Source organism: Paenibacillus sp. RRE4 (genome assembly GCF_031844205.1).
Taxonomy (GTDB): Bacteria; Bacillota; Bacilli; order Paenibacillales; family Paenibacillaceae; genus Paenibacillus; species Paenibacillus xylanexedens_B.
In genome coordinates, this window is the sequence record NZ_JAUZUT010000018.1 from 1 (window position 1) to 56438 (window position 56438).

46 protein-coding genes are annotated in these 56438 nt (G+C 48.8%); 8 read left to right on the forward strand and 38 right to left on the reverse strand.

Annotated elements, in window-relative coordinates; genetic code table 11:
- Positions 1-455 precede the first annotated feature (455 nt).
- The 26 genes from Q9R46_RS27785 to Q9R46_RS27910 all read right to left on the reverse strand — a co-directional run bounded on the left by Q9R46_RS27785 (position 456) and on the right by Q9R46_RS27910 (position 30187).
- Positions 456-797, reverse strand: a complete 342-nt coding sequence (locus tag Q9R46_RS27785; RefSeq protein WP_311282525.1) for a DUF3024 domain-containing protein — start codon at positions 795-797, stop codon at positions 456-458.
- Positions 798-835: 38 nt separating this feature from the next.
- On the reverse strand, positions 836-1105 hold the full coding sequence (rpsN, locus tag Q9R46_RS27790) for a 30S ribosomal protein S14 (protein ID WP_311282526.1): 270 nt from the start codon (positions 1103-1105) through the stop codon (positions 836-838).
- Positions 1106-1246: 141 nt separating this feature from the next.
- A complete protein-coding gene (locus Q9R46_RS27795) occupies positions 1247-2443 on the reverse strand; it encodes a GTP-binding protein (protein ID WP_311282527.1) in 1197 nt (398 codons plus the stop codon).
- Positions 2444-2827: 384 nt separating this feature from the next.
- Positions 2828-4060, reverse strand: a complete 1233-nt coding sequence (gene cntE, locus Q9R46_RS27800; protein WP_311282528.1) for a staphylopine family metallophore export MFS transporter CntE — start codon at positions 4058-4060, stop codon at positions 2828-2830.
- A 59-nt stretch (positions 4061-4119) separates the two neighbouring features.
- Positions 4120-5319 carry a staphylopine family metallophore export MFS transporter CntE gene (gene cntE, locus Q9R46_RS27805; protein ID WP_311282529.1) on the reverse strand — a complete coding sequence of 400 codons (1200 nt, stop codon included), beginning with the start codon at positions 5317-5319 and terminating at the stop codon, positions 4120-4122.
- 114 nt (positions 5320-5433) lie between these two features.
- A complete protein-coding gene (locus Q9R46_RS27810) occupies positions 5434-6186 on the reverse strand; it encodes an ABC transporter ATP-binding protein (protein WP_311282530.1) in 753 nt (250 codons plus the stop codon).
- Positions 6187-6996 carry a staphylopine uptake ABC transporter ATP-binding protein CntD gene (gene cntD / locus Q9R46_RS27815; protein WP_311282531.1) on the reverse strand — a complete coding sequence of 270 codons (810 nt, stop codon included), beginning with the start codon at positions 6994-6996 and terminating at the stop codon, positions 6187-6189.
- Entirely contained in the window at positions 6977-7873 is an 897-nt protein-coding gene (gene cntC / locus Q9R46_RS27820) for a staphylopine uptake ABC transporter permease subunit CntC (protein WP_311282532.1), read from the reverse strand. Before cntC ends, cntD begins: the two co-directional genes overlap by 20 nt.
- On the reverse strand, positions 7873-8805 hold the full coding sequence (gene opp1B / locus Q9R46_RS27825; protein ID WP_311282533.1) for a nickel/cobalt ABC transporter permease: 933 nt from the start codon (positions 8803-8805) through the stop codon (positions 7873-7875). The genes cntC and opp1B overlap by 1 nt, the downstream gene beginning before the upstream one ends.
- A gap of 12 nt (positions 8806-8817) precedes the next feature.
- Positions 8818-10470 (reverse strand): staphylopine-dependent metal ABC transporter substrate-binding lipoprotein, encoded by a 1653-nt coding sequence (cntA, locus tag Q9R46_RS27830; RefSeq protein WP_397386429.1) that lies wholly within the window; start codon positions 10468-10470, stop codon positions 8818-8820.
- A 133-nt stretch (positions 10471-10603) separates the two neighbouring features.
- Positions 10604-11905 (reverse strand): opine metallophore biosynthesis dehydrogenase, encoded by a 1302-nt coding sequence (locus Q9R46_RS27835; RefSeq protein WP_311282534.1) that lies wholly within the window; start codon positions 11903-11905, stop codon positions 10604-10606.
- 52 nt (positions 11906-11957) lie between these two features.
- Positions 11958-12752, reverse strand: a complete 795-nt coding sequence (locus tag Q9R46_RS27840; protein ID WP_311282535.1) for a nicotianamine synthase family protein — start codon at positions 12750-12752, stop codon at positions 11958-11960.
- 61 nt (positions 12753-12813) lie between these two features.
- Positions 12814-13680, reverse strand: coding sequence for a histidine racemase CntK family protein (locus tag Q9R46_RS27845; RefSeq protein WP_311282536.1), 867 nt, complete (start codon positions 13678-13680; stop codon positions 12814-12816).
- A gap of 344 nt (positions 13681-14024) precedes the next feature.
- On the reverse strand, positions 14025-15308 hold the full coding sequence (locus Q9R46_RS27850) for an amidohydrolase (protein WP_311282537.1): 1284 nt from the start codon (positions 15306-15308) through the stop codon (positions 14025-14027).
- 71 nt (positions 15309-15379) lie between these two features.
- Positions 15380-16252: a LysR family transcriptional regulator gene (locus tag Q9R46_RS27855; protein ID WP_090919340.1), complete on the reverse strand. Its 873-nt coding sequence runs from the start codon at positions 16250-16252 to the stop codon at positions 15380-15382.
- Between the two features lie 44 nt (positions 16253-16296).
- Positions 16297-16845, reverse strand: coding sequence for an NADPH-dependent FMN reductase (gene ssuE, locus Q9R46_RS27860; RefSeq protein ID WP_311282538.1), 549 nt, complete (start codon positions 16843-16845; stop codon positions 16297-16299).
- A 25-nt stretch (positions 16846-16870) separates the two neighbouring features.
- Positions 16871-17794, reverse strand: a complete 924-nt coding sequence (locus tag Q9R46_RS27865; protein ID WP_145414990.1) for an ABC transporter permease — start codon at positions 17792-17794, stop codon at positions 16871-16873.
- A 70-nt stretch (positions 17795-17864) separates the two neighbouring features.
- A complete protein-coding gene (locus Q9R46_RS27870; protein WP_311282539.1) occupies positions 17865-18797 on the reverse strand; it encodes an ABC transporter permease in 933 nt (310 codons plus the stop codon).
- Between the two features lie 78 nt (positions 18798-18875).
- The gene (locus Q9R46_RS27875) at positions 18876-20525 is read right to left on the reverse strand and encodes an ABC transporter substrate-binding protein (RefSeq protein ID WP_311282540.1); all 1650 of its coding nucleotides are present in this window, start codon (positions 20523-20525) and stop codon (positions 18876-18878) included.
- 271 nt (positions 20526-20796) lie between these two features.
- The gene (locus Q9R46_RS27880) at positions 20797-22140 is read right to left on the reverse strand and encodes an LLM class flavin-dependent oxidoreductase (RefSeq protein ID WP_311282541.1); all 1344 of its coding nucleotides are present in this window, start codon (positions 22138-22140) and stop codon (positions 20797-20799) included.
- An 853-nt stretch (positions 22141-22993) separates the two neighbouring features.
- On the reverse strand, positions 22994-24640 hold the full coding sequence (locus Q9R46_RS27885; protein WP_311282542.1) for a glycosyltransferase family 2 protein: 1647 nt from the start codon (positions 24638-24640) through the stop codon (positions 22994-22996).
- Between the two features lie 64 nt (positions 24641-24704).
- On the reverse strand, positions 24705-25469 hold the full coding sequence (locus Q9R46_RS27890; RefSeq protein WP_311282543.1) for a GT-D fold domain-containing protein: 765 nt from the start codon (positions 25467-25469) through the stop codon (positions 24705-24707).
- Positions 25470-26505: 1036 nt separating this feature from the next.
- The gene (locus Q9R46_RS27895) at positions 26506-27237 is read right to left on the reverse strand and encodes a sugar phosphate nucleotidyltransferase (RefSeq protein WP_145414995.1); all 732 of its coding nucleotides are present in this window, start codon (positions 27235-27237) and stop codon (positions 26506-26508) included.
- Positions 27234-28007: a glycosyltransferase family 2 protein gene (locus Q9R46_RS27900; RefSeq protein WP_311282544.1), complete on the reverse strand. Its 774-nt coding sequence runs from the start codon at positions 28005-28007 to the stop codon at positions 27234-27236. Before Q9R46_RS27900 ends, Q9R46_RS27895 begins: the two co-directional genes overlap by 4 nt.
- Positions 28004-29065, reverse strand: a complete 1062-nt coding sequence (locus Q9R46_RS27905) for a glycosyltransferase family 2 protein (protein WP_311282545.1) — start codon at positions 29063-29065, stop codon at positions 28004-28006. Before Q9R46_RS27905 ends, Q9R46_RS27900 begins: the two co-directional genes overlap by 4 nt.
- 171 nt (positions 29066-29236) lie before the next feature.
- Complete coding sequence (locus tag Q9R46_RS27910; protein ID WP_311282546.1) at positions 29237-30187, reverse strand: glycosyltransferase family 2 protein; 951 nt, start codon at positions 30185-30187, stop codon at positions 29237-29239.
- A 642-nt stretch (positions 30188-30829) separates the two neighbouring features.
- Here Q9R46_RS27910 and Q9R46_RS27915 point away from each other — a divergent pair.
- Positions 30830-32392, forward strand: coding sequence for a M4 family metallopeptidase (locus Q9R46_RS27915; protein ID WP_145335485.1), 1563 nt, complete (start codon positions 30830-30832; stop codon positions 32390-32392).
- 191 nt (positions 32393-32583) lie between these two features.
- On the opposite strand, the gene Q9R46_RS27920 is transcribed toward Q9R46_RS27915, so the two are convergent.
- Entirely contained in the window at positions 32584-36930 is a 4347-nt protein-coding gene (locus tag Q9R46_RS27920; RefSeq protein WP_311282547.1) for a WIAG-tail domain, read from the reverse strand.
- 346 nt (positions 36931-37276) lie between these two features.
- Between Q9R46_RS27920 and Q9R46_RS27925 the strand changes: the two genes are divergently transcribed.
- Together Q9R46_RS27925 and asd are read left to right on the forward strand one after the other, a co-directional pair.
- Positions 37277-38407 carry a YheC/YheD family endospore coat-associated protein gene (locus Q9R46_RS27925; RefSeq protein WP_311282548.1) on the forward strand — a complete coding sequence of 377 codons (1131 nt, stop codon included), beginning with the start codon at positions 37277-37279 and terminating at the stop codon, positions 38405-38407.
- Between the two features lie 84 nt (positions 38408-38491).
- Positions 38492-39286 (forward strand): archaetidylserine decarboxylase, encoded by a 795-nt coding sequence (gene asd / locus Q9R46_RS27930; RefSeq protein WP_311282549.1) that lies wholly within the window; start codon positions 38492-38494, stop codon positions 39284-39286.
- Positions 39287-39722: 436 nt separating this feature from the next.
- Here asd and Q9R46_RS27935 read toward each other — a convergent pair whose 3' ends face one another.
- Positions 39723-40508, reverse strand: coding sequence for an AraC family transcriptional regulator (locus Q9R46_RS27935; RefSeq protein ID WP_090919385.1), 786 nt, complete (start codon positions 40506-40508; stop codon positions 39723-39725).
- A 60-nt stretch (positions 40509-40568) separates the two neighbouring features.
- Positions 40569-42026, reverse strand: coding sequence for a MocR-like pyridoxine biosynthesis transcription factor PdxR (gene pdxR, locus Q9R46_RS27940; protein ID WP_311282550.1), 1458 nt, complete (start codon positions 42024-42026; stop codon positions 40569-40571).
- Positions 42027-42289: 263 nt separating this feature from the next.
- Here pdxR and Q9R46_RS27945 point away from each other — a divergent pair, with 263 nt between their 5' ends.
- The 3 genes from Q9R46_RS27945 to Q9R46_RS27955 all read left to right on the forward strand — a co-directional run bounded on the left by Q9R46_RS27945 (position 42290) and on the right by Q9R46_RS27955 (position 44779).
- Positions 42290-42907 (forward strand): pyridoxamine 5'-phosphate oxidase family protein, encoded by a 618-nt coding sequence (locus Q9R46_RS27945; protein WP_311282551.1) that lies wholly within the window; start codon positions 42290-42292, stop codon positions 42905-42907.
- Between the two features lie 166 nt (positions 42908-43073).
- Positions 43074-44372, forward strand: a complete 1299-nt coding sequence (locus tag Q9R46_RS27950; RefSeq protein ID WP_145415001.1) for an aminotransferase class I/II-fold pyridoxal phosphate-dependent enzyme — start codon at positions 43074-43076, stop codon at positions 44370-44372.
- A 281-nt stretch (positions 44373-44653) separates the two neighbouring features.
- Entirely contained in the window at positions 44654-44779 is a 126-nt protein-coding gene (locus Q9R46_RS27955) for a YjcZ family sporulation protein (RefSeq protein WP_208606778.1), read from the forward strand.
- A 173-nt stretch (positions 44780-44952) separates the two neighbouring features.
- Here Q9R46_RS27955 and Q9R46_RS27960 read toward each other — a convergent pair whose 3' ends face one another.
- The 5 genes from Q9R46_RS27960 to Q9R46_RS27980 form a co-directional block, all read right to left on the reverse strand.
- A complete protein-coding gene (locus tag Q9R46_RS27960; protein WP_311282552.1) occupies positions 44953-46170 on the reverse strand; it encodes an ABC transporter permease in 1218 nt (405 codons plus the stop codon).
- Position 46171: 1 nt separating this feature from the next.
- Positions 46172-46924 carry an ABC transporter ATP-binding protein gene (locus Q9R46_RS27965; RefSeq protein WP_145335498.1) on the reverse strand — a complete coding sequence of 251 codons (753 nt, stop codon included), beginning with the start codon at positions 46922-46924 and terminating at the stop codon, positions 46172-46174.
- Positions 46925-46949: 25 nt separating this feature from the next.
- Positions 46950-48329 (reverse strand): DEAD/DEAH box helicase, encoded by a 1380-nt coding sequence (locus Q9R46_RS27970; RefSeq protein WP_311282553.1) that lies wholly within the window; start codon positions 48327-48329, stop codon positions 46950-46952.
- A 182-nt stretch (positions 48330-48511) separates the two neighbouring features.
- Entirely contained in the window at positions 48512-49285 is a 774-nt protein-coding gene (locus Q9R46_RS27975) for an SDR family NAD(P)-dependent oxidoreductase (protein ID WP_311282554.1), read from the reverse strand.
- A gap of 58 nt (positions 49286-49343) precedes the next feature.
- Positions 49344-49802 carry a chemotaxis protein CheX gene (locus tag Q9R46_RS27980; RefSeq protein ID WP_145335503.1) on the reverse strand — a complete coding sequence of 153 codons (459 nt, stop codon included), beginning with the start codon at positions 49800-49802 and terminating at the stop codon, positions 49344-49346.
- Positions 49803-50252: 450 nt separating this feature from the next.
- Here Q9R46_RS27980 and Q9R46_RS27985 point away from each other — a divergent pair, with 450 nt between their 5' ends.
- Both Q9R46_RS27985 and Q9R46_RS27990 read left to right on the forward strand, forming a co-directional pair.
- On the forward strand, positions 50253-51155 hold the full coding sequence (locus tag Q9R46_RS27985; RefSeq protein ID WP_090919420.1) for a LysR family transcriptional regulator: 903 nt from the start codon (positions 50253-50255) through the stop codon (positions 51153-51155).
- A gap of 259 nt (positions 51156-51414) precedes the next feature.
- Positions 51415-52224 (forward strand): histidinol-phosphatase, encoded by an 810-nt coding sequence (locus Q9R46_RS27990; protein ID WP_145335505.1) that lies wholly within the window; start codon positions 51415-51417, stop codon positions 52222-52224.
- Between the two features lie 699 nt (positions 52225-52923).
- Here the strand turns inward: Q9R46_RS27990 and Q9R46_RS27995 are convergent.
- The 4 genes from Q9R46_RS27995 to sdhB form a co-directional block, all read right to left on the reverse strand.
- A complete protein-coding gene (locus tag Q9R46_RS27995; RefSeq protein ID WP_311282555.1) occupies positions 52924-53568 on the reverse strand; it encodes a GNAT family N-acetyltransferase in 645 nt (214 codons plus the stop codon).
- 143 nt (positions 53569-53711) lie between these two features.
- Positions 53712-54443 carry a metallophosphoesterase family protein gene (locus tag Q9R46_RS28000; protein WP_145335508.1) on the reverse strand — a complete coding sequence of 244 codons (732 nt, stop codon included), beginning with the start codon at positions 54441-54443 and terminating at the stop codon, positions 53712-53714.
- Between the two features lie 31 nt (positions 54444-54474).
- Entirely contained in the window at positions 54475-55431 is a 957-nt protein-coding gene (locus Q9R46_RS28005) for a metallophosphoesterase (protein ID WP_311282556.1), read from the reverse strand.
- Between the two features lie 190 nt (positions 55432-55621).
- Positions 55622-56386 (reverse strand): succinate dehydrogenase iron-sulfur subunit, encoded by a 765-nt coding sequence (gene sdhB / locus Q9R46_RS28010; RefSeq protein ID WP_090919432.1) that lies wholly within the window; start codon positions 56384-56386, stop codon positions 55622-55624.
- Positions 56387-56438: the final 52 nt, after the last annotated feature.

Genomic DNA, 56438 nt, shown 5'->3' on the forward strand with positions numbered 1-56438 from the left:
CCACAGAGCTTATTCGGCTGAAAATCACCGATTTCCCCACCAAAATCGCTATTTCTAGCAAAATAACGCTTCTACGGATCGTTAGAATTTCAAACCCGCTTTTTTGGGATGAATAGCGTTCCTGGGGATCGTTAGAATTTTGGACTAGAAAATTTCAGGGGCACGAGCCGGGCCTGCTGCAGCAGTTTCATTCACATACATCACTTATTCGCACCACCCGGCTATTCCACCTACTCTCACACTTCTCTTCCTTCTTCCTGCCTGTTCCAGTGTCTATTCATTATGGTGTTCCATCTCCGTATGTGCAGTCTTCAACGATAAAACAAAAAGAGGACCCCAATCGTTGTTCACGATTTCGATCCCCGTATAGCCAATGCGCGCTTCTCCAGTTATTTTAGTTATTCAGTTATTTCAGTTATTTCAGTTCTACCACCAGATGCATAACAACTATGTTTTTAATCACGTTCGCGCCAAAATACCCCGGATTCGTCTCGTTCCACTTGCTCCAACACATCCTCGAAATCGAAACATGGCACAACAATCTCTGCCGGACTCCAGCTGTGCTGATCATCGCTAGCGTATACCTTCCACTGCTCTCCCTCCCAATAAAAGCGAGCAATCGGCATTCGCTCCCACTGATGTCGTTGTCCAGCAGGACGTTCTTCGCTCAGAATCAACTCATTATCCTTCATCTCATAGGTTAAATTCACCATCGTCCGTAGCTCTGCTGGTACTTTCTCATGGACATAACCGTTCATCAAGGATACAATGCGTCGCTGCGTAAACATATCCAACATGGGAGAGACCTCCTTATCAAAAACTCCTCTTATCATGCTTACCAGCTGGACTTGGTAACTCCCGGGATCTGACCTTGATGAGCCAGTTCACGGAATTTGATCCGGGAAACTTTGAATTTGCGCAAATATCCGCGTGGACGGCCAGTGATCTCGCAACGACTTTTCAATCGCGTTGGTGAAGCGTCACGGGGTAACTTTTGCAGAGCCTCATAATCACCTTTTTCCTTCAGTTCACGGCGCAGTTCCGCATACTTTGCCACGACTGCCTGACGTTGTTTCTCACGCACAACCTTTGATTTTTTAGCCATCTTCTACAGCTCCTTTGTTAGATTTTTTAGATGATTGATGAAAAGTATCTCGGCCGACGAACTCCATCAGGTTGTCCTACTCTAAAGCCCAGATCACTTAAGCTCTTACACACTAGCTTTCCTTACACTGTTAAGCCTCTCTTACATAGCCTCTACAGGCCAAGGTAACGGATTCTCAAAATGTCCCCAATCCGCCAGCATCTCTTCATCGCTGAGCAGACATTGATCCAGTTCATCCTCAATGATGGAACGCTCCATATCAATGCCGATCATGACCAGTTCTGTTTGGCGGTCGCCCCACTCGGCATCCCATTTTGCAAGCACATCCGGCTCTGTCCGCAAAATCTCTTGCTTGTCCGCTTCCGGCAGCGCGGCAACCCAATGCCCGGCAGGCCCAAACTGAATGGACGGCCCCGCCTGACTTAGACTGGCAGCCACATCTCCTTCAGCGGCAAGCCATACCAGCCCTTTGGCACGTACAACCTCTTCCGGCCAGTAGCTCATGAATTCAGCCAGACGAGAAGGATGGAATGGCTTCCTGCGGCGGTACACAAATGATCCGATACCGTATTCTTCGGTCTCTGGCGTGTGGGACTCTTTTTCCAACTCCTGAATCCAGCCAGCCGACATGCTCACTTTCTCAAAATCAAACCGTCCCGTATTTAAAATCTCCACCGGGTTCACCTGTCCGTTCACCGTACGAATGATTTTGGCACTCGGCTGCAACTTGCGGATAATACCCTCCAGTTTGTGAAGCTCTGCCTCTTCCACAAGGTCACACTTGTTCAGCAGCAGCACATCACAGGTTTCGATCTGATCGATGAGTAAATCCACTACGTCACGGGTATCGTCTTCCCCGGTCGCCTGATTCCGGTCCAGCAAGCTCTGCCCTGAGGCATAATCATGCCAGAAACGGTTAACATCAACAACAGTGACGAGACAATCCAGCTTTGCCAGTCGTGTCAGATCGATGCCCGTCTCTTCATCGGCATATGTAAATGTCTGTGCCACCGGAACAGGTTCGCTGATGCCTGTCGACTCAATCAGGATGTAGTCATACTTGCCTTCGTTTACGAGCTTTTCAATCTCCTCCATCAGATCATCACGAAGAGTGCAACAGATGCATCCGTTAGACATTTCCACCAGTTTCTCTTCGGTACGGGAGAGCGTGGCCTCGCCTTTTACCATAGCCGCATCAATGTTGACCTCACTCATGTCGTTCACGATCACAGCAACTTTCAGCCCTTGGCGATTGTGTAGCACATGGTTCAGAACCGTTGTTTTGCCTGATCCAAGGTAACCGCTGAGAACGGTCACCGGTATTTGCTTTTGTGTCATACAGATCTACTCCTTATAGGTACAGTTCACCTTGATCGGTGGATTTCCGAATTTAATAGTAATAATTACGATTAACAACAATGACTATAATCCTGCTTGGCGTCGTTGTCAAATCTTTTTTCGTATCTCGTGCAAAAAAACAATGAAAAAAGCTTATGAATCCCCTGCATATTCGCATCCGTGATGCGCTTCGCAGAAGAACCACAAGCTTTATCTGTAACTCTTTATTTGTAACTATTCATTTGTAACTCTCTAGCTGTATCTCTTCATCTCTAGCTCTTTTTGCATAATCCTATTTCTTGCGACCTGTAATGCCTACTTTACCTTCTCCAATACTTTTATCTAAATCTACACCGTACCTTTGTCTTCCTTCTGCCTTCCAACTCAAGTCACTGGCGCAGTAATAGACTGATTCCCGGCCTCCATCCGCTGTCTGAAAAGTACCACCACGATCAAAGCGGCAACAGAGAGCAATGTACAAACGGTAAACATCACGGAATAAGAGCTGATCTGCACCACAACGCCCATCGCCAGCCCGCCTAGTGAAAAACCGAGATCATACGAGGACATAAATATGCCCATAAGCACGTACCTTGAATCCGCAGGCAATACAAAGGACAAATACGTGGTCAGCGTTGGATACAGTAAAGCCAGTGCAAAACCACTAAACACCGCAGAAATATACACAAATGGCCCCAGCATATCCATCAAGCTAAGCAGCTGTGTCCCCAGTGCCGCAGATAACATCAGACCTGCCATAAGCCACGTATTCCAGCTACCGTCTGACGGTATTTTTTTACGCAAAATGAATCGGCACAGGATTACCACCAGACCCTGAATCGTCAAAAAGATACCTGCACTCACTACACCTGTCGATACCATATAGAGCGGAAGAAACGTCGCTGTGGCTCCAAAAACACAGGAGGCAAACAACATGACCACACTGCTGACGAGTAGTGGTGTACTGCGCCAGATGCCACTGAACGATCGAAGCATATCCCCCAGCGTATATGTTTTGTTCTGCACTGTGCTCTGTGGTAAATCCACCTTGTACCCAAGCAACAAGGGTAATGCCGCCAGTCCAATCATCAACAGCGTAAACGCAAGCTCACTGGCGTTTTGCCAGATTTGCACGGCCAGAATCGGGATGACTAGCGAAGGCACCATCGTAAACAAGGTGTACATCGCCAGGCCTTGCGCACGATCCTTATCCTCCAGTCTTTCTACAATGCCTGCCTGCATCGTCATTGAAAAAAACGCGGTCGCCACGCCCTGCAATGCCCGTAGCCACAGGTACGTTTCTACCCCGGATACAATAAACAGTAGCAACGTCCCCGCATGTAACATCAGCAGCCATCGCATAACCCGGAGCGGTCCATACTTGCCCAGCATCTGTGCCGCAAATGGTCGGAGCAGCATACAGGTGAACATGTAACTGCCCATCATCAGACCAATTTCAGCCTGATTTAACCCGGCCGTTTCACTGCGCAAAGGCAAAATAATCGTCAACGCCGCATTCGCCGCAAAAAACAAAAAAGCCAGTATGTAAAACCCGATAAAGGAAAACGATACCGGGTCTAATTTTCCACTGGATGTTGTTGTTATAGAAGATTTCAATCGTTCATACCTGCTTTCTCTGACACGTACCCACGACCCACGTTCCCGTTCCCTGGCCGTCAGCTCATGAAGTTCCGGTTAGTCGCTTTACGCCGTTCATAGGCAAAAACGATCATTACCGCTCCTAGAATAGCACAGATCGTGTACATAAATGAATAGGAAGACATGTCAGCGATTGGCCCCATGACTGCACCACCCAGCGAAATGCCCAAATCAGCCGTCGCAATAAACAAACCCATGAGTACATTGCGGTTCAGTTGAGGCAAAACAAAGGACAGATACGTCGTGAGCGTTGGATACAAAATGGCTTGAGCGATCCCCATCAGAACTGCACCCAAATAAAAGAAGAGCATACCTCCCGTAACGGAAAAACTCACACACTGTGCCGCAACAGCCAGCAACAGCATCGTGGTCATGATAAACGGTGAATGCCACTTCCCGTCCGAAGGAATGCGTTTGCGGAGTGCGATTCGAGTCAGCACCACTGTACCCGCCTGCAACATCAAGTATACGCCAGCATTGCCGCTAGGAACCTGACTTGCATACAGCGGAATAAATGTAGTCACCGCGCCAAATACCACCGATGCACTCAGCATCAGCACACTGCAGCGGAACAACAATGGATTTCTCACCAGCTGTCCGAAGGACTCCCACATACTCACGTTCTGCCTGGATGCATCTGCAGCGGACTGCGGCCCCTCCTTATCTTTTTCCATCTTGGCAGTATAGCCGAATATCCCGGTACAAACTGCAATCGCGATCAGCACCACTGTAAAATAATCCATGCCTCCGGTCTGCCAAATGGCTAAAGCCAGCACCGGGCCAACAATGCCCGGAACGTAACTGAACAGCGAATAATAAGAAATGCCCTGAGAACGGTCTTTCTCCGGTAGTGCATCAATGATGCCCATCTGTAGCGCCATGGAAAAAAAGGCGGTCGATACTCCCTGCAAAATACGGGCAAGCAGATAACCGCCAAGCCCTGTAAACGTGTAGAGAATCAGCGCAAACCCATTGATAATCAAAATAATTCGTAACACTTTGATCGGCCCGTGCTTTTGAATAATTTTACCTGCCCACGGTCTGAAAAACATCGTTGTAAACATATACGCACCCATAATCAGCCCGATCGTCGTACTGCCCGCACCGAGGAAGGCCCCCTGTAATGGAATAATCACATTCAGAATGGCATTGGCACTGAAGTAGAGCAGCACCAAAATGTACAAACGCAAAAAAGGCCATGACATTGCCCCACTCACAACAAATGTTCCCCCTTACTTATAATGCTCTCCCAACTTACACACGCAGGCGGCTCCCCCCGCTTCTACTCAAAACGCGTCTTTTCCCTTTCAATCACAACCGTCTCCCCCACGCTACAATGAAATGAGATGGCTCAACAATTGTTGCGCATAGTCGGACTGCACATGTTTTAACTGATCAACCAAAACCGTCTCTTCAATCTGGCCTTCTCTGAAAAAAACAAACCTGTCGCAGATATAGGCCGCCGCCTGAATGTCGTGCGTAATGAAGACATAACTCATCTTGTACAGGCTTTTCAATGATCTCAGCAACTGCAAAACCTGAATCTGGACCGACACATCCAGCGAGCTGACGGCTTCGTCCAGTACAAGGTACTGCGGCTCTGTCGACACTGCTCTCGCGATGCAGACTCGCTGTGCTTCCCCGCCGGACAGCTCATGCGGATACTTAAGACGATAAGATGAGTCCAGTCCAACTTGGGTAAGTAGCATATCCACTTTGGCATGAATTGGCTGTCCTTGTCCTGACTTTTGGAGTGCCTTCATCGGCTCCATAATCGCATCCTTTACCGTAAGAAACGGATTGATCGAGGAGGTATAGTTTTGAAAAACCGCGCTGATGCGGCCCATCCGCACGCGCCGGTCTTTCACATCTTTTCCCTCCAGCCGGATGACGCCGCGATCCGGGCTTTCCAGTCCCAGCATCAACCGACCCAGTGTGGATTTGCCGCTGCCGCTTTCGCCAATAATGCCGAGGCATTCACCATGCCGGCATTCCATGGTCACCTTTTTCAACACTTGCTTCCGATGCTTCGAGAACAGTCCGCCTTGGACATATGATTTCTCAATCTGCTCTACCGTTAGCATCTATGATCCCTCCTGCATCAAAGCTTTGAAATGATTGCTCAGTTCCAACCGGGTAGATACGAGATAGCGGGTATACGCATGTGCAGGCTCCTGCAAAACAGATTGCATGCTACCCTGCTCCACAATCTTGCCGTCTTTCATGACCATCACCTCATCCGCGATCTTCTGCACAACCCCGAGATCATGGGAAATAAAGATCATGGAGCACCCCATGCGTTCACGCAGCTGAATCAGCTGCTCCAGCACTTCGTACTGGGAGATCGTGTCCAGCGCCGTGGTTGGCTCATCCGCAATAATCAGATCCGGTTCGAGCACAAGTGCGAGCGCGATCATGATTCGTTGCAACATACCGCCAGACAGTTGATGGGGATATTTGTTCAGAATTTCTGTGGGATTTCGGAGCATAACACTCTCCATCGCTTGCTGCATTCTCCGCTCCAGTTCACGGTTGTTCCAATGGTAATGCGTCTGCAACGTCTCCCGGATATGTACACCGATTACACAGGAAGGATCGAATGCACTCATACCCTGCTGCAAAATCATACACAGCTTCTTGCCTCTTCGACGCCGCATCTCCTTTTCGGAGAGCTGATTCAGATCTGTGCCCTGAAACAGCATCTTTCCCGATTGGCGCATATTAGGCTTATCCAGCCGCATCAACGCTCTGCATGTGACTGATTTGCCGCTGCCGCTCTCCCCAACAATCGCCATGCAGCTCCCTTGCCGCACCGTAAATGAACTGTCATGAACAATGGCCTGATTGGTATGCGTATCCCACACTTTCAGATGCTCAACCTCGACTATATTCATAGGCCGCCTTTCTCACCTCTCTTTCACGAGATTTATCCCGCTTGCCTGGAGAGGTCATTAATTTCGGGTCTAGTGCCACCTGAAGTGCATCTGATAAAAAGTTAAAAGCCGATACCACCACAACGATCGCAAGCCCCGGTGCAAGCATCAATTCCGGTCTGGAAAACATGACTTGTCTCGCCTCATTCAGCATCATGCCCCACTCTGCATGGGGTGCCTGAATGCCCAGACCAAGGAAGGATAGCCCCGACACCTGCAGCATCATGGAACACATCGCGCCACTGGAGATTACCGCGATATCGGCAAAGGTTACCGGAATGATGTGACGTGTAATGATGGTTAGGCTCGGTATACCCGAAGCTTTGGCGAATTTCACATAATCCATGTCCGAGAATTGCATCACGGATGTACGGATGACACGCGCAAACCAGGCCCATTTCATACAGACAAACGCGATCAGAATATTTTCAAGCTCCGCGCCCAAAATGCCAACCACCGCCAGCGTCATCACATATCCGGGAAAAGACAGCATAATGTCACAGATTCGCATCAACCAAGCATCCACTTTGCCTTTGAAATACCCTGCCACAAATCCCGCCGCCGCACCGATCAGTACCGAGAAACCGAGTGCCGCCAGCACCCATAACACACTCGGACGGATACCGTAGATCATTCTGGATAAGACACATCGACCAAGATGATCATTGCCTAACAGATAGGGCCAGGAAGGTGAGGCATAACGCAGCTTCATGTTGACGGCTCCGGGGTCATGAGGGGCAACGAGGGGCGCACAGATCCCCAGAACAATGGTCACGATAATAACGGCCAGCGAGGTCACGGCAAGTTTGTCACGGCTCAGATTTTTGAATAGTCGCATCAGATTTCCTTTCTTAAACGCGGATTCAGCGCTGCATTGATCATGTCCGAAAGCATGTTAAATAACACAAACGTTACCGCCAAAATAAGCACATACGCCTGAATGATGGGAAAATCCCGACTCAGAATCGACTTTACACTCAGCCGGCCAAGCCCTGGCCATGCAAATACATTTTCAATAACAACGGTACTTCCCAGTACAATTGGAATCGCCATGCAGAAGATCGACACCGCGACTTGCAGGGAGTTACGCAGGATATGCAGCATGACCTTCCGCTCGCTAAGGCCGCTCGCGCGCGCATATAACACATAATCCTCATTCATGTTGCTCAGCATTGCACTGCGTACGGTTCGAAAATAAATGCCCGTATAACTGACCGTTATCACCAGCACAGGCAGAATGTAGCTGCGATAAGAGTCCATGCCACTGGTCGGCAGCAGGTCGAGTTTCACCGAAAAATACCAGATCAGGATGGCCGCAAGCCAATAAGACGGCATCGCTGTCAGGAAAAAGGAAATACCTCTAACCGATTGATCCAGCATCTTCCCTTCTTTCAGGGCGCAGAGAACACCAAGCGCTATGGATAACAGAATGATGAAGACGGAGGATACCAGCGTAAGCTTTAACGTGTTCAGTAAAGCCGGCCCGATTAATGACCACACGGACTCACCGGACACGTAAGAATATCCAAAGTCAAACTGCACAACGGCCGCCATCCAGTCCATATAACGAACGAGGAAAGGCTGGTTAAAACCCAGCGCTTCATTCGTTTGAGCGATCAGTTCATCGGTGATCTGCGGTACATCCTGAGCCTGCAGGACAACGACTGCCGGGTCGAGCGGGGAAAGATTGATCAACAGAAAAGTAATCAACGAAATAACGACCAGCAAAGGGATGGTCAGCAGCAGTCGTTTGGCAATATAACTTCCCATATCCCTCCCCCTCTACTCGAATTTCATCTTTTCAAACGGCAATTCATACTGTGTCTGTTTAAAGGTAATGCCTTGCAGACGTTTCGGAGCAACAATGGTGACACGCCCGTTTGTAAGCGGGATGAACACCGCTTCATCATGTACGATGTTTAAAATATCCGCATAAAGTGCTTTTCTCGATTCTCCATGTTGAGATGCGGTTGCTGAGTCATCGTCGGTCGAGCTCATCACCTGATCGATTTTCCGATACAGTTCATCCGCTTCGGCAATGCCGCTTGTTGTATGTTTGTACGCCGAATCCGATGTAAACGCGGCGATGGTGCTCTGCGGGTCATACGCCAGTCCCCAGGTCTGGTTGAACAACAGGTCATATTCCCCGGTCGCTCTTCGGTTCGCAATGGAAGAGGACTCCTCGCCTGTCAGATCCAGTTCCAAACCGATCTCTTTCATCGCATACTGGATGAACTCCGCCTGCATTTTCTGAGAGGACGAGTTGCTGTCATAATACAGTTTCATCGCTAAAGGTTGGCCGTTCTTTGTACGCACCGTCTTGCCCTCTGCCAAAGTCCAGCCTGCCTGATCCAGCAGACGTTTGGCGGCTTCCGGATCATACGTTCGAACCTTTAGATCGACATTGGCGTAGTTCACATTCGATGAAAACAACGTACTCGCTACCGTCTGCGTGCCATTGAAAATATCCTTGCTGATCGTCTCCCGATCAATACCGATCCATAACGCTTCCCGCACAGCCTTTTCGTGAACCGGGCTGTTCTGCCTGCTGCTATTCGCCACAATCATGGCCGTGTTCATCGCATCACTTCGCACCACCTGATACTCGCCGGATGCAGCCAGCTGATCCATCGCTTCTACGTCAATGCTGTCTGCCCCGCGGTCATCCGTGAAGACAAAGTTGATCTCCCCTTTTTGCAGTGCCAAATAGGTCGTTTCTCCGGCCGGAAGCACTTTGGCCGTGATTTTCTGAATGGCAGGCACACCGCCCCAGTATTCCGCATTGGCTTCAAAGGTGGCATTTTCTTCGACCTTGTGCCCGATTAACTTGTACGGCCCAGTCCCATGGAAACCGTTCACTCCGTCCCTGGTTCCACCATTTTTGAAATCCTTTGGTGAGATAAAGACATACGGCCTGGTCATGGACAACTCCACGAGCGTCGGATAATAGGCATCGGACAGATCCAACTCCACGGTGTATTCGTCCTTCACTTTGACATCCTTCAGCTTGGTGGAGAGCTTGATCCAGGCATGTTTCTCGGCATTGGCCTGAACCGCTTCGATATTCTGTTTGACCGCTTCGGCGTTAAATGGTTCGCCGTCATGGAACTTCACCCCTTTGCGCAGATGAAAGGTGTACGTTTTGCCGTCCTTGGAGATGTCCCATGATTCGGCCAGCAAGGGTTTGATTCCCTCAGCCGTGTTCTCGACCAGAGATTCATACACCATGCCTTGCGCAGGCATCGAGCCTGTGTACAGATGTGGGTTCATATCGTTAATATCTTTCGCGGAAGCATAGATAATTTCATTATTGATCTTACTGACTGATGATGCCGCTTGGCTGTTCTCCTTGGTGGCATTCTGAGCACAACCCGACATCATCGCAATGACAGCAACCAGTGTTACCATCCGTATAAAAACACGTCTTTTTCTCACCATAGTTCCCCCTGATAAACAAATAAAATTCAAGCAGATCATTGCTTTTTACTGCATGCCACTTCGATTGCAGGACCATCTTGCGATGCGACTTTCTTTCCTAAAGCTTTCAGCTCTGCTTCTTCAGATGTAATTAGACCTTACTGCCCTTAAGGCCGCTACAGATCATGCGAACATCTTGCCCAAACGACTGGATCACAAACGCGGTCGACAGGCGCTGATCTGGATGTCTACGCGTCACCTCCTGAAGCTTTGCTTCATATGTGGCAATGAAATGATCTATCGTTGGACAGTCGACATTCACATGTCTCGCGATGCCCTGAATCATTTTGATGCGGTAATAGTCTTCCTTGGGCATTCTCGGAACGTCGAGTTCACCCTCGCGGTTTATAAATATTTGTCGGAACGGCACAGCCGAGAAGTCAAAATATGTGCCAGCAGCATTCGGCTCCGAGAACGGATCAATCAATAATGAGGCGTACCGTATGTATAATAAATACTCCTGATGGATGGCCTCGAATTGATCAAATTTCTCGATATCCTGACGTGATAAACTCTCTAATCGCACCGGATAATTGTCATCCGTCATAAACTGCAGCAGGTTTACTCCCTGAATATGAAGTCTGTCTGTAATCTGCTCGATCTCCTGCCACTGTGACCGCATACTACAAATGAGCTTGGGTGTAATCGGCCCTTCGGGATAAAGCTTATAAACATATTTTTGAACACCTTGCTCACCAAAAATGGCCTCTAGCGAAAATTCGTTCATAAACAACGGTGGGTGTACGTACAGCGAAATATTCCTTGTTTCGGCTTCCAGTGGAGAAGACATGACGGCGAGTGATATATGCAACCGCTGGAATAAATCGCTTAATTGCCGTACATAGGTTGAAGAGGGAACCGTGGAGCCAATGTAAACCTTCTTTTTGACCCCCGTGGTGATCACTTCATTCGACGGTTGTTCATGCATCCAGCGAGTATCGCCCAAGTAGGTGGAAAAGCTGATGATTTCCGGGAAAGCATTCCGCTCAAGCAAATACTGACTCACCAGGAGACTGGAACCAAAGGTAGGGGAAACCAAAATAATGTATTTCAGTTGTTTGATGAACTCATCATTGATTTCTTGGAGTACATCGATATAAGCATCCGTGGTGACTGCCAATATTAGTGTATCCCACTCCCCTTCAAGGGTGTTGTATCCTTTAAATACTTGATCCACTGTACATCCCCCGGCCAAGGGTCGATGCTTCTCATTTTGAATCGTCACCTGAACCTGTTGCTGGCTCTGTTCCAGTGATGCAAAGAACGATGCTGACCGCACCGATTGCCTGCCCGCCATACCCACCTGACAGCCCAGATGTATTTTCAAGATTACCGCAAGCTGAATGGACACAGGACCCGTGCCGCATAACAGAACTTTTTCAACGCCGTTCATACATACCTCCCTATAAACAAATCATAGACCCAATTACACTTCACTCGACGTCTTACGCCTTCTGATACAACGCGATATCGAACACATCATGCGGGCGTAGAATGTTATCTGCCACTCTCCATTTGTTGCCGTCCGTCTCTTTCATAGGATAATTAAACAGTGATTTCAACCCATTGCCATACCGCATAGCTACAACGACTTGTTCATTGGTCAATGCGTATAATTGATCGAGCAAGTCATACTTGTTAGCCACCGTGGAGCTGAAAATAATATGAGTCGTCTGCCTGGTATACGCCAGATCCTCCAGCAGTTGCTGCTCTAAACGAATGTTCAAGCCTGCCCCTAGCTTCTCCACCACTTTTCGCCCAAGCGTGATCGCCTCTGCATCGATATCAATGCCAACCACCTCGGCTCCGGTACGTTTAGCGATTAGTAAAGGGGTCATCGGAAATGAACCGGAACCCACCAGCAGCACTTTGGACTCAGGTGTCACCTGAAAGCTGCCAAACTCTTTGTCGATGCACTCTTCGATATTTTTGAAATAATCCGCAATCTGCACTTCTCCAGCCTGCAGCTTCAATGCCCGATATTTCTCCATAATCGCGACGCACTGAGCGGACTTTTGTCTTAGCGCCTGAACTAGCGGATCAAGCTCCTGCAGTTCGTCTTGCCTCAACAACCCCCAAGCGATCTTGTGATCAGGGTCTGTCACAAACCGTGAATACTCGTTAATCACCGCTTCCAGTTCCGCGCTGTGCTCAAGCGTCTGATCATATCTGGCCGCAAGCTTGCCAAATTGTTCGGCAAAAACACGTAGTCTCATTTCCAAGTGGATCAACGTGATCATTACCTCTCCTCCTACACCTTGTCATGGTCAACCATCATACATCTCAGTCTCAGGTACCTGCTCAGACCTCTACAACGCTCCTGCTCTGCTCCTGTAAGGTATCAATGAAAGCCGTGCCATAGGCAACAATACCAACAGTTCCCTCAATCGTAATGGCCTTCACTCCTTGGGCCTCCCACTGAGCGGTCACCTTAATCGTACCTCCGGGTTGCTTGACCAACTGGGTGACTTCGCTCTGTCTAAGCCAGGCCTGATAAGCGCCTACAGAGGCCGTACCTGATCCGCAACCTCTCTCCCAGATCAGGCTATCCAGCTGCGGGACATAAATGAGGGGCGCCATCTCTTGCGTAGCAGGGTGAACTAACAACACACCGATCATTTTGTCTCCCATCGTGAGTCCCAGTAATCGTGCGAGATGTTCTGCCCTTCGTTTCATCAGGTCATCGACGTCCTGCACTTCAATCACGATGTGAATGAATTCGGCATACCGGACAATGACCAGATTCAGCTCCATACCTTCAAACGTAATCTTCCGCCGCTCGATCTGATCGGGAACAGGCATCGTAACCCGGCAATCATACCGATGCTCTTGCCGCTTCACATGACAGCTGATCAAGTGCTCTGTGCCTGAAACATCCAGCTTGATATTCATGGACGCTTGCTTCTCCAGCCCTGCTTCTGCTGCAATATGGGCTGCCAGTGCCATACAAGCATTGCCACAAAACTCTCCTCCTGCCATCTCCAAGCGGGCAACGGCTTCTGGCCTTCGTGGCTGCTTGATGAACCCGACTTGTTCAGCGTGAACATGATCATAGGACATCAGGCTGGAAGCGATATCACTGTAATGCTCGGCTGCGTGGTCCGTTCTCACCAGAAGGGTCATGTTCTGCGTCGGATTACATTTGATAAAATCAATCTCTTGTTTCATCGCGGCGGCGGCTCCTGTTCTTTAGACTCGAATTGAAGTTCTCCGTTGCATTACTTCGATATTAATAGTAATAATTACGATTAAAGGACGAGAAAAATATAGCACACTCATTGGTGGTCGTCAACAAATATTTCCATCTACGCCTGTTGTACAACCCGATTTTACGCGTACACTCCGGTGTTAGAATAACTGAAAAGTCCCTGCGGATTCCCCGACTTTTGAAAATAAAACAAAACAGAGCTGACGACTAGCGCCAGCTCTTAAGCCAATATGACAGATCGAGACTATGGATATAATCTGAACTAAAATTAATCGTCTACTTTCTTTTCAACATCAGTGCCTTTTTAAGCTTGCAGACGTTTCAAAGCCTGTTCAGCCAGCCCTGCCAGCAGATATGCACCAATTGGCAGAGCCTGCTCATCTACATCAAAACCCGGATGGTGCCACTCGTGCGGTCCCGATGTCCCGAGAAAGAGAAACAGACCCGGCACTTCTTTTTGATAAAAAGAAAAGTCCTCTCCTGCCGGCGAAGGCAGCGGTCTGACATGATTCAAACCCAGCTCATTCACGACTTGTTCTGAGTCCAATGCCAGCGATGCATCATTGACCACAGCAGGCGGTCCCTGAATCCAGCGTACCGTCGCCGTTGTGCCGTAGGCTGCAGCCACGCCAGCCACGACCTGGTTAAAACGTTCCCGGATATGGGCGCGCACCTTCTCGTCAAACGTGCGTACTGTGCCGTCAAGTACCGCTTCCTCCGGGATGACATTCCAGGCCGTACCGCTGTTCATTTTCGTAACGCTGAGTACTGCACTCTCCTGAGCACCTACATTCCGGCTGACAATGGCCTGCAACGCGATGACGATATGTGAAGCAACCACAATCGGATCGATGCCAGCCTCGGGTACAGCCGCATGGGTACCCACGCCTTGCACTTTAACCACAAAACCATCGGCTGCTGCCATCAATGCACCTTCGCGAATACCCACTGTGCCTACTCGCAGATCCGGTTTATTGTGTAAACCAAATATAGCCTGAACATCGGCGAGTGCTCTGCTCTGGATAACTTGGCGAGCACCTGTTGCCTTTTCTTCTGACGGTTGAAAAATCAATCGAATTCTACCTGGCAAACTCGATTCACGCCGTTTCAGTAAGCGTGCTGCTCCGATCAAAATGGCAGTGTGTGCATCATGCCCACATGCATGCATACGGTCCGGGATCTGTGAAGCAAACTCCAGCCTGGTTTCCTCCTGAATAGGCAGGGCATCGATGTCTGCCCGAAGCGCTACGACAGGGCCATTTCCCTGCCCTACCTCAGCAACAAGCCCTGTTCGCAGTTTATACTCATCGGCAAGGCGAACACCTTCCTCTTCCAGCCAGCCGCGAATAGCTGCTGTCGTTTCCTTTTCCTCACCAGACAGCTCGGGGTTACGATGAAGATGCCGCCGAATTGCAGTCAGATGTGCCGCGAACTCCTTCTCTTGTTCCGTATCTTCTACCCATGGCAATACATATTGGTGATCCAAAGTCTGCGCTACTTCCCGCTGTAGCTCGCTCTGCTCAACTTGCTGCTTCTCTTCTTCCGGCTGCACAAGCTGTCCTCTCGTCTGCTCCAGATCACTTTTCATCCTGGGCCCTCCTTTCAAGCTTCATTTATCCAATTTATAACGGTGAAATCTGGTTCGCCTTGTCAGTCCATCTATAATTGCCGTAGCAGTTCTCCAAAAGGCTCTGCAAATGGCGAATATTCTTCTTTTAAAGTCACCACACTGATCTGCAGCGACACACCTGCCACCTCATGGACTTGAATCGGAAACAGCTCCTGACGCTGTACTTCTTTCTTCACCGTTAACCCCGGGAGAAAAGCGATGCCTGCACCTTGCATAACCAATTTTTTCGCTGTTTCCGAATTATCCACATGATATGTAATATCCGGCGGATACTCCAGGGAGTCGAAGGCCCGGTGAATACGGAGCCAGTCCAATGAGCCACACTCGAAAAAGACCAGCTTTTCATTCCGGATCGCCTCCATGCTGACATGTCCGCTTTCAATGAAAGGATGTCCTCTGTACACGTATAGCTGTATCGGATCTTCGTAAAAAGCAACGGTACGGATCGCAGGGTGCATGACCTTGCGCACAAACGCGAGATCTATCTCCTGACCGAGCAGTTTGGCAATCAGTTGATCCGTTGTTGCTGTTGTCAGTTTGATGTTGACTTCAGGGTACGACTCTTTGATTCTGGGCAGAAAATCGGGAATGACATAATTGGACACGGACACCGTGCTTCCGAGGCGCAGTGCCTCAGGTGTCGTTCTACGCTGTTGGATTTTTTGTCTACCCTTCTGGATCACTTGTAGCACCTGCTGCGCATACGGCAAAAATTTGCGGCCTTCATCCGTCAGCACAATCTGCTTGCCTAGCCGGTCAAACAGCTTGCATCCCAGCTCCCTTTCCAATGATTGAATTCGTGCCGTAACCGAAGGCTGGGACAAGAAAAGTACTTCAGCCGCCTTATTGAAGCTTCCGTAATGATTGATATATACAAATGCTTCAATGTTCTCAATATTCATAGGCGCCTCCGCATCCTCTTAATTTCCTATAAAATTACTTGGTTTTAGGATATCGTAATACCATCCTTTTCCAGTGTCAATCTTAATTCTTCCAGAGACCGATCCAGACGTGCAGCAATATCTGCTGCAAGCGTGAATGTTCCGTCCTCGTTGCGCTCAATCGCCTGATCGACTGCGTATACGCCGCCAAGGATATGTCGTCCGCCGAGTGCGGTAAGCACAGGCTTCAAAGCATAATCAATAGCAAGCAAATGTGCAATTGAACCGCCAATAACGAGAGGCAGGGTCACCTTATCCCGGAGTCCTTCTTGGGGAATCAGGTCGAGAAACAGCTTCAGCACGCCCGAATAGGCTGCCTTATATACCGGAGTAGCCACAATAACGGCATCCGCTGCATCGACAATGGCAAGTGCGTCCTGAATGGCCGGACTGTCGAACTTGGCCTGTACCAGATCTTCAGCCGGCAAATCGGTCACCTGAATCACTTCAACTGAGATACCAGCTTTGCTTAACGTAAGGCTGCTATAATCCGTAAGTCCCGTCAAACGTGATCGCTTGGACGGGGTTCCTGCAATAATGACAACATGTGACATATTATTTTCCTCCTTGGAATAGCGGTCAAGCCGCTCCTTTTACTTTGGGATCAAGGCGATCACGAATATCGTCCCCAATCAGATTGACAGCCAGAACAAACAGCGTAATGGCCAGACCCGGGAATGTGCATATCCACCAAGCTACCGTCAGATACCCTCTCCCTTGGGACAGCAATGCACCCCAATCCGGAATTTCTTTGAGTACCCCGAGCCCGAGGAAACTGAGTCCAGACCCAGTCAGGATGGATGTACCTACCCCCAGCGTTGCCATTACGAGTAGCGGAGACAAGGAATGTGGCAGGACATGTTTCCAGAAAATGCGGGCATTGGAACCGCCCAGCGAGCGTGTGGCTGTAATGAAAGGCAGATTTTTGACAGACATCACCTGACCGCGCATCACCCTTGCATAGCCTGGTATCGACGCCACCGCAACAGCAAGTGCAATATTTAGCAGTCCCGGCCCAAGCGCCGCAGCAACAGATAAGGCGAGCAATACGCCTGGTACGGCCATAACAATATCCACCGCCCGCATCGTTACCGTATCAACCAATCCTCCTGCATATCCCGCTAGGATGCCAAGAGCACTGCCGACGAGACCCCCAACAAGCACGGAAGCAAAACCGATCAGCAAGGAATCCCGGCTCCCATGCACAACCACGCTGAAGATATCCCGGCCGAAATAGTCTGTACCGAACAGGTGTGCAGCAGAAGGAGCCTGTAGAATGGCATCCGTCATCATCTGTGTTGGATCATAAGGAGCAATCCAGCCAGGTACGATGGCACAGGCCACAGTAAAGATGACGATGAGCAGCGCGGCATACAAAAACAATTGCGATACTGCGGATGAGATGCGATGCTGCCAAGGCAGGCGGTTCCATCTCCACAGGCGAGCTTTTCCCGCGCTTCCTGCCCATGCCTTTTTGTGTCCCGTCAAAGGTTTCATGCTCATAAATATTAACGCCTCCTTCTCCTGCCTCTTCACATTTTGCAAGCTCCTGATGTGGTGCTCCTGATCTGGATCATGTACGGACAGCTCGCCGAACCCGAGGATCAATGTACGAATACGAGATGTCTACCAGCAAATTCAACACGACATAGATGATCGATGTAAAAAATACAACGCCCTGCACCACCGGTAGATCCTTCGCCATTAACGCATCGGCAATAATACGGCCAATTCCTTGTCTGGAGAATACCGTTTCTACCACCACGGTTCCTGCCAGCAAATCCCCAATTAGCATACCGATAACCGTAACGGCGGGGATCAATGCATTACGCAGTGCATGACCGTACATGATCGCTCGTTCAGACAATCCTTTGGCTCGTAAAGCCACGATAAACGGTTCATTGATCACTTCAAGCATGCTGTTACGCACCATCCGCACAATAAATCCCGCACCGACAAGTCCTAGTGTGGATGCCGGAAGCACCAAGGTACTGAATCCATCCGAACCCATCGCCGGGAACCAGCCGAGCTGCACGGAAAACAACAGAATAAGCAGAATACCGGTCCAGAAGGTTGGCATCGAGATACCGAACAAACCAACGAGCCGAGCCACAACATCAATCACGCCATTCCGGTGAATGGCCGATAGAACGCCAAGCGTAATTCCGATGGTGATGGCGATCAGCGAACTGAGTGCCGTTAATGCCAGCGTTGCCGGGAAATGTTCCAGAATTTTGGGTAATACCGGATCGGAGTTAACCATGGATTGACCAAAATCCCCGCGCAACATATCGCCAAAATAGTTCGCAAACTGGATATAAAATGGTTGATCCAGCCCAAGCTGTGCCCGGAGATTGGCAATCATCTCCGGGGTAGCCGAGGATGGGTCCAGCATAAGCAGCACCGGATCACCCGGCAGAAGATACATGATGCAGTACACCAGCACCGAGGCTCCAAATATAACGAGAAGCGACGTTGCTAGTCGTGACAAGATCAGTTGAATCATACCGGGATGGCTCCTTTCTGAAACCGAAACAGGCTGTATGCCGTGTTGGAATGATGAGACTCGATAACCTAACTTGCGTTATGGCTGAATACGTACATCATTAAAGAGTGGATAACCGAGTGAATCGAACTTGATGCCTTCAACGTTTTTGGATGCAGCCACGGTATACGGAAATACGTATATTGGCAAAATAACTGCCTGTTCAATGAGATATTTCTGAATCTGACTGTAGATCTCTACCCTTTTCGCCGAATCCTTCTCTACCGCTCCCTGCTCCAGCAATTGGTCGATCTTTGGATCAGACAAACCGGATAATGTCGGGCGTTGTCCTTCCGCACTGGTATGATAGAAGGCGTACAAGGCATTCGGATCGGAGTTGACCTGGCTGTTGCCGTACAGATCATAATCCCAGTTCTGATAGATCACGGTAGCAATGTCTTTGGTAATCACCACTTCTACCGCTATGCCCAGCGGTTTCAGCTGTTGCTGGATGATGGCAGCAATGTCATTGCGTTTCTCCCGGTTAGGGGAGCCATCTACATATTTCAAAGTTAGCTTCTTCCCGTCTTTAACACGAATCCCGTCAGCCCCCTTAACCCAGCCCTGCTCATCCAGTAGTTGGTTAGCTCGGTTGATGTCCGGGGTGATACTCCCTTCAAGTGCCTTGTCATAGCCGAGAATGCCTGGAGACAATGCAGACCATGCGCGCTCGTAGTTACCCAGATACAAGGTTTTCACAATGGACTCTACGTCTACAGCGGATTGTACCGCTTGCCTTACTTTTACATCATCCCAAGGTGCCTTGCGCAGATTGAAAAAGAGGGTGTATGGCAGTCCAACCGTGTTGGCTTGCAACAATTGCTGGTTCGGATCACTTTTCAGCGCAGCGATATTTTGCGGCGGTACGGTCTCTGCGGCAAGCACTTGCTTACTCTGCACACTTCCGATACGTGTTGCTTCTTCCGGTACAATTTTAAATGTGATCGTATCGATATAAGGAGCCCCTTTGTTTTCGACCGTATCCGGGCCCCAGTTGTAATCCTTGTTTTTGGCTACAACGATATCCGCATTTTCATCCCATTTCACAAAGGTATACGGGCCTGTGCCTACCGGATTTTTGCCCAGTTGATCCCCGTATTTCTTCGCAGCGGTTGGAGACACGATTCCCAGCAATGCCTGACTCAGGTTACCGAGAAATGCCTGCGAAGGAGCATCCAGATTGACTTTGATCGTATATTCATCAATGACCTGGGAGGAGCTATAAGGTCTAATCAGGGCAAGCGAATTGGCAGCTTTGGTGGCCGGATCAATGACCCGATCCAGATTGTACTTCACCGCTTCGGCGTTAAACGGGGTTCCGTCATGGAATTTCACGTCTTCACGCAACTTGAAGGTATAACTTTTGCCATCCTCCGATATGCTCCATTCCTTGGCAAGCCAAGGTTTGATGGAACCGTCAGGTAGCTGAACCACCAGATTGTCGTAGATCGTACGAATCGCCCGTACGGCTACTGCAAGTCCGCTACGGTGCGGATCGAGCGTATCCGGTGAAGTCGCCAGCGCAAAGGTGAGATCCTCCCCTTCTGCTTTACCAGCCTGCCCCCCGCCGGCGGAAGCCTGTGCCGTACCGCTAGTTTTGCCTCCCGATGCTGCTCCGCATCCGGACAAAACCATTACCAATGCTACTGCCAACGCCACCACTTTTGTCCATGAGATAGACCTGTTCATATCGCTTCCCCCTCTGTGCATACAGGTGTCATTAATGTGTTGCGGTGAGCAAACTCACCATAAAATTTATATTTCCTATGAGAAAAGTAGGTTTTAAGACAAGAAGACTTCATTAGCTTCATTATTCATTAAACCTAAACTTCGTGAATCCTATGGTTCTGATGCATTTGTGCTTCGTTTTGCGCAGGTTCGAGTTCCCACCTGTAATTAACATGAAATAAAACCATTGAATAATGTTTGATTTAGAGAACATGGGACATTCGGCATTCGATTAGATCACGTTCGGCTGTGCCTGTGTTCTAGCTGCTGTATAACGGTTTACAGGCACCTGAACACCTAGATTGCCACGCAGCGTATCATGTTCATATTCCGTACGATAGATGCCACGTTCCTGTAGAATCGGCACCACCAGCTCGACAAAGTCGGACAATCCACTAGGGAGCTCCGAAGCAATGATGAATCCGTCTGCCGCTTCTGCCTCGAACCATGCCTGGATTTTGTCCGCTACCTGCTCCGGTGTCCCTAGGAATTGACTCCGTGGGGTTGCAGCCCGTAAAGCGACTTCGCGTAGCGTTAAGCCCTGTTCTTTGGCGTCTTTTTTAATTTTGTCCGTTCCGCTACGGAAGCTGTTGCTGCCTATGCCATCCAGTTCAGGGAACGGTTCATCCAGCGGATATTGGGAGAAATCATGATGCTCGAAGAAACGTCCCAAGTAGTCCAATGCCTTATCAATGGTCACAAGGCTCGCGATCTCCTGATACTTCTGTTCCGCTTCCTCCGCCGTCCGTCCCACAATCGGGTTGATGCCTGGCAAAATGACAATATCTTGAGCTGAACGCCCGTAGGAGGCTGCCCGCGTTTTTACGTCCTTATAGAATGCTTGTGCATCTTCAATGTTATCGTGTCCAGTGAATACCGCATCAGCTTCTTGTGCCGCCAGCGTTTTGCCATCTTCCGAAGAACCAGCTTGGAAAATAACCGGCTGTCCCTGTCGTGAACGAGCTATGTTCAATGGCCCCTGTACAGAGAAGAACTCCCCTTCATGATTCAGCGTGTGCAGTTTGGAAGGATCGAAGAACACACCGCTCTCCTTGTCTCTTACAAATGCATCGTCTTCCCACGAATCCCACAATCCTTTGGTCACTTGTAAATATTCCTTAGCAATACGGTAACGCTCCGGATGTGTTGGATGATTGCTTTTGCTGTAATTTTTCGCGGTACCTTCCAAGGGGGATGTCACCACGTTCCAGCCTGCACGGCCATCGCTGATCAGATCAAGCGAACCGAACTGTCTGGCGACTGTAAATGGATCACTATAAGATGTGGAGAGTGTACCCACAAGTCCGATACGTGATGTTACCGCAGCAAGAGCGGAAAGAATGCTGATCGGCTCAAAACGATTCAGGAAGTGAGGAATGGATTTTTCCGTAATATACAGGCCGTCCGCAATGAATACCAGATCAAACTTGCCCTCTTCTGCCTTCAGCGCCTGACGTTTGTAAAATCCAAAGTTGACACTGGCATCGGATAGAACCTCCGGATGTCTCCAGGTTGTGTTGCTTCCCCCAACGCCATGAATGATCGCTCCAAATTTCAAACTTCGTTTTGCTGTCATGTACACTCCGCCTTCCCTGAAATAAGGTAATTTGATGGTACCAAAATGTGGTATATCTAAACCAACAATTGAGCATTAAAATCAAAATTGATTATTCCTATGAGTTTGGTTTGTTTTAATTTCACACAGCTTATCACTGCCCCGGCGAACCGGTCAACCGTGCTTCTAATAGATTTTTTCTATATAGCGCCCATGTAAAAATAACTGCTGTGCTCCTGCTAAATTTGCCTTGTCAGACTTCATCCGTTCCGTTCAGACAGCATTGCTTCATCCTGCCGCACCAGAAGTTCTGCAGAAATAGCAACCCTTTTTACTCCATAACACTACTTTTTGGGATGATGACATCGACATACCTCCGATTTACATAATAGAGTTCCAGATCATCAGACAGACCGGATCAACCTATACCTTTAATCCCTATCTGTTAAATAAGAATTATGGCTATAAATGTACTCCCGTCTATTTACATCGTCAATGGTTCTGCTAATAGAACAATCCTATAACAAAATAGAAAAAATAAATTTAAATGTTGAGTTATCAATTCAGTATCCATTTTGATTCGAAAAATCTGATATTTTTCATTCGTTAATTTCATGTATAGTTCATTGATCGTTAGAGAACCCTCAAAATTGGTAGGGATAGAATGAATAAGATTAAGAAAGCAATCAAAAGGGCACTTTGCAGTTCTCTTGACTTGTCTTGAATAGTCATCAGCTTAATTATGTAGCCCTTGTACGGGAAACCTCATGCGGAATAAACCGATTTGTGTGAACGTTCAGCCTAAAAGTTGCGTAGGTGCTGCGTTGTTCATTCCGCATGTTTACATGTTGCTTCAAACCACGAGCGGTGGTCATCACAAATCCTTGTTCAGCAATTGAGGCGGAGCAATAATCGGCCATCCTTCCGGGATCGAATGGAATTGTTCGGTTGAGATTTGATGCACATGTCTGGAGCTTATTCCCCAACATTCCGCTGCATAGGCGGAAACAAACTTCCTGCGTTTACCTTCGGTGACCAGATACCAGCATTCGGGCGCTTCGGCAGCAGCTACAATGCTTGCGTGCATCGTTTCCATGTCGGGATCAGAAGGGACTACAGCAAGAGGAAAGTCAGGTTCAAACGATCCGTTCCAAATGTCTCCAGCGGACACCAGCGGTTCACCCGCAGGTATCCCCAGTAGATCAGGTTTGGCTACCAGCACCGGCGAGATACCGCGCGGAACAGGAATGTTCAGCTTTCGGCGCTGACCGCATCTTAGTACGTAGACATCACCCTTAAAATCAACAAGAAATGCACCTTCGGGATAGAAATCACTGCTTCGTCTGAGCGGTGATGTTGCAGGACTGTTTTCAGAAGAGGAACCTGCGGCCCTCTGGCGTAAATCACCTTTTGCCGCTAACGAAGAGACGTTCGCTTGAGATCGAGTTTGAGGGTCTGAGTGCGGAGTCTGTGCCAGCCTGAATGTTTCCGTGATGAGCGTTTGGGGATCTCCCCATTTTTGACTGTAAAATTGTTCATTGCCCTTGTTCACTGTGTTAAAGTCCTGCTCTCCGAGCGCTTTCATGCTGACACTTCCAAAATGATGGATAAAGGCATCACCTGCTACAGCAAGCCGGTACCCCAACATCCGCACCCGTACAATCCAGTCGTCATCCTCAAAGTTGCCTACGGCGTAACCCTCATCGAGATAACCTGCCCGCTCAAACAAATCTCTGGAAAACAGCCAGCAGAATCCAACGAGCCGTTCCGTCAATCGATGTTTCTCCGGGTCGGGACGATTCTGGTTGGCAGCGAAAGACCACATTTCCTCTACTTCACGATAAGGCACTTCAATCTGCTGATCTCCGCCAATGTAGTTCGTTACAGGACCCACGACACCGATCTGTGGATCGCTGTTAAGACAAGACATCATATTTTCCAGCCAGCCCGGAGTAACCAGGGTATCATTATTCAGCACAACGATATGCCTTCCCTTTGCCATCATCAGACCCTGATTAACGCCTCCGGCAAATCCCCGATTTTTATCCAATGCAGCCACCCTCACCATACCGCCTTTGCGAAGCAGTGCGTCGGCCGTACCATCTTGAGAAGCATTGTCTACAACGATAATTTCGTAAGGAGCCGGGGTATATTTCTCAATGCTTGACACACATTGCAGTACATAATCCCGCTGATTGTAGGTGGGAATGATGATGCTGACCCCTTCAAACACAATTCCGAATGAATTTTGTCCCTGAAGAACGCCATCTTCGTAACCTCGGTTATATCCTTGCTTGTATAACTTGGTGTTTCGAAGAATACGATGACTTCTTTTGCCTTTCCGTGAGGCGTTACGCCGATTACGGCCACCGGCTGCATGAAGAAAAACCTTAGCAGGTGTACTCATACGATGAGGATGGCTACCCGATAATTGTGTACCTACTCTAAGCTGACCGCTCTGCTGTAAGCTGCTCTGAGTATTTTTTCGTGCACGTTGCGACTGTATTTCCGCTTTCTTCATGTTGCTTCCTCCATTCCACTCGTGCCAGAGGCAGGGTCCCGGTGATCCTGCCCCAGACGACTCACTAGAGTTGAAGCTCCCCTGTCACTAATTTGTCAGCCAAATGTCCGAAATCGAAGGCAACGCTGCCCAGTTCGCCCGCAATACGTCTGCATAACACAACTGCCGGAATGCCCGCTGCGACCAGAGCGATATCAAAGGTGTGCTCGGCTGTTAGCTGCATTACTCTCGGAATATCGGCCATGCCTGCTACAGCAGGGATGATGCCTGTAACCTGCACCCCATGCAGTTGTAACAAGGCTCCCAGCTCTGCCGCCCGGCTGCCGATAAGCAGCACACGCCGTCCTTGCAACATCGGTAGCAACAATCGGGATTGATGCAGACTGTAGTTGATCGTGGAACTGGTCAATTTCAGATCAGACCAGTCGATCCCGAAATGGCGCAGCACCGGGAATAATAGTCCCTGAAACGTCGGAGCACGTGAGATGGGCACACCCACCCAGTCTGCACCCCGAATCGCTTCCGCGAGCGTCGCGCGGATGTTGGGCGTGGAGCACGGCACCCCTGCATAAGGCAGGAACGGTGCCAGCTCCTGCACTTCCGTAGCTGGCAGCACGGTATCTGCTGCCAGCGTAAGCAGTTCGCCATCCCCGAGGCGAACGACAGACAGGGGGCGCTGCGCATCCAGCGCCGCCATGATATGACCAGCCATCTCATGAGGGCTGGTTAGCCGGGTCAGGCTGGGCGCATACTGGCGGAATCCCGCCGCGATCAAATCTGCCGCCGCGACAGCGGGCAGAATATGATCCGGCGGGATGTGCTGGGCCACCAGCGCCTCGCCCCCGGCGAATACGCCGTCGCGGTAACCCGCGGCGTAACCGCCGGGCCCTGCCGCCTGCACGGCATGCTCCGCAGCCGGCGGCGGCACGCCGTTTGCGCTGCCCGCACTCGCGGCAGCGCCTTCCCGCCCCGCGGGCACGACGACACCCTGCGGGTGTGTCGTCTGGCGCGGGGCGGGGCCAGCACCGCTGGCAGGCATCGCCTGTGGCGAGCTTGCGTGCGGTGCTGGCTTGGGCGCACGGCGCATCGCCGCGCGCTGCTTGGCGCGGGCCGCGGCGCGCCGGCCCAACGCAGAAGCGCGCCTGCGCGGGGCGGAGCCTTGGCGCAGGCGGCTCTTTGCAGAGCCGGCCAGCGTTGCCCCGCCTGCCCTGTTCGCTCTCTCACCTGCGGCTCTGCTACTTCTTCGCGCTTTGTCCGCATTCCCCTCACCCCGGGCCCTCGGAGCTTTGCCCGCCCTAATCCCGCCTCCAGGCCGACTTGCTTTGCCTACATTGACCATATTTCCAACCCGATCTGCTCTGCCAGAAACGACCACACTTCCAGCCATACTGGCCTTCCCCACTCTTCCAGCCGTACTTGCCTTACCCCTACTCAACACAGTTGCAGTCCGGCCTGCCTTACTTATCCTGATAACACCACCCGTACTGCTACCGCCCTTGCTACTCCCTGCTCTTACGGTACCTTTCACATGCCCCACTTCCCTGCATTATTCACTTGCACCGCTCTGCCTCCACTCTTCACACCACTCGCATGACCCGGACCCCTTCTATTCTCTACTCACACCGTACCTTCATATCCGGCATAACTTCCCTGCGCTCTTCCCTTTCACCGTTATGCTCTTGCACCCTCAATAATTGACACGCTTCTTCTCCTGCCTGTGCAAAACGCCGGAGCCTTGAAGAAAGCTCCGGCGCAAGTTTGGCTTCAATCATGGGTATGAAGCATTTACTTCGTCTTCTGTTTCCAACATTGGCTCTGATCATCGGTTCAGGCACCGCACTGCGCCTCTATCTTGTTATTTCCGGTTAAGGCAGCTGCCCTTTCATACGTACAGCGGCCTCCTGGAGCGATTCGAATGTTCCGGCATCGCTCCAATATTTTTGCAAAATGTCATACTCCAATCCGCCGCCGGATGCATAATGGTTGTTGACGTCGGTGATCTCCAGCTCTCCACGTGCAGACGGTACAATGTTATGAATCAGGCTAAACACATGATCATCATACATGTATATGCCCGTTACACAGTAAGAGGTCTTCGGCTGGCTTGGCTTTTCTTCGATGTACGCAATACGTTCCGGATGGTGCTCATCAAAGACAGGCACCCCGTAGCGACGTGCATCGTCCACCCCTTTAAGCAGTACACGCGCCGTACCCGCAGGTTGCTGCATATATCGTTCTACATACGGTTTCAAATCATCGCTGAACAGATTATCACCAAGCAGCACCACAAATTTTTCACCCGGAAGAATAAACGATGATGCCAGATCAAGCGCTTCGGCGATACCGCCGGCCTTTTCCTGAATACGATACGTCAGCCTGACCCCATGATCCGCTCCACCACCAAGATACTCCGTATACAAACCAGCGGAATGTTTGTTGATCACAATCAGAATATCCTCAATCCCTGCCTGACGAAGCCTGTCGATACCATACATTATCATCGGATGTTTACCGACGGGAAGCAGATGTTTATTGATAAGCCGGGTCAGAGGGTACAGCCTGGTTCCTGTGCCACCAGCAAGAATTACACCTTTCATTCCTTGTTCCCTCCTTCATCGGATATGTCCATAAATTCACGCGGATCGACTTGCCACTTATTTATGAAAATGGAGCGGTTACGCTCCAGCAACTGTTTCCATTCCGCATGATCTGTCTTTTGAAAACTCGCACTACCTTGATGATGTACAAGGACATCACCGCATACCAACAAACGGAAGCCCAGAAGCCTTGCCCGATAACAATAGTCGTCATCTTCATAGTGGCCAGGGGAATACGCTTCGTCAAGCCAGCCTACGGCCTCCAGTACACTTCGTTTCATCAGCATACAGAGCCCTACGATTCGGCGTACTTCCTTCCACCTGGACACATCCGAAACATTATTGGCAGCCGCCAGCTCCTGAAAATGTGGCACATCCCGAAACGTCATATGAACCTGCTGAATACCACTGGCATAGTTCGTGACTGGCCCGATGATGCCAACGTGCTCTTCACTGTACAGTGCTGTGCGCATATTTTCCAGCCAGCGTGATGTAACGGTAACATCGTTGTTCAGCAAGAGTAGCTCATCTCCGCAGGCAACCCGAAGTCCAGCATTACAAGCGGTAGGGAATCCCCGATTTTCGGGTAAACGAACGAACCGGATGTGCTCCTTGGCACAATATTCGGCAGTACCATCCGTCGAACCATTATCTACAACGATGATCTCGTACGATGTCGCTTCTCCTGTGTATGTTCGGATGGCCTCGACACAAGGCCTCAGCAATGAGAGGCCGTTATAAGTGGGTATAATGATGCTTGTCAGCGTCATCTCACATTCCTCCTGTACGCTACCTCTGCACGGGAAGGAAGGTTGGTCCGAAGGGCATATTCACTCATTCCCATCCACGCCGCAAGTGCTTCCAGATGATCCCCAAGAATCAATCTGGCAACATCATTACCGCTACCCGTGTTCCCGGCACGCAGTCGGTTTGAGCGAATGACATCCACTTGGCATGGAGCGGATACCTTGAGTCCCTGCTGGATTGCAAGCATCTGCGCCTTCGGCGGAACGGCTAGCGAAGCAGGTTTTACAGCCTGAATCATTCGTCTCGACAGGGCATGGGGAACAGCGGTCATCGAATTCGAACCAAGGTCCCGCCGACCTAATGTATGGTTCAAATAAGCTTTGATTCGGCTGACTTCGTCCTGCTTGGAAAAAGGAGGAAGCAAAGAAGTCAGATCATTTAAGGCTACATCCTGCCCCCGGTCAATCGCGAACAGGAACGGTGCCAGGTGTTCCGCAGGTATAACCATATCTCCATCCACAAACAAAACGGTCTCCGCCTCTGTCATCTTGGCTCCAAGCGCCCGCCCCACATCATGCCCTGCTCGTTCCGGTTCATACACAAGTGTAATGCCGGGATGTTGAAGCACGTGCTCCAGACTGTTATCCGTCGTGCCGTTTAGTACAACTACAATATCACGGAGGGGTAGACGCCCTAGTTGTACCAAGACTTGACCAAGTGTGCGTTCCTCATTACAGGCACAGACTACGGCAGCAGCAACATGTCGGAGGGGTAGCGGTACAATCTCTGGTACATGGCCTGAGGACTTCACATAGCCTTGAATAAACGCCCTGCCTGCCTGCAATGTATCTTCGCAACTGATCTGTTCCGGCAGATTCGCCGCGTGTACTTGCCACGCATCAGAAGCGTGTTTATTCAGGTTGTCGGTATCTCCCCTGAATTGTTTGCCTGCAAGCTGGCCTGCTCGCCAAAATGGACGCAGATCCGGCATCACCTTCCGGACATTCCGCCGGGGATGCCGGGTACGTGGCACGCGCTTCCCCTCAGCATGCTTTCTGCTCCGGGGTCCATTCGCCGCCATTCGCTTGGCTCCCGTCAGTCTATATGCCCTTACTCCTGATCTTGTTTTCGTCGCTATCACCTCCGCATGTTGCCGTCTCTATCACATAATCATTTATTTCTTCACAGCTAGGCTAATGAGTTCAGCTTACTTACCGATCTTAAGTTTTACCGTTCTGACGGTTACAACTTCCTATTGAGCCAGACTGCGAACACGTTGCAGATCAGGGTACCCCCCCCGTGGCCCCCGTGTATCTGCAATCCAGCGGATCGCCTCCAGATGATCGCTCAGTACGAGCTGGCTAAGCGGATCAGCACCGCCTCGTTTTTTTGTGCGAACAGCATTCCATTTGCCTACAGGCACATGATGCACAGCTTGCACCTTCAGACCGCCAAATATCGCTTTGGCATGAGCAAGTGGCGGAATTTCCAACGAAGATACGCCAATGATCTCAAGTGCCTGCCTGCTGAGCGCATGAGGAATGGCTGTCATAGAAGCACCACCAAGATCGGATCTGGAGAGCAGACTGTTCAACACATGTTTCGCTTCAATGACCGGATGAACAGAGCTCCGTGTCACTGGACCGTTGTAATTGTTCAGTGCAACATCGACTCCATTTAGTACTGCCTGAACGTAAGGTGCCAAGTGTTCGGCCGGGATCAGAATATCTGCATCCGTGAACAGCAGGATCTGCCCTCGGGCTGATGCTGCCCCTACTCTTCGTCCTGCATCATGTCCCAGAGCTTCGGGATAATGGAGTACCCGTGCGCCAGCCCGTTCAGCTTCATTTGCCGTGCCATCGGTTGACCCGTTTACAATAACCAATACTTCCGCATCGCGGCATATACGTGTCGCTTCACGGACTACAGCAGCAATGGTGCGTTCCTCGTTCATCGCTGGAATAATTACCGATAGCACAGGTTGCCGGATAACTTCTCTGTCTTGCTCAGTAACTTCCCCAACTATCTCATGTGCTTCTCTCCGATCGTTCGAATGAAATGAGTGGTTAGGTGGTAAGGAGAAGACATAGGTCTTTGTACCCCTTTTCCTTCTCGATTGGATTCGTCTTTTTTCAGATACCCGTCTGGTACGCTTTTTTCTTGTTTTTGTTGCAAAACTGGCTCTATTACGTTGTTTCCGCAACAAATTCACCTCCCACAATCCATCCTGATCATGCCAAGGGAGTACACGTTATTCTATGTATTCGTGGAGCAGTGGAAACGGCGTATGTCCTTATCCTGCTTAGCTTCTGGGCGGAGATGTAAGTACAGCCACCCTGTGATCCGACAATATTCGTCAATATTTTTAAAAATGACACTTCTTCCCTGTCCTTAGACACAATTTTCAAAAAAAATTAAAATTGCATCTTTTCCAAACTTTTACACTGTGATACTATACGATTCAAGCCACACAATTTACATTTTTAACCTTACCAAGAACTTAAGTTCCCCCTTCGTTTCTTTCTATCCTTTTATTGACCTTCGGTTAGTTAAGACGTTTGATCTCCTCCGTTTTGTACACTAACCCAGCCCTGAACTTGAAAGGAGTGATGCCGTTCCCAAGCCAGCTTTCTTCTTCGCGCATGCCACACACGGATTGAACATCCCGGTTCTATGTAGAACCTTCGGTTTGCCACAATCACTAGGGGGACAACCCCTGCTTCTTTCAACACACTTCTGTTTCAGCCCCTCACTCCGCCCTGCCAGATGCAGACGGAAACCCAGCCGAGTTAGGCATAAACCCTTTTTTTTAACAAAAATTTAGATGAGAATGGGAGAGTTATCAATGAAATTTGCCAAAGTTATGCCAACAATTCTTGGAGGAGCTCTTTTGCTCGCTTCCGTATCCTCTGCTACTGCAGCGCCATCTGATCCATCTATTCCACTTGAGGCCCCTTATGCCTCCGAGGAGAGCATCCTTTTGAACAACAATCCTGACGAAACGATCTATAATTACCTTGGACAACAGGAAGAGTTCCTGAACTCTGATATCAAAAGCCAGCTCAAAATCATTAAACGTAACACGGACACTTCCGGTGTAAGGCACTTCCGTCTGCAACAGTACATCAAAGGCATTCCGGTCTACGGCGCTGAGCAGACCCTCCATCTGGACAAGACGGGTGCTGTGACTTCTGCTCTCGGTGAACTTCCGCCTGTTGAAGAACAAGCGATTCCTAATGATGGAGTCCCTGGTATCAGTGCAGAAGACGCGATCAAAGTGGCTTCGGAAGAAGCGACATCCCGGATCGGCGAGTTAGGTGCACCGGAGCTTGAGCCTAAGGCTGAACTCAATATTTATCATCATGAAGATGACGGCCAGACCTATCTGGTTTACATTACCGAAGTGAACGTACTTGAACCTGCCCCGCTGCGAACCAAATATTTTATTAACGCCGTGGACGGAAGCATCGTATCCCAGTTTGATATCATCAACTTTGCTACAGGCACAGGTACAGGCGTGCTGGGTGACACCAAAACGCTGACTACAACGCAATCCGGCAGTACCTACCAACTGAAAGATACTACTCGGGGTAAAGGCATCCAAACCTACACAGCGAATAATCGCTCCTCTCTGCCAGGCACGCTGCTCACAGATTCCGATAACGTATGGACAGACCGTGCAGCTGTAGATGCACATGCTTATGCTGCCGCTACTTACGATTTTTACAAAAATAAATTTAACCGCAACAGCCTTGATGGCAATGGATTGTTAATTCGCTCCACAGTACATTATGGCTCCAACTACAATAATGCCTTCTGGAACGGGGCACAGATTGTATTTGGTGACGGCGACGGCTCACTGTTCCGTTCATTCTCTGCTGACCTGGATGTTGTAGGTCATGAATTAACACACGGGGTCATCGAGTATACGGCCAATCTGGAATACCGTAATGAACCGGGCGCTTTAAATGAAGCTTTTGCCGATATTATAGGGAACACCATCGAGAGCAAAAACTGGTTGCTGGGTGACGATATCTATACCCCTAACATTCCAGGTGACGCGCTACGCTCCTTGTCTAACCCTACGCTGTATGGTCAGCCCGACAAATATAGTGACCGTTACACGGGTAGTGCGGATAACGGCGGTGTGCATACCAACAGCGGTATTATCAACAAAGCTTATTACCTTGCAGCCCAAGGCGGTACACATAACGGTGTAACGGTTAGCGGCATCGGCCGGGATAAAGCGGTACGTATCTTCTACAGCACATTGGTGAATTACCTGACACCGACATCCAAATTTGCAGCAGCCAAAACGGCAACCATTCAAGCTGCCAAAGACCTCTACGGTGCGAATTCTGCCGAGGCAACGGCAATCACTAAAGCCTATCAAGCTGTAGGACTGTAATCGTTATCGTTAACGATCATTGCAGCGCCTATAGCCATCCATAAAAATGTAATGCCGAACTTATTATTTTTGCAATTATTCTTGTATTAAAAAAACAGCATCGTTCCGACACCCCTCATGTCCGAACGGTCAGGCTTGCCAAGCAAAAGCGGTGTCCGGGACAAACTCTGGACACCGCTTCTGTTTATTTTTTATGCCGATGGTCCTGCTGCAATCCAGGACAACAAACCATACGTATGCTTGCAGTCTGCTGTTCGCGTTACTTCCAATACAGCTTCATCTTCGCTCTGGGATAACAGGGATACCTGGAATCCACGATCATTGCTCATGGCTACAATGACATAATGCTCCGAAACAAACGACTCTTCAAAAACTATGGTCACTTCGGTGCACGTTTCATTCTCTGGCAACACAAAAGCTTCCATGCCAAACTGCTGCACAGCAGGCTGTTTACTGACACTACGTACCGGCTGGAATGCCAGATGTTCGGCTTGAACAGCACCCGTCTGCAACTGTTCACTGCCTACAGAACCATCACACAAATGCTCTTGTGTCACTGACTGAGGCTCCAGGTTATAGGTGACTGGCACCTCAGGATCAGACTGTTGAGGCGCAGTAGCATCGGAGAATTCTGTGTCAGCGATATCCAACGATAACGCATGTTCTCCATCCAATGCATCTCCAGCTTCAGTGATTTCCGCAACTGACTCGCCTTCTATTGATACTTCATCTACTTCCAAATCATTACGTAGCCCGAGCAGCTCCTGAAGATTCAGATTTCCGGCTTGGAGCTCAACTGGCGTATCCGAAGACTCCTCCGCATCATCTCCCCAGGCAAACAGACCTTCATTGGGCAGACCTACCGACTGCATAAACTGCTGCACTTCCTGCATCGCTTCCTGCCGTTTGAACTCCGCAAGCTGCTCCAGCGTTTCTGCACTGACCTGACGAATCGCATTCCAGATCTCTTCACTTAAATGTGATGTACCAACAATTCCATCATTTAAGTGACTGGACGTGATACTTTGCTCACTTAATTTGCTGCCATCAATAGCACGATCAGCGAGATGCACAGACGATATCGTGCCTTCGGTCAGTTTACTGCCGTCCACACTGCCATCTGCCAGTTTAGACGCTGTCACTGCACCATCTTGAAGATGAACAGTGTTTACAGCTTCTTCGCTCAAATGGCTTGCCGTAATGCTACCATCCTCTATATGATCTGCACGAATTGCACCTTCTGCGATATGGGCAGACTGCACACTCTCTTCGGTTAAATGAATGCTGGTTACCGCTCCTTCGGTCAGTTTACTGCCGTCCACACTGCCATCTGCCAATTTAGACGTAGTAACTGCACCATCTTGAAGATGAACGGTGTTTACAGCAACTTCACTCAAATGGCTTGCTGTAATGCTGCCATCCTCTATATGATCCGCACGAATTGCACCTTCTGCGATATGGGCAGACTGTACACTCTCTCCGGTTAAATGAATGCTGGTTACCGCTCCTTCGGTCAGTTTACTGCCGTCCACACTGCCATCTGCCAATTTAGACGTAGTAACTGCACCATCTTGAAGATGAACGGTGTTTACAGCAACTTCACTCAAATGGCTTGCTGTAATGCTGCCATCCTCTATATGATCCGCACAGATTGCGCCTTCTGCGATATGCGCAGACTGCACACTCTCTTCGGTTAAATGAATGCTGGTTACCGCTCCTTCGGTCAGTTTACTGCCGTCCACACTGCCATCTGACAATTTAGACGTAGTAACTGCACCATCTTGTAAAATGACGGATCGGACAGACTCTTCCTCCAGATGTTCTGTTCCAATACTCCGCTCCTGAATATGATGAGCGAAAACAGCTCCATCCTGGATATGACGAGAATGAACTGCACCTTGTTGCAGGTGTGCAGCCCCCAGAGATTCCAATTGCAGATGCAATCCACTGATCAGCCCTGGCTGTAAATGTGCTTCTGCTACACAGAGCGGAGCCAAATGTTCTGTGTGCACCGCTCCGGCCATCAGATGATCGGAAGATATCGCCTGCTCGGTGATATGTTCACCGCGAATGACCTCTTCTCTCAGATGAACACTATGGACAGCCTGGGCAGTCAAATGATCTGATTTTATACTGCCTTCGGCAAGATGCATAGAATCAACGGATGCTCGTTGCAGATGTTCGCTCCCTACTGCCCCGTATTGCAATTCCTCGCCAGATACCGAGTCGGTGGCCAGATGTTCTGTCGTCACTGTTCTTTGACGAAGCTTACTGCCAGGGATGCTGCCGTTTGCAAATAATTCCGGCGTACGCACCTCATCGGACAGATGCTCCAGCGAGATCGTATGCTGCTTCAGGTGATATCCACGAATCGTTTCCGCAGGGATATGTTTGGCAACGATGCTTTCGGCCATAATTTTGGCGGAAGTGATACTGCCGTCAGCCAGTTTGGCCGAGGTGACCGATAGATCAGCCAGCTTATCTGTAGAGACACTTTCCGGTGAGAGTTTAGGTGATGTCACAGCATGGTCTGTAAGATGCGGTGGGAAGATGGAGCCGCCTGCCATCTGCGCTGAAGTCACGCTACCCGGAGCTATTTTGTCGGTAGTAATCGCCGCACGTGATATGGCCTCGGACTGAACGCTGCCCGGCTGCAGGTGAGGGGCACCTACGGCATGCTCAGTCAGGTGCTCCGCTTTCACTGCATACGGCCTTAGCGCTTCGGAATCAACACTGCCGGGAGCCAGATGAGCCGTTGATACGGCTGCTTTGGCCAAGTGGGACGAATTGACCGTACCTGCGGCTATAGCTTTGCTTGTAACCGCACTTGGAGCGAGTTTATCAGCCGTTACACTCTCTGATGCCAGCTTTGCGGTTGTGACTGCTTCATCCTGCAATTGGAATGATCCTACAGCAGATTCCGCCAGATGTTTTTCCAGCACAACACCTGAAGCTAGCGCATCCGCAGATACACTTCCCTCGGATAGATGCGTTGTCTCGATGCTTCCACTCGCCAAATGTATGGAATGAATAGCACCATTATCCACATGAACCGGTGTAATGCCTCGATTGGCAATATGTTCTCCGCGAATCGAGCCTTTAGCCAGATGTTTCCCGAGCACGGCTTCATCTGATATTTTGGAAGCGACAACGCTTTGATCTGCCAGTTTCGAAGCCGTCACCGCTTGCTCCAGCAATTTTGCTGTTCCCACCGATTGATCTGCCAGCTTGCTGCTAATGATGGCTCCATCGACCAGATGCTCACTGCCGATTTCGGCATTGCCGATCTGTTCGCTCCCTACAGCAGCAGCTCGAATCTGGACTGATCCGATCGAACCATCCACCAGGTGTCGTCCATTCAAGGCATGTTCGGCAATATGCCTTGTATGAATCGATCCATCCTCAATCTGTTCACTGCCGATGCTACTTGCCAGCAATTGATTACGTCCAACGGAACCTTCAGCCAGATGAGACTGTTTCACCGAACCAGCCTGAATATGGCGTGCATCAATCGATTGCTCTTCAATCTTGCTACCTGTCACCGCTCCATCACGGATTTTGGCACTGGTGACCGCATCATCCGCCAGTTTCGAGGTATGGACAGCCCCACCAGCTAAATGACGGGTCTCTATCCCGCTAATCGCGATTTTTTCACCAGTAACAGCTTGATTCTGGATTAATTCCTCTGTGACGAGCAGGCGACTCAGATGCCTTGTGCCGATGGAGCCATCCGCTATTTTGGCTGCATCAATGACCTGATTACCCAGCTTCTGTGAGGTAATGCTCCCATCCCGGATTTTATCTCCAGCGATGGATGCATTTCTGATTTTGTGACCTGATACAGAGCCATCAATCAGATGTTCCTCCGCAATCGAAGCCTCGGCCAGCTTAGCAGAAACAATTGCACCATCCGCGATATGAATACTTGTTACTGCATAATCCTGAAGCGCCTCGCTTCCTACAGCTCCTGATTTCAGCTTGGAGGCGTCCACCGAAAAAGGAGCCAGTTTACTTTCCGTGACGGCAAACTCACTGAGGTCATCTGTATAAATATACTGCCCTTCATAGCCTGGCATTTGGTTCTGGTTTAATTGTTCAAGACGCTGCTTGCCTGTTAAACGGATTTGGTTATCGTGTTCATTTAATGGAAGGTGAGCGACGCTTCTGATCTGAAGCTCTTTTTCTACACTTTCTTTTTCCACGCTATTTTTTTCTGCATTTAAAGGGGAAATTTGCTGCTCCTGCACCTGGTTTCTGTCTTGTTCTTGCTTTTGCTTCTGCTCCGCATCTTGCACTTCCACAACCACATCGGGTTTATTAATGAATGAATCGGACGTGATTTGTTCGGATGTTACTGCGGTATCAGCAATAACTTCCTTGGAGACAACTCTATCGGAAGTCGAAACCTCCTCTTTTTTCACTGTTTTTTCCGGCTTGCTGAATTCCAGTCGCCGATCCATCAGATCCAGCTCCCTGAATTTGGGACTGATATGACGCACTTTAGGCGTCACAACCTTTTTCTTGCCTTTTTTACTCATGAGGCCAGCTCCTTCCCCTAACGTTCATCTCCGGCATCATATGCTTTGAGCTGGGCTTCTGCCACTTTTCTTGCTTTACTTTTACACATCCTTGAACAGATTTCGGTCTACTCAGGATAAGTTTATTTCTGACCTGGCGTAATTAGGCTGTACGAAATGAAGAGACAAGGCGGCTGTCCACGCCCCGTTTCCGCTCCTTTCATAAGATATGATGGAACATCAACGGATGTATACAAGTGCGTCTGCACACCGGTCTGCGTTATCGCGATGTTAGAACCATGCATTGACAGGCCGGCATACTGAAAAAAAATCATGGTTGCGCGATAACAATGAAGGAGGAACGGTCATGCTCCAAGAAACGATCGGCATTATGTTCGATTCACGCATGTACCGGGGGATACCGGCCGGAAGGACCGGTCAGGAATCACTCGCCAATTATGAACAGGCTGCAGCCTGTTACGGATTAACGCCTTGTTTTTTAAGGCTGGAGGATATCGATCTGGATCGTAAAACATGTCTGGCTTATGTGAAAAAAGAAGGTCGATACGTCCGAGAACGTATACCCCTTCCTTCCATAATCCATAATCGTTCGCTTCAGCTTCGCCGTGCGGAACAGCGACAGATTACACGTTTACTCCTGCAAGGAATCCAGGTATATAACGTGCGTAATCGTTACCGGAAGGATCATGTGCATGATATGCTGCGGCAGGACCCTTTTTTAAAAGATCATCTGCCCCACGCAGTCAAAGCAACCCCCGAATCCCTCACTTACATGATGGAACATTATCAAGATCTCGTCATTAAACCTTGCAGTGGCAGCATCGGTCATGGCATCATGCGGCTCTTCCGGAAGGAGGGAACTTGGAAACTCACCTGTGAAACCAGAGCATCGCGCAAAGGCTGGGCAACCTTTAAGTTGAGCCGGGCACAATTGCCTTCCGCTACACTAAGGCGGATATTCCGCCATGCTTATCTGATTGAAGAACGGATTCCGCTCATCCGGCATGAGGGAAGGCCCGTGGATCTGAGAGTATCTGTACAGCGCGGGGGAGATGGGGTATGGAGTGTCACGGGCATGTTTGCCAAGGCAGCTCCGGCGCATACGTTTGTCACAAACATCGCGCAAGGCGGCAAAGTCATGACTGTTGCTGGAGCACTTGGTCTGGCTGAACCGAGTACCGAGCTATTCCAACTGCAAGCCCGAATCGCCATGGTTGCCCTTCGTATTGCTCACACGTTGGCTTCCAACTTGCCTCATCTGGCTGATCTGGGCCTCGACCTTGGCGTGACCCAAAACGGAGAAATTTACTTTATTGAATGCAATGGCAGGGATCAGCGATATGGTTTCCGTAAAGCCGGCATGCAGGAACATTGGCAGATGACATATAACAAACCGATGGCGTACGGACGTTTGCTCGTCAATCACAACTCCAGCATTCCTAGACAGCCACAAACCTATGATCGTGGATTGTATTGATTTCATTCGTGATTTGTGTCAATATTATGCAGAATGGCCGCTTTTGCGGCCTTGAAGTTTGTATTAACCCTAAGGGGGATATTCATGGCAAAAACGCTGTTGCGATTAATGACTGAGCTTTCTTCGCGCAAATGGATCTCCCGGACCGTGGGAGCTTTCTCCAAAAGCCGGGGAAGCAAAGCATTGATCCCTTATTTTGTCCGGACCTACAACATCCCTGTACAGGAAGCCGAGAAGGATTGGAAAGAATATCGTTCCCTGAATGATTTCTTCACTCGCAAATTAAAACCCGGGATGCGCCCGCTAGACCTTTCGGAACATGCTTTGATCAGCCCTGTCGACGCCAAAATTACGGCAGCAGGCCCGATTTCCGCAGGAACCATTCTGAATGTTAAGGGACAAAATTATACACTTGCTGAATTGTTAAACCACTCTCCACATCTGGAGAAGTACAAGCATGGTTATGTGTTTGTGCTCTATCTCAGTCCGCGCGACTACCACCGCATTCATGCACCTGTCAGTGGTCGTAGGATGGAGAGCGAACATATCAAAGGCAAGGTTTATCCTGTGAATGATTTCGGACTCACCCATATGAAGTCCGTGCTCAGCCGCAATGAACGGCTTATTACGTATATTCAGCATGAATATGGTGAAGTAGCTGTCGTCAAAGTGGGTGCAATGAATGTCAGCAGCATTCAATACGCCGATATGGACACCCAAGCTTGGGCTCAAGGCGATGACCTGGCCTATTTCGAGTTTGGTTCTACCGTTGTGTTGCTTATGCAGACCGATACCTTTGAACCGCTTCCTGATCTGAAACCTGGAGATTCCGTTAAAATGGGAACTTTACTTGGTCGTCTGAAACCCAAACAACCTTAACTTTACGCGTCAATAAAGAGGATGGCGTAGCACCTGCAATCCGGTGCTGCGCCATCCTCTTTATTCTTTATCTTTCATGCCTATCGTTCATGATATGAAATGTTACCATTCTAAATTGCCTAAATATCATTTCATGTATACATGCATGGCGCAGCATCTCTTCAGCTGGATCGCCTGTTCATTATAAGGTAGGTAATCGTCATATCTCCAAACGTTAGAACCATACGTCCTGCAGTTCTTCAACGGGTCTCAGCCGGCGCAGACGTTTCCGAAAAATACTGCATCCCTTAATAGAATTTCTACGGCTGCGAACCCGTCTTTTTCCGTTCATCATCACATTTCCTCCTTGTAAGGTCATTTGGAATGCTAGTTACTTACCCTAGCCATCCAGCATTGAAACGTGTGATGGTTTCGAACGAGTCTCTGTGACATGTGTTTAACGAATCTCTGACGGACTTTTGCCTGTATATTGCTTGAATTGACGACTGAAGAAAAAGATATCCCGGTAGCCCAGTGCATCCGCAACTTCGGTCACGTTCATACCGGTATGCACCAGAAGATGTTCTGCCCGTTCAATACGCATACGAATAATATAGGACTGAACCGATGATCCGACAAGTTCCTTGAACTTGATTGAAAAATAACGCGGCGACAGACCGGCTCGTGCAGCCAGATCCTCTACGCGATGAGTTATTCCGGGATGCTGACGAACATAATTCGCGACCTCCTGAATCACATCGGACAACTGATTACTTACCTTTTTCTCCACAGGTTCTTCCGTATCCGCACGCAGCAAATGGATCATTAACTGCTTCAGAATCAGCCTGCTCTCTTCATCACGTCCATACACATCGGACAAAAACAGCCTTACGTAACGTGCAAGCAAATGCTCGAACTCCACGGTCTCCTGCACTTCACGGTAAGACTGAGGTACATCCACAACAGGCTCGTCCACATCGAAATGAATATATGTAAGCACCAGTGGTTTCTGTCTGTTATGCGTTGCGCTTGTATGGTCTCCCGGACGAAACAGGAAACAACTCCCTTTGCCAACCTCGTAAGGCTGATCATTCAAAATAACCGTGCCTTCACCGCTCCACACGTAAAATAAATCATAATTTTGCATCGGTTTTTCACGCTTCTGCCATTTCCAGCCCGGCTCACAGACTATTTTGGCGACAGCGGGCAAAATTACAAATGATGACGGCGATGCCTGCAGCATGTCGCCACTCCCCCTTGACAGTTAATCTCTTTAAACACTTATCCCATTATACAGCGGAATTCACTGAAACGAAAATGTACACTTCTCCCACGCGGCTTGCATCCGCTGTATCCCTTCACGAATCTCCGCTTTTTGCAGATGAGCAAACCCGAAACAAATCGCAGCATGCCCCGGAATCAAGCGATACTGCTCTACATCCCGGAACAAAACTCCTTGCTTATGAAGCTCTTTGGTAAACCGTTCATAACTTGCCTGGTCACCGTTCCAGATCGCATAAATGGCCAAACCGGCATCCCCTGGCTGCATGGTGAATGCTTGCGGCAACCACCGATTCATCTCCTCCACAAAAAAGTCATGCCGCTCCCCATATAGTCGGGTTAATCGACGTAAATGCCGCATGTATCCACCTCGTGTCATAAATCTGGCTAGTGCACGTTGTTCCAGCAACGCAGGTGACACCGGTTCATACAGAGCTTTGGCAGCCAGCAATGGCTCGACCAGACTGCTCGGCAACACCGCATAACCGAGCCGGAACGAAGCGGGCATCGTTTGGGAGAACGAACCGATATATATCACGCGTTGCTCACGATCAAGCACCTTAAGTGGTTCAATCGGCCGTCCACCCCAGCGGAACTCACTGTCATAATCGTCTTCCACAATAACGGCATTTTGTTTTGATGCCCAGTTCAGTAAGGCACGCCTTCGTTCCAGCCCTAACACCGCTCCGGTAGGGAACTGACGAGTCGGCGTGACAAATAACGTCTTTGCCTGCCAATGTTGCGGGATAATGCCTCCTTCATCAACCGCTGCCGGTATTACCTGGCCGCCGCAAGATCTGACCGCATGTACAATGCCTTGATAACCCGGACTTTCCAGCACCACAGGGCTTCCCTCATCAATGAGTAACTGGGATAACAGCGTAATGCCTTGTATCGATCCACTGAACAGTACGATCTGTGAAGCTTCCGTTTGAATACCACGTGTCCAGCGAAGATGTGCGGCAATCGCTTCACGCAGCTCTGGATCACCGGCTGCACCACCTGCATCCCGCCAGCCACTGCGATGAACCGCAGCGAGTGCGCTTTTCCACTCGGCTTTTGGAAAATGTTCTGGCAACAATCGCTGCATCCGAAAATTGATGACCGATTCCTGTGCCAGTTCCACCTCTACACGTGAACGTTTGTGTTCTGCGGTTAATGCGCGAAGACGCTCTCCCCATGGAGATAAAGGCAACACCGCTTCGCTATGATCGTTGTAATGCACGGACAAGGATTCCGTAACATAGGTTCCTTTTCCCGGATAAGCACGGACATATCCATCCGCAAGCAACATATCGTATACCTGGGCTACCGACCCGCGCGACATGTCGTACTGTTTCGCCATTAAACGCGTAGATGGCAACCGTGCTCCTGCTTCCAGTGTACCTGAATGAATCGCATCCCGCAGTGCGTGATATAACGCTTGATATTTGTATCGATATTGGAGCTCGTATGAATCAAGTGGTAGCCACAATTCCATGCGATTCCCCCCTTAACATGTCTTCTTGATCTTTACTTCTATTTTCACTTCTATCTTTTCCTGGTCTTACTTCCTGCTTAAAATCATCTTCCATCCCAATTGGCCTATAAAAATGAATGTAAATTGGATCTATTTTACTGTCAATATTCGTTTTATGGTTATGTTCATGGAATGCAATACTGTAATCATATTTCTGACATGTTCTAATGGTTTTCTACATTTAGACCTGTCCTAACACTTTCTACAATAATGGGGGGAATCACATGAGACGCAAAGAGTTTTCGGTAGAAGAGGAACAGGAAATCATTACATTTCTGGACCAGTGCTCATTCGGTTTTTTGGGTACCGTCAGCCCGGATGGAGAACCGAGAGTAACACCGCTGAATTTTGTATATATGGATGGTTGCTTTTATTTTCATGGCAGTTTAGCCGGTGAAAAAATGAAACAGATCAAACAGAACTCGTCTGTCAGCTTTACCGTGGCGGAGGAATTCTCGCTGATTCCTTCTTTTTTCAGTGACCCTGAACTGGCCTGTCCTGCAACCTCTTTTTTCAAAAGTGTCATGGCATCCGGTCTGGCAGAGCGTGTAGAAGATCTTGATATTAAAGGTAAGGTACTGCAGCGGTTTATGGAGAAACTCCAACCGCAAGGCGGTTATGTACCGATTGATGCACAGGACTCACGCTACACCGGGCAACTCAAAGCCGTTGCTGTCGTTCGAATCGTACCGGAGCGACTCAGCGCCAAGTTTAAATTCGGGCAGAATTTGACGCCTGAACGATTTGATCACATCAGCGGGGAATTGCATAAACGAAACGAAGGCCGGGATTATGAAACGACTGAAATGATGCGAAAATATTGCCCGTACCACCAGAAGTAACTCGTCCAGATCCGGCCTTACATTCATGCTTATGTTGCATTCTGACCCCGCGCAACAACGCGGTGAAGTGATATAACTGTCATATTGCGTAATTTCCGTGACGGGGCCATGTCAAGGTGTTATAATGTTAGGCAGTGAATCACAAAGACTTGGAAGGATGAAAAGAATGAATCCACTGGCTGAACAGTTGAACGAAAGTATTCAGGCCGGCAGCAGTCACGTCTACTCCATGCTGTCACAACTCGGCAAAGAAATTTATTTTCCTAAAGAAGGTATCTTAAGTCAATCTGCGGAAGCAGCAAGCTTGGCCAAGACCTATAATGCAACGATTGGTATCGCTCTGGAGGGTGGAGTACCCATGCATCTTCCGGTGATTCAGGAGAAGTTGTCCGCATTCCAGCCGAAGGATTTGTATCCTTACGCACCGCCTGCAGGCAAACCTGAATTACGAACCGTTTGGAGAGAGAAGATGCTGAAAGAAACCCCTTCTCTGGAAGGTAAATCTTTCGGGAATCCAATTGTAACGAACGCACTGACTCATGGACTCAGCATCGTAGCCGACCTGTTCACTGAAGAAGGGGACGCTGTTATATATCCGGATAAAAACTGGGAGAATTACGAGCTGACTTTCGGAATTCGTCGACACGGCCAGTTGATTCATTATCCATTGTTTGATGATCAAATGAACTTCAACAGCAACGGGCTGCTTCAGGCGTTGCTTGCACAAAAGGACAAAGGGAAAGCCATTGTTCTGCTGAACTTCCCGAACAATCCGACAGGTTACACGCCAGGCGGCGCAGAAGCAGATGCCATCGTTGATGCCATTCGTCAAGCTGCTGAAGCGGGTGTAAATGTTGTTGTCGTTACAGATGATGCTTACTTTGGTCTGTTCTTTGAAGATTCCATTCATGAGTCTCTTTTTGGTAAACTGGCCAATATCCATCCACGTGTATTAACGGTGAAAATCGACGGTGCAACGAAGGAAGAATTCGTATGGGGCTTCCGTGTAGGATTCATTACATTTGCTCATGAAGATGCTGCTGTTTTGCATGCATTGGAGCAAAAAACACTTGGTATCATCCGTGCAACGATTTCAAGCGGACCACATCCTTCACAGACTTTTGTTCTGGATGCGCTGAAAGCACCGGAGTTTGAAGCACAGAAACAAGAAAAGTTTGAGATTATGAAAGGCCGTGCCAACAAAGTTAAAGCAATCCTGGACAGCGGTAAGTATGGGGACGTATGGGATTATTATCCGTTCAACTCAGGTTACTTCATGTGTCTGAAGCTTAAACAAGTCGGTGCTGAAGCACTCCGTAGCCATCTGTTGCACCAATATGGTGTGGGCACGATTGCACTCGGTGAATCGGATTTGCGAATTGCCTTCTCTTGTATTGAGGAAGCAGGTTTGGAAGAACTGTTCGATACGGTCTATCGCGGCGTTCAGGATCTACAAACGACTTAGCATATAAGTTATATAACCTTCTAATTTAGATGTTCTCTAAAAATAGAACCCTTTGCGGCACATTGCGAAAGCTAATGTCACCGCCGAAGGGTTTTTTCGTTTTAGTACATTCACATTTTCAGAAAACTTCAATTGCGTCCACTAAGGCTCCTACCCTCCTACTGGACAGATGCCCAAAACACATATGCACGGGCAGAGGCCCAATCAGCCTAACACCATGACACATAATATACGATGTACGCAAGGGCGTGCCAAACCATTACTCGAAAGGGGTATGAACCATGTCCCAAGTTGAAGATACAAGAGGCGGATACGGATACTGTGGCGTTGGAGGATTCACAAACATTGGTGCCATTCTCGTACTGTTCATCCTGCTCGTAATCATCACAAAATCCTTCCTGTACTAATACGCCTTCGCTATGTATACGCACACGACATCATGAGTTTACATCACACATCAATAAAGAAGGGTATCTCGGGATACAGCCCGAAATACCCTTCTTTTCTTGCTTCTACGACTCATTCACTTGTGATGAATAAACCTGACGGCTCAGCCAAAGCTTAAGCTAATTGGGTTCTTCTACTCGTCCTCTTCCTCTTTGAGCCATTTGCTGCCCTGCGAACGACGCATCAGCACAATCACAAGTACACCGAGTACAAGTGCAATGCCTGTTATGCTCAGACCTTCCATTCCTGCTGCCAGCATCGGCAACCACATGAGCAATGCGGCTATAACATTCAGTTGGAAGATGAAACCGAGCACCTGTGAACGGCGGCTCTCTCCTGAGATCGGATAGATCATGATCCAGAAGGATTCACTGTGACTGCGGCGTAGCACCCCCAGTTGAATGCCTGTAAGTAGCAGGAAGAACAGATATACCCCGATTCCGAAGTAACTGCCTGCCGTCCACCAGGAAAGCAACATACCCAGAATGATCAGACGCAGAACAATGGTGAATACTTCCGTTCGAATAAATGTTTTGGTCATGAGATATCGGTAAGCCTGTCCCGCATTCCATGGAAGCCCATTGCCCCATTTGCTGAGCCAGCGGCGAGCGTTTACCTTTTGCCCGGACGATGGCACATCGACAAACCAGCCTAATGTACGCATCACTCTGCCTGCCTGTGTCTGCTCCACCTGAATCAGACGTTCCCAAGCGACTCGGTGTTTAACAGGTATACGCAACGCAACGATATAAACAGCGGCCAGTAACAACAGAAACCAAAGGCTGCGTAGTGGCGGTTGCCATAGCCAGGCGGCAACGGCAAGTATAGCCAGTGCCCAGCGGAGCATCCGATATCCCTTGGACGCTCCAGCCTGAACCATCCTCAGTTCTTGCCATGCACCATAACTGGACAACACTTTCCATAGTACGAGAAACAACATCGACCAGCCTAGTGGTTTGGCATCTACATCTGCCCTTACATAAAGTGGCCACAAAGTAAGAAATACAAAAAGCAGCAACAGCATTTTATAAATAACGCCACGCACAAAGCTGTTTTTCAAATAATCCTTCATCCGGTACTCCTGCGGCCGCAAGAAGACAATATCTGCCGGAAGCAAATATGTACGATAACTGCTAAACAGTGCAAGCGGAGCCAGCAACAATAAAGCAATCCAGCGAATCGGAAATCCCGCAGGAATATTCTGTACGAAGGAGGTATACCAAGCGGAGAAAGCGATGACGAGAAACAGAAATACCATCGCCACGCCGCTCTGAATGACATAGCCCACATAAGGTAAAATTCCATTCCAAAAACCTGTCCGACGTTGCTTCCATAACAGCTTGAGATCCATACTAATCCCTGCCTTGCACGAGGGAGTAGAACATGTGCTCCAGCGGTGTGTCAGGCTCCCCGAACTTCGTACGCAGTTCGTTTAGTGTTCCTTGAGCAATGACCTGTCCACGATGCAATACAACGAAGCGGTCACAATAATTTTCAATCGTGGACAAAATGTGTGAACTCAGCAGAATGGAAGATCCGGCTGCTTTCATCTCCAGCATAAAATCAAGCAGTGAACGAATACCCAACGGGTCGAGTCCAAGAAATGGTTCATCGATAATGTAGAGTGGCGGTCCTGCCACAAAAGCACACATAATCATGACCTTTTGACGCATCCCTTTGGACAGATGTGTGGACAGACTTGTGCTTTTCTCATTCATGCGGAACAAATTCAGTAACTTCTCTGTCCGTTGTTTAAAATCCGCTTCGGACACATTGTACGCTCTTGCCGTAAACTCCAGATGCTCCATGACGGTCATTTCATCATATAATTCAGGAGATTCCGGTACAAAGGCCATCGCAGATTGGTAGATCTGTGCATCCTCGTCCCGTTTTTTGCCCATTACCCGAACTTCTCCCTGTTGCGGAGTCATCAGACCGAGAATATGTTTCATCGTTGTACTCTTGCCAGCACCGTTTAATCCAATCAATCCGACCATTTCTCCGCGGCCTACTTCCAGGTTCACGTCATGAAGCACTGGCCGTTTGGCACTGTATCCACCACTAAGCCCGCTGATTTGCAGCACAGGCGATTGAACATTTTCCATCTATCCCTGCACCCCTTTCATCCGATTATTCCTCAGAGCGCGGCGCTCTGTCTTTGCTCCATTTGGGCGCTCCCTTGTTTTTGCGGTTCTGGTCGCTATCTGTGCGGCCTCCGTTGCCGCTAGGTTTGCCGCTTGCGGGACGCTGACCCGAATTCGAAATGGTTGCTCTCGTACCCGGTTTCCGGTTCCCTTGAGCTGGCTTGCGATCACGGGACTGTCCCGGTTTCCGCGAGAAAGAATGTCCTTCAGGGCGCGTATCCGGCCGCGGATCAGCCACCAACACTTTACCTCCGAAGAGTGTACGCTCCTGTAATTCAATTCCGAGTTCGCGAGCGAATTTACGCATGATGAAAATTTGGGTTTCATCGACGATGGACAATACAATTCCTGAACGTCCCATTCGGCCTGTCCGGCCTGCGCGATGAACATAGTGCTCTGAGTCAAAAGCAGGGTCATAGTTGATGACCATTGGCAAACCTTCAATGTCCAGTCCTCTTGCCGCCACCTCGGAGGCGATCAGCAATTGAATTTTGCCGTTACGGAAAGCGGCGAGTACGTTGCTGCGAGTCACTTTGTCGGCATCTCCGTAAAGCGCAGCTGCGGACAGCCCGAGGTGATTCATTTTTGCCTCAACCTCACCGATATCCTCCGTTGCATTCACAAAGACGATTGCCCGATCCGGGTTGTATTGTCTAACCAGACGACGCAGCATATCGATCTTGTTGCGGCTCTCTTCCACAAAATAATAATGTTCGAGTCCTGCAGCCGTCGCACGATCCGGTTCAATACCGATATGAACAGGCTCTTTCATCTCGCGCTTAGCAAGTGTAGCCGTATGTTCGTCAATTGTAGCTGACAGGAAGATTAACTGACGGTCGCGCAGCGCACTTTTCAGCACAAATTCCACGTCACTTACACCGCCGAGCTGGAACACCTGATCCGCTTCATCAATAACAATGGTCGATACATTGTGCATTTTCAGCTTTTTAAGTGTGATCAGTTCCTTCAACCGTCCAGGCGTACCCACAACCAGCTCTGGATGCTCACGCAATTTCTCGATCTGACGTTTCACGGCAGCGCCGCCAATCAGACCTTGTACACCGATGCCGCGATCCGCACCGTAACGCTGAGCCTCACGCACAATTTGCATTGCAAGTTCCTGCGTTGGTGCAATAATCAGTTTTTGGGTTCCTTTAATATCACTTTTGATGGATTGAAGCAGCGGCAGCAGATACGCCAGCGTTTTGCCTGTTCCTGTCTGTGACTTGGACACCACATCTTTCCCTTCCAGAATAACCGGAATGGTCTGTGCCTGTACCGGGGAAGGCTCGTTAATGCCGTGCTGAGCTAACAATGCTCCCAGATCCTCTGCTACGCCAATTGATGCAAAAGTTTGATTCGTCATGTATTCCATCCTTTAAATTTATTCTTAAAAAACAAAAGCCTGTCATCACATTACCTCTCATTATATGCGAAAAAAGCCCGCTTACCAAATCTTATTGCCGAAATGTCCAAGTCTGCGCAAAAAAAAGAAAAGCCCCTCGGCGGAGCCCTTCTTCATCCGATATATGGTGCACTCGTTACATTCTACTTCTGATTCATTACACCGTGTGACAAGCGGTCAGCCAGTCTCGGGAACAACTGATATAGCCAAATACCCGCTGATGCCAGCCGTGGCAAATTCACTTCTTCCTTGTGTTTCTTCATGGCCCGAATCATGTGGCCCGCTACATTCTGAGGTGTCAGCATCAGCCAGCGCACATTGTTTACGTAATTCCCTGAAGGATCAGCACGATCAAAAAACGGTGTATCAATGGGACCTGGATTAATCGTCGTGACAGTGATGCCCGTCTTGCGCAGTTCCTGACGCAAGGCATTGCTAAATCCAAGTACAGCATGCTTTGTAGCCGTATACGATGCTGATTTGGCCGTCCCTATTTTACCAGCCATCGAAGCTACGTTTACAATCTGGCCTTTGCCCCGTTCCAGCATATGTGGAAGCACAGCTTTGGTACAACGGACAATGCCCATGTAATTGACGTCCATCATCTCATCGAATTCTTGTACAGACATGTCTGTCATGGCAGCAAATTTTCCGTATCCGGCGTTATTCAGCAAAATATCGATTCGTCCGTATTTATGTAACATCTCATCTACAGCCGTCTGAACCTGCTCACTGTCTGTGACATCCAGCGTAAGCAGTTCATGCCGCCCCCGTAGTGAAGCACCAATCTGATCCAGCTTGTCCCGCGAACGGGCAGCCAAAATCGGGATGGCTCCTTCCTCGATCAGCATTTGTGCACAGAGCGCACCGATTCCACTTGATGCCCCTGTTATAAAAACAACCTGATCTTTCAGCATGGTTGATGTCCTCCCGTAATAAAACACATTGGGCCTCTTGAAGGCCTATGCTTCTATTTTACGAGATCATCACCTGAATATCCATCTCGCCAATTCCATCCATCATCAAAGGAATGCTAAGCGCTTTTGTTGCATTGAATTTAGCTAAAATTTCAGATTGCATCACTTGAGGAGGCGTAATATCCACGACAACGCCTTGGTTGGACAGAATTGTACTTGCATTACCACTGATCATGTTACCGAGCTCAGAGATCGCACTTTTACTCATATCGTCCATCTCGGTGATGACAAAACCACCCATCATAGCTGAAACGATTTTCAAAGCCACCGTCTCTTGTATACCAAAAACAATATTTCCGCTCAACTGCCCCGTCATTCCAATTACGATCCAGACATGGTCAGCAATGTACTCTACATTTTTCACGCCAAGATTCCCGGTGGAAGGCGAAACCTGGATTAGCTGTTCAAAAACGTTGCGTGCAGATTCCAGGAATGGGTTAATTACTTCCGCTTTCACTGTATATGTCCTCCTCACACTGGGTTATTGGTCACACACCAAAAGTCCCATATTCTTTAAATTTATTATACTTTATCACGTACGAGAATTCATTAAGAATTCAGGAAATCTTGTGTACTATAATTTATCGTCATTAGAATAGCAAATGTTTATAGCTGTTTTTGTCGCTTTACACTTTTGGAAAGAAATATTATTCCCTCGTTGATACTGTAAAAAGAATGTAGGACTTTTATACCGGTTGTGTATATAGTTAAAATTTTAAATTTTAGCTTACTTCACATTTATTCCATTTATTTAGTCCATTAGTCTACTTTCAAATAGGCGTATGCCCTTCATTGCTCTGATCTCCGTAATCCCCTATAATTTAAGATAAAAGAAACAGAACCCGTCACGGAATTCACTGCATGACACATGACATACAGAGGATATTTTGTTGCAAGGAGGCCGTATATGAACATCAGCCAGCTCGAAACGCTGATTACTATTTCCAAAACGATGAGTTTCCGTAAAGCGGGAGAACTTCTCAACCTGACACAGCCGGCTGTCTCCGCTCAGATCAAAAGTCTGGAAGACGAATTCAACACCGTTCTTGTCGATCGGAATCAACCCGTAACCCTCACCGATCGTGGGCAGGTCTTTCTGGAACATGCTGAACGGATGCTCGATATTGTAGATGAGTTAAAACAAAAGCTGTCCGATCTAGATGAAACGCCACAAGGACGTATTGTACTCGGAACAACGACATCTATTGCGATCCAAATATTGCCAAGGGTGCTCTCTTACTTTCAGGATCAATTTCCACTCATTAAAACAAGCATACAATCTCTGCCCTCCGCGCAGATTTATACACAGGTCGAGAATGGTCTGGTGGATATCGGAATTGGATATTTGACCGAACGGAACCCTAACCTTAGTACATCGGTGCTATACTACGATACATTTGAGCTTGTTGTATCCCCTTCCCACCCGCTGGCGAAGAAAAAACATGCCGCAGTTGATGTACTGCGGAGCACACCTCTGATTCTCCTGTCCCCGGATACGGTTGGGCGCCGGTTTACGGAAGCCGTTTTCAAAAAATATAACATCGAACCCAATGTTGTCATGGAGTTGTCGAGTAGCGAAGAAGTGAAACGAATGGTGGAGATTGATCTAGGTGCAGCCATTATCTCCAAACAATCTGTTGCACAGGAGCTGCGGCAAGGTACACTCCGCATGATCCCTTTAAGTGAGCTTGAGGTCAGCCACCCTGTAGGTGTCATTTATAAATCCAGTCGTTATCTGAATTCGGCGATGCATCAGTTTCTGAGTGATCTCAAAGGCATGCCGGAGACTCAATTTATCAGCTCAGAATAAGCCTAGATAAGTTGAACTATTCTTTTTACACGTGAACGGAGAGGACAGAAAAAAACTGAAAAGCGGAGCGCTCGCCTAAAAGCTTTCTGCAAGAAAGCTACATCGGAAGCATACGCTTATCACCGGATTTTCCCCTTCGGAAAGGGAATCAAAAAAATCCGGGGATAACAGCGATTGAAGGTTGTTCTGTCATCGGAGTGGATTGTGTAAAATCTTCAGTTCAACTTAAATAGATGAAAAGAAAGGGTAGGGATTCCATATGAAATTTGATCTTCATACACACCATTTCCGCTGCGGTCATGCGGACGGCAACATCAGGGATTACATTGAAGCAGGCATAGAGGCAGGACTTCAGGCTATTGGAATCTCGGATCACACCCCTTACTTCGGCAGTGAACTGGAGCAGGCTCATCCGCGAATTGCAATGGGTAAATCTGAATTACAACATTATGTAGCTGAAGTGCTCGCGTTAAAAGAAGAATATGCCGGTAAAATTGACGTTTTGCTCGGAATCGAATCCGACTACTTTCCATCACATGCTGAATTGTACCGAACAACGCTGGGACAGTACCCGTTCGACTATATTATCGGTTCCGTGCATCACACGGAGGATATCAGTATTTTCAACAAAACCCGCTGGAACGGACTAAGCAACGCTCGCAAAATTGAAGTGAAAGAAGGCTACTATGCGCTAATCGCAGAATCGGCCCGTAGCGGCATGTTCCAGATTCTTGGGCATATCGATGCGATGAAAGGCAACTATCCGCCATTTTCCGAAATTATTGCAGATCATGCGATAGACGAAGCTCTTCAGGTGATAGCCGATGCCAACGTGGCGATTGAGATCAACACCTCGGGCAAAACTAAGCTTAGTGGCGGTTGGTACCCGTCCGATGCTATCCTGGAACGTGCCAATCATTACGGCGTAAAAGTGACCTTCGGTTCAGATGCTCATATCCCGGGCCGGGTAGCTGATGAGCTTGACCTTGTTCGCACACGTCTGCGGGAGATCGGCTTCACCGAATGGGTGTATTTCAAACAAAAGCAAATGCAGATTGTTCCTCTATAAAAGTTGGTGAAACACAAAGATCCCCACGTAGCATGAATTAAGCGTGAGGATCTTTTCTTTTCTTGTTTTATCTAATTCCCTGGTAAGGCTCCCCGTCATATCTAACTCACACCCTGTTTCTGGTTCCCATCGTACTCTAACGATCACCAGAAACCTTATTTCGCGTGTATTGGAAGGTTTTACATTCTAACGATCACCAGAAGCGTTATTCGGGTGAATTTGCTGTAAATAATAGAATTCTGACCGAGTTTCAGCAAAATAAGCTCCAATGGGATCGTTAGAATTCCAGGCGGCCTGTTCGGGGGCAAATAAGGTTTCCTGAGATCGTTAGAATTCCAGAGTTCATAAATTCCAATCAAGGTGTGTCTTGAAACTTTCTGTGGTGCATCCTTTACTGCCTTTTACCTCCTCCTGTGCCACTTTCCCTTAACGTACCCCAGCATATCTGCGGGAAAATCTCTGGCTTGGAACGAAAATTCAGCAAATTTGGCTTTCTTCAGCGTTTTCAGACACACTCTAGTAGATTATATTTTCAGTCAAAAAAAATGAACCCGCTCAGAGCGGGTTCCAACAGCATTATCTATTATCAAAAAGGGGGTCATGAGATAAGTTTACCCCTTGTCTGTTAGAGTTCAATTGCAACTATATTTCAATTGTGTAACAAATGATTGAAGTTCGTTTCAGTTACCTTATCCTCTATTACGTTATGACATTCCCGGCTTGTTCGATGCCAGCTTGTGGAAGCTGTTCGAGGTACAGATCATGCTGGAACTGTTCGCGGTACATGCCATACACCTTAACATCCATCGAGCTTTCGAATGCCCCGTCTTCACCGTCGTTCAGTCCATATGATGGAAGATTCCGCTCATAAGTCATGCCCATTTTAAGCAGTACCCGTTCAGAGGAACCATTGGCCTCGTAACAGCGTGCTTCAACTCTCCACAGATGAAGCTCATCAAATCCGAATGTCAGCAAACGATGCACCGCTTCCGTGGCCACGCCTTTACCCCAGCACGCCTTGTCCAAGATGTAACCGATCTGTGCAGTCCCTTTTTGATCATTCCAATGCTGAAAAGAGGTAATGCCGATCACTTGCTCTCTCCCTTTCCAACAGATGCCGTAATGCAGTGAATCCAGCTTGGCGCTGCTGCTCCGAATCTGGTTTAGCAGTTTTCTCGCCCGAATGGGTGGAGGTTGGCTCCCTCGATTGACGTATCGAATCACTTGAGGATCGGATAAGAGTTCAGATAAAGTGATGTAATCACTTTGACGTAATGACCGAAGTACAAGACGCTCTGTCCATAAGGCTGGTAGCCCTTGGATTAGCATATTTCGATTAAGCATGACAATCACTCCTTTGCCTAACGGGCTCTAGTCCGGTAAGACAAGCAAGCTCTAAGGATGATCCGGCATGATCCTACGATTGAATGACATAAATTGTAGTATGTCCTGTCATTATTCAGCTTTATTCGGTCACGATACTCCAGTTACTCTTGTAATCCGCGATAGATACCTGAGCGTATTTCACGAATATATGCTTCAAGTGCCGGAACTTCTGCTTTTTGTGCAATCCGTACTTCATGTTCAATATCGTAAGGAACCCGAACAAACTGAAGGTTAAACGGCTTTTGGCTATCATCGCCGTATTCCCCTTCAAGAATACAATATGAGGCTTGTGGAAGATCAAGCGGATTACCTACGCTACCCGTGTTAAACAGCATTTTCCCTTCCAGATATTGAAGGAAAGCATTATGAACATCACCATAACCCACCACGTCAGCCGCTCCAGCCTCTGATTCGTCCGTCGGAGGATCAAACATGGCCAGCCGCTTGTCCATCTCATCCCATGGCTGTACGCGATGGTAGACACTTTGCGGTGAAGCATGGACTAATCGAACGGTCCGTCCGCTTAATTTAAATTCATAACTGAAGGGAAGGCTTGCCAAATAAGCCACTCTGTCGGCTCCCAGTCGTTCAGCTTGCCATGTGAAATCACGGACGTCCTGATTCACCGCGATCAGTTCATCCCAGTTGCCACGAATGACCACTTCACATGTTGCTCTGACCTGATCCACCACTTCAGCTGGTTGCGGCCCTTTGCCCACAAGATCACCCAGACAAAATATCCTGTTCAAACCACGATGCTGCATATCTTTCATCACAGCTTCCCAGGCAGTCATGTTGCCATGAATGTCGGATACAATCGCTATACGTTCCATCTGGTTAACCCCCATTCATGTATGTTAAGCCTCATCTTTCACTTACATCATCCCGGCTTAAATGAAGCACGGTCAGTTCAGGTCTGCATAGAAAACGAATGGGAAGCTGCGTCATGCCAAATCCCCGATTCACGTAAACAGGCATCTGGGGCGTAGATGTATAATGCAATCCCTGGATATATTTACGTGACCCCCGCGGAGTCGTCATTGCACCGAACCAGGGAAAACGGACTTGACCACCATGACTGTGACCGGAGAGTTGCAACCCAAATCCATGCGGAGCGGCATAATCGGCATAATCCGGTTCATGCATAAGTAGCAGTTTCCACACACTCTCACTTAACCCTGTAACAGCCTCTTCCAAGTCGGGCTCTCCTGTTAACGCATCATCCAGACCTACTACCGCAAACTTTCCGTTTCCACGTTCAATAACGATATGCTGGTTGAGTAAAAGGGTAAAGCCCGCTTCACGGAACATCTCCATCACATCCTGCTGTTGACGTCCTCGATAATCATGATTCCCGAGCACCGCAAACTTCCCGTACCTTGCTGTCATAGACGCAAGAATCGGTACACACTCACGCATTGGCTCGGATTGTCTCTCAACGATATCTCCGGTAAAACAGATGAGATCCGGTTGCTGATCCTTGATTTGTTCTGCCAGTTTGCTCAACTGTTTTCGCCCTGTATGAAAACCAAGGTGTACATCACTGAAATGAACGACACGCATTCCATTAAACGCTTCAGGAAATGAGGGGAACTTAAGATCAATATGATTGACTTGTAGACGCCGCGGCTCCCAAAGCGCGTATCCCAGTGTCAGCACACTCGCTACCAAAGTCATCACATGTTTTCGTAGTTGGAACATTCGACGAGAAGGGTCATGATCCTTTTCTTCTCCAGGAAAAAGAGGTGCATTCGAACGGTTTGGCCCGTTCAAGTGTCGGGACGGCGAGTTGCCGCTGTTCAACCGTGGTGTCTTTCCCATCATTCCCCTCCTCGGGTCAGTTTTCTTAAAAGTTGTTACAGGTCATATCCATCCCTGTAGTATACCATATTCTGCCTTGCATGCCTGCTTCCTTCGATTGATGACAAAAGAAGCCGTGACCCGCCAAATTCTGCGCGGGATCACGACTTCTCAGAGGAGCAGATTGAACCTCTGCTTCTCGATTACACCATTATACACCCAGCCAACGTTTGAACATATGCTTGGTGGTTTGTTTATTCATCTCAGCGATGGACGTTGTGAGCGGGATGCCTTTTGGACATGAACGCACACAGTTCTGCGAGTTTCCGCAGCCTTCAATACCGCCATCGTCCATCAACGCTTCCAGACGTTCTTCTGCGTTCATCTCACCGGTAGGGTGAGCGTTAAACAGACGAACCTGAGACAGCGCAGCTGGACCAATAAAATCAGTTTTTTCGTTAACGTTCGGACAAGCTTCGAGACATACGCCACAAGTCATACACTTGGATAGCTCATAAGCCCACTGACGTTTCTTCTCAGGCATACGAGGCCCTGGACCAAGGTCATACGTACCATCGATTGGAATCCATGCTTTAACGCGCTTCAGAGCGTTAAACATCCGCGTACGGTCAATGACAAGGTCACGTACCACCGGGAAAGTTTTCATGGGTTCAATGCGAACGGGTTGTTCAAGCTTGTCGATCAAAGCCGCACACGCTTGACGCGGTTTGCCGTTAATAACCATGGAGCAGGCGCCGCACACTTCTTCAAGACAGTTGGATTCCCAACAAACCGGCGCAATGGATTTACCATCCTTATTTACCGGGTTCCGCTGAATCTCCATCAGGGCGCTGATCACGTTCATGTTCGGACGGTACGGAAGTTCAAACTCCTCAGTATATGAAGATGACTCCGGGCTGTCTTGACGGGTGATAATAAACTTGACGGTTTTACTCACTGTTGCTTGTTCCGCCATATCGTTGTCCCCTCCTCTGGTGACGATGATTGTATTGCTGGTGCGCAAAGCT

Excerpts from the sequence above, each read along its gene's own strand:
- Q9R46_RS27785 (WP_311282525.1), bottom strand. The coding sequence starts at position 797 with ATGTTGGATATGTTTACGCAGCGACGCATTGTATCCTTGATGAACGGT.
- rpsN (WP_311282526.1), bottom strand. The coding sequence starts at position 1,105 with ATGGCTAAAAAATCAAAGGTTGTGCGTGAGAAACAACGTCAGGCAGTC.
- Q9R46_RS27795 (WP_311282527.1), bottom strand. The coding sequence starts at position 2,443 with ATGACACAAAAGCAAATACCGGTGACCGTTCTCAGCGGTTACCTTGGA.
- Q9R46_RS27810 (WP_311282530.1), bottom strand. The coding sequence starts at position 6,186 with ATGCTAACGGTAGAGCAGATTGAGAAATCATATGTCCAAGGCGGACTG.
- cntD (WP_311282531.1), bottom strand. The coding sequence starts at position 6,996 with ATGAATATAGTCGAGGTTGAGCATCTGAAAGTGTGGGATACGCATACC.
- cntC (WP_311282532.1), bottom strand. The coding sequence starts at position 7,873 with ATGCGACTATTCAAAAATCTGAGCCGTGACAAACTTGCCGTGACCTCG.
- opp1B (WP_311282533.1), bottom strand. The coding sequence starts at position 8,805 with ATGGGAAGTTATATTGCCAAACGACTGCTGCTGACCATCCCTTTGCTG.
- Q9R46_RS27835 (WP_311282534.1), bottom strand. The coding sequence starts at position 11,905 with ATGAACGGCGTTGAAAAAGTTCTGTTATGCGGCACGGGTCCTGTGTCC.
- Q9R46_RS27840 (WP_311282535.1), bottom strand. The coding sequence starts at position 12,752 with ATGATCACGTTGATCCACTTGGAAATGAGACTACGTGTTTTTGCCGAA.
- Q9R46_RS27845 (WP_311282536.1), bottom strand. The coding sequence starts at position 13,680 with ATGAAACAAGAGATTGATTTTATCAAATGTAATCCGACGCAGAACATG.
- Q9R46_RS27850 (WP_311282537.1), bottom strand. The coding sequence starts at position 15,308 with ATGAAAAGTGATCTGGAGCAGACGAGAGGACAGCTTGTGCAGCCGGAA.
- Q9R46_RS27855 (WP_090919340.1), bottom strand. The coding sequence starts at position 16,252 with ATGAATATTGAGAACATTGAAGCATTTGTATATATCAATCATTACGGA.
- ssuE (WP_311282538.1), bottom strand. The coding sequence starts at position 16,845 with ATGTCACATGTTGTCATTATTGCAGGAACCCCGTCCAAGCGATCACGT.
- Q9R46_RS27865 (WP_145414990.1), bottom strand. The coding sequence starts at position 17,794 with ATGAGCATGAAACCTTTGACGGGACACAAAAAGGCATGGGCAGGAAGC.
- Q9R46_RS27870 (WP_311282539.1), bottom strand. The coding sequence starts at position 18,797 with ATGATTCAACTGATCTTGTCACGACTAGCAACGTCGCTTCTCGTTATA.
- Q9R46_RS27875 (WP_311282540.1), bottom strand. The coding sequence starts at position 20,525 with ATGAACAGGTCTATCTCATGGACAAAAGTGGTGGCGTTGGCAGTAGCA.
- Q9R46_RS27880 (WP_311282541.1), bottom strand. The coding sequence starts at position 22,140 with ATGACAGCAAAACGAAGTTTGAAATTTGGAGCGATCATTCATGGCGTT.
- Q9R46_RS27885 (WP_311282542.1), bottom strand. The coding sequence starts at position 24,640 with ATGAAGAAAGCGGAAATACAGTCGCAACGTGCACGAAAAAATACTCAG.
- Q9R46_RS27895 (WP_145414995.1), bottom strand. The coding sequence starts at position 27,237 with ATGAAAGGTGTAATTCTTGCTGGTGGCACAGGAACCAGGCTGTACCCT.
- Q9R46_RS27900 (WP_311282544.1), bottom strand. The coding sequence starts at position 28,007 with ATGACGCTGACAAGCATCATTATACCCACTTATAACGGCCTCTCATTG.
- Q9R46_RS27905 (WP_311282545.1), bottom strand. The coding sequence starts at position 29,065 with ATGGCGGCGAATGGACCCCGGAGCAGAAAGCATGCTGAGGGGAAGCGC.
- Q9R46_RS27915 (WP_145335485.1), top strand. The coding sequence starts at position 30,830 with ATGAAATTTGCCAAAGTTATGCCAACAATTCTTGGAGGAGCTCTTTTG.
- Q9R46_RS27920 (WP_311282547.1), bottom strand. The coding sequence starts at position 36,930 with ATGAGTAAAAAAGGCAAGAAAAAGGTTGTGACGCCTAAAGTGCGTCAT.
- Q9R46_RS27925 (WP_311282548.1), top strand. The coding sequence starts at position 37,277 with ATGCTCCAAGAAACGATCGGCATTATGTTCGATTCACGCATGTACCGG.
- asd (WP_311282549.1), top strand. The coding sequence starts at position 38,492 with ATGGCAAAAACGCTGTTGCGATTAATGACTGAGCTTTCTTCGCGCAAA.
- Q9R46_RS27935 (WP_090919385.1), bottom strand. The coding sequence starts at position 40,508 with ATGCTGCAGGCATCGCCGTCATCATTTGTAATTTTGCCCGCTGTCGCC.
- pdxR (WP_311282550.1), bottom strand. The coding sequence starts at position 42,026 with ATGGAATTGTGGCTACCACTTGATTCATACGAGCTCCAATATCGATAC.
- Q9R46_RS27945 (WP_311282551.1), top strand. The coding sequence starts at position 42,290 with ATGAGACGCAAAGAGTTTTCGGTAGAAGAGGAACAGGAAATCATTACA.
- Q9R46_RS27950 (WP_145415001.1), top strand. The coding sequence starts at position 43,074 with ATGAATCCACTGGCTGAACAGTTGAACGAAAGTATTCAGGCCGGCAGC.
- Q9R46_RS27955 (WP_208606778.1), top strand. The coding sequence starts at position 44,654 with ATGTCCCAAGTTGAAGATACAAGAGGCGGATACGGATACTGTGGCGTT.
- Q9R46_RS27960 (WP_311282552.1), bottom strand. The coding sequence starts at position 46,170 with ATGGATCTCAAGCTGTTATGGAAGCAACGTCGGACAGGTTTTTGGAAT.
- Q9R46_RS27965 (WP_145335498.1), bottom strand. The coding sequence starts at position 46,924 with ATGGAAAATGTTCAATCGCCTGTGCTGCAAATCAGCGGGCTTAGTGGT.
- Q9R46_RS27970 (WP_311282553.1), bottom strand. The coding sequence starts at position 48,329 with ATGACGAATCAAACTTTTGCATCAATTGGCGTAGCAGAGGATCTGGGA.
- Q9R46_RS27975 (WP_311282554.1), bottom strand. The coding sequence starts at position 49,285 with ATGCTGAAAGATCAGGTTGTTTTTATAACAGGGGCATCAAGTGGAATC.
- Q9R46_RS27985 (WP_090919420.1), top strand. The coding sequence starts at position 50,253 with ATGAACATCAGCCAGCTCGAAACGCTGATTACTATTTCCAAAACGATG.
- Q9R46_RS27990 (WP_145335505.1), top strand. The coding sequence starts at position 51,415 with ATGAAATTTGATCTTCATACACACCATTTCCGCTGCGGTCATGCGGAC.
- Q9R46_RS27995 (WP_311282555.1), bottom strand. The coding sequence starts at position 53,568 with ATGCTTAATCGAAATATGCTAATCCAAGGGCTACCAGCCTTATGGACA.
- Q9R46_RS28000 (WP_145335508.1), bottom strand. The coding sequence starts at position 54,443 with ATGGAACGTATAGCGATTGTATCCGACATTCATGGCAACATGACTGCC.
- Q9R46_RS28005 (WP_311282556.1), bottom strand. The coding sequence starts at position 55,431 with ATGGGAAAGACACCACGGTTGAACAGCGGCAACTCGCCGTCCCGACAC.
- sdhB (WP_090919432.1), bottom strand. The coding sequence starts at position 56,386 with ATGGCGGAACAAGCAACAGTGAGTAAAACCGTCAAGTTTATTATCACC.